The sequence below is a fragment of the Streptosporangium sp. NPDC001681 genome, assembly GCF_040298085.1.
In the GTDB taxonomy this organism is placed as follows: Bacteria; Actinomycetota; Actinomycetes; order Streptosporangiales; family Streptosporangiaceae; genus Streptosporangium.
In genome coordinates this window covers 55,677-113,347 of the sequence record NZ_JBEOZN010000002.1, presented here as the reverse complement: position 1 = coordinate 113,347, position 57,671 = coordinate 55,677, and the positions used below count along the sequence as shown (strand labels likewise).

At 70.4% G+C, this 57,671-nt stretch carries 53 protein-coding genes (2 of these 53 cut by a window edge); 23 read left to right on the top strand and 30 right to left on the bottom strand.

All coding sequences use genetic code 11. The features are described 5' to 3' along the window. A protein-coding gene (locus tag ABT130_RS01405; RefSeq protein WP_350911240.1) for a type III secretion system chaperone family protein crosses the window boundary here: on the bottom strand, window positions 1–53 show its 5' end (the start). 427 nt of this gene lie to the left of the window's left edge; the window shows 53 of its 480 coding nt (coding positions 1–53); the start codon lies at window positions 51–53; its stop codon lies off the left edge, out of view. A gap of 22 nt (window positions 54–75) precedes the next feature. After that, window positions 76–1,359 (bottom strand): D-inositol-3-phosphate glycosyltransferase, encoded by a 1,284-nt coding sequence (gene mshA / locus ABT130_RS01400; RefSeq protein ID WP_350951876.1) that lies wholly within the window; start codon window positions 1,357–1,359, stop codon window positions 76–78. 98 nt (window positions 1,360–1,457) lie between these two features. Here mshA and ABT130_RS01395 point away from each other — a divergent pair, with 98 nt between their 5' ends. From ABT130_RS01395 to ABT130_RS01325, 15 genes are all read left to right on the top strand, one after another. Then, window positions 1,458–2,195, top strand: coding sequence for an SDR family oxidoreductase (locus ABT130_RS01395; protein ID WP_350951874.1), 738 nt, complete (start codon window positions 1,458–1,460; stop codon window positions 2,193–2,195). 3 nt (window positions 2,196–2,198) lie between these two features. Then, window positions 2,199–2,990 (top strand): class I SAM-dependent methyltransferase, encoded by a 792-nt coding sequence (locus ABT130_RS01390; protein ID WP_350951872.1) that lies wholly within the window; start codon window positions 2,199–2,201, stop codon window positions 2,988–2,990. Window positions 2,991–3,109: 119 nt separating this feature from the next. Further along, window positions 3,110–3,478, top strand: a complete 369-nt coding sequence (locus tag ABT130_RS01385) for a BlaI/MecI/CopY family transcriptional regulator (RefSeq protein WP_350911232.1) — start codon at window positions 3,110–3,112, stop codon at window positions 3,476–3,478. Beyond that, window positions 3,479–4,405: a M56 family metallopeptidase gene (locus ABT130_RS01380; protein WP_350911230.1), complete on the top strand. Its 927-nt coding sequence runs from the start codon at window positions 3,479–3,481 to the stop codon at window positions 4,403–4,405. Between the two features lie 106 nt (window positions 4,406–4,511). Beyond that, on the top strand, window positions 4,512–5,039 hold the full coding sequence (locus tag ABT130_RS01375; RefSeq protein ID WP_350911228.1) for a helix-turn-helix domain-containing protein: 528 nt from the start codon (window positions 4,512–4,514) through the stop codon (window positions 5,037–5,039). A gap of 3 nt (window positions 5,040–5,042) precedes the next feature. Next, on the top strand, window positions 5,043–5,462 hold the full coding sequence (locus ABT130_RS01370) for a hypothetical protein (protein WP_350951870.1): 420 nt from the start codon (window positions 5,043–5,045) through the stop codon (window positions 5,460–5,462). Between the two features lie 212 nt (window positions 5,463–5,674). Then, window positions 5,675–6,001, top strand: a complete 327-nt coding sequence (locus ABT130_RS01365) for a DUF2516 family protein (RefSeq protein WP_350911224.1) — start codon at window positions 5,675–5,677, stop codon at window positions 5,999–6,001. 79 nt (window positions 6,002–6,080) lie between these two features. Further along, on the top strand, window positions 6,081–6,635 hold the full coding sequence (locus ABT130_RS01360; protein ID WP_350951868.1) for a GNAT family N-acetyltransferase: 555 nt from the start codon (window positions 6,081–6,083) through the stop codon (window positions 6,633–6,635). 48 nt (window positions 6,636–6,683) lie between these two features. Then, a complete protein-coding gene (locus ABT130_RS01355) occupies window positions 6,684–7,745 on the top strand; it encodes a LacI family DNA-binding transcriptional regulator (RefSeq protein WP_350911220.1) in 1,062 nt (353 codons plus the stop codon). Further along, window positions 7,732–9,117 (top strand): serine/threonine-protein kinase, encoded by a 1,386-nt coding sequence (locus tag ABT130_RS01350; RefSeq protein ID WP_350951866.1) that lies wholly within the window; start codon window positions 7,732–7,734, stop codon window positions 9,115–9,117. The genes ABT130_RS01355 and ABT130_RS01350 overlap by 14 nt, the downstream gene beginning before the upstream one ends. Before the next feature lie 275 nt (window positions 9,118–9,392). Beyond that, window positions 9,393–10,964, top strand: coding sequence for a cellulase family glycosylhydrolase (locus tag ABT130_RS01345; protein WP_350951864.1), 1,572 nt, complete (start codon window positions 9,393–9,395; stop codon window positions 10,962–10,964). A 406-nt stretch (window positions 10,965–11,370) separates the two neighbouring features. After that, entirely contained in the window at window positions 11,371–14,310 is a 2,940-nt protein-coding gene (locus ABT130_RS01340) for a glycoside hydrolase family 48 protein (protein ID WP_350911214.1), read from the top strand. 342 nt (window positions 14,311–14,652) lie between these two features. Then, the gene (locus ABT130_RS01335; RefSeq protein WP_350951862.1) at window positions 14,653–17,157 is read left to right on the top strand and encodes a glycoside hydrolase family 9 protein; all 2,505 of its coding nucleotides are present in this window, start codon (window positions 14,653–14,655) and stop codon (window positions 17,155–17,157) included. Window positions 17,158–17,272: 115 nt separating this feature from the next. Beyond that, window positions 17,273–18,835, top strand: a complete 1,563-nt coding sequence (locus ABT130_RS01330; RefSeq protein ID WP_350911212.1) for a cellulase family glycosylhydrolase — start codon at window positions 17,273–17,275, stop codon at window positions 18,833–18,835. Window positions 18,836–19,035: 200 nt separating this feature from the next. Beyond that, window positions 19,036–20,676: an endo-1,4-beta-xylanase gene (locus ABT130_RS01325; RefSeq protein ID WP_350951860.1), complete on the top strand. Its 1,641-nt coding sequence runs from the start codon at window positions 19,036–19,038 to the stop codon at window positions 20,674–20,676. A gap of 444 nt (window positions 20,677–21,120) precedes the next feature. Here ABT130_RS01325 and ABT130_RS01320 read toward each other — a convergent pair whose 3' ends face one another. The 3 genes from ABT130_RS01320 to ABT130_RS01310 all read right to left on the bottom strand — a co-directional run bounded on the left by ABT130_RS01320 (window position 21,121) and on the right by ABT130_RS01310 (window position 23,699). Beyond that, on the bottom strand, window positions 21,121–21,441 hold the full coding sequence (locus ABT130_RS01320) for a hypothetical protein (RefSeq protein ID WP_350951858.1): 321 nt from the start codon (window positions 21,439–21,441) through the stop codon (window positions 21,121–21,123). Between the two features lie 341 nt (window positions 21,442–21,782). Next, window positions 21,783–22,421 (bottom strand): SGNH/GDSL hydrolase family protein, encoded by a 639-nt coding sequence (locus tag ABT130_RS01315; protein WP_350951856.1) that lies wholly within the window; start codon window positions 22,419–22,421, stop codon window positions 21,783–21,785. Window positions 22,422–22,670: 249 nt separating this feature from the next. Next, window positions 22,671–23,699, bottom strand: a complete 1,029-nt coding sequence (locus ABT130_RS01310; protein ID WP_350951854.1) for a neutral zinc metallopeptidase — start codon at window positions 23,697–23,699, stop codon at window positions 22,671–22,673. A 134-nt stretch (window positions 23,700–23,833) separates the two neighbouring features. Here ABT130_RS01310 and ABT130_RS01305 point away from each other — a divergent pair, with 134 nt between their 5' ends. Then, complete coding sequence (locus tag ABT130_RS01305; protein ID WP_350951852.1) at window positions 23,834–25,501, top strand: DUF2207 domain-containing protein; 1,668 nt, start codon at window positions 23,834–23,836, stop codon at window positions 25,499–25,501. A 37-nt stretch (window positions 25,502–25,538) separates the two neighbouring features. Here the strand turns inward: ABT130_RS01305 and ABT130_RS01300 are convergent, their stop codons facing one another. Beyond that, complete coding sequence (locus ABT130_RS01300) at window positions 25,539–26,480, bottom strand: asparaginase (RefSeq protein WP_350951851.1); 942 nt, start codon at window positions 26,478–26,480, stop codon at window positions 25,539–25,541. A gap of 58 nt (window positions 26,481–26,538) precedes the next feature. On the opposite strand from ABT130_RS01300, the gene dtd reads away from it, so the two are divergent. Further along, window positions 26,539–26,964 (top strand): D-aminoacyl-tRNA deacylase, encoded by a 426-nt coding sequence (gene dtd / locus ABT130_RS01295; RefSeq protein WP_350911198.1) that lies wholly within the window; start codon window positions 26,539–26,541, stop codon window positions 26,962–26,964. A gap of 125 nt (window positions 26,965–27,089) precedes the next feature. Here the strand turns inward: dtd and ygfZ are convergent, their stop codons facing one another. Then, the gene (gene ygfZ, locus ABT130_RS01290; RefSeq protein WP_350911196.1) at window positions 27,090–28,073 is read right to left on the bottom strand and encodes a CAF17-like 4Fe-4S cluster assembly/insertion protein YgfZ; all 984 of its coding nucleotides are present in this window, start codon (window positions 28,071–28,073) and stop codon (window positions 27,090–27,092) included. A 265-nt stretch (window positions 28,074–28,338) separates the two neighbouring features. Here ygfZ and ABT130_RS01285 point away from each other — a divergent pair, with 265 nt between their 5' ends. After that, window positions 28,339–30,174, top strand: a complete 1,836-nt coding sequence (locus ABT130_RS01285; protein ID WP_350951849.1) for an RNA ligase family protein — start codon at window positions 28,339–28,341, stop codon at window positions 30,172–30,174. A gap of 2 nt (window positions 30,175–30,176) precedes the next feature. Continuing rightward, entirely contained in the window at window positions 30,177–33,092 is a 2,916-nt protein-coding gene (locus tag ABT130_RS01280; RefSeq protein ID WP_350951847.1) for a poly(A) polymerase, read from the top strand. Window positions 33,093–33,197: 105 nt separating this feature from the next. On the opposite strand, the gene ABT130_RS01275 is transcribed toward ABT130_RS01280, so the two are convergent. The 6 genes from ABT130_RS01275 to ABT130_RS01250 form a co-directional block, all read right to left on the bottom strand. Continuing rightward, complete coding sequence (locus tag ABT130_RS01275; protein WP_030924489.1) at window positions 33,198–33,611, bottom strand: Fur family transcriptional regulator; 414 nt, start codon at window positions 33,609–33,611, stop codon at window positions 33,198–33,200. After that, window positions 33,608–33,874: a hypothetical protein gene (locus tag ABT130_RS01270; RefSeq protein ID WP_350951845.1), complete on the bottom strand. Its 267-nt coding sequence runs from the start codon at window positions 33,872–33,874 to the stop codon at window positions 33,608–33,610. Before ABT130_RS01270 ends, ABT130_RS01275 begins: the two co-directional genes overlap by 4 nt. A gap of 524 nt (window positions 33,875–34,398) precedes the next feature. Beyond that, on the bottom strand, window positions 34,399–35,334 hold the full coding sequence (locus ABT130_RS01265) for an NAD(P)-dependent oxidoreductase (RefSeq protein WP_350951844.1): 936 nt from the start codon (window positions 35,332–35,334) through the stop codon (window positions 34,399–34,401). 427 nt (window positions 35,335–35,761) lie between these two features. After that, window positions 35,762–36,067: a DUF2470 domain-containing protein gene (locus ABT130_RS01260; protein WP_350951842.1), complete on the bottom strand. Its 306-nt coding sequence runs from the start codon at window positions 36,065–36,067 to the stop codon at window positions 35,762–35,764. Between the two features lie 91 nt (window positions 36,068–36,158). Continuing rightward, complete coding sequence (locus tag ABT130_RS01255) at window positions 36,159–36,668, bottom strand: heme-binding beta-barrel domain-containing protein (protein ID WP_350911186.1); 510 nt, start codon at window positions 36,666–36,668, stop codon at window positions 36,159–36,161. 76 nt (window positions 36,669–36,744) lie between these two features. Next, window positions 36,745–37,413, bottom strand: a complete 669-nt coding sequence (locus ABT130_RS01250; RefSeq protein WP_350951840.1) for a LysE family translocator — start codon at window positions 37,411–37,413, stop codon at window positions 36,745–36,747. A gap of 385 nt (window positions 37,414–37,798) precedes the next feature. On the opposite strand from ABT130_RS01250, the gene ABT130_RS01245 reads away from it, so the two are divergent. Beyond that, complete coding sequence (locus tag ABT130_RS01245; RefSeq protein WP_350951839.1) at window positions 37,799–38,161, top strand: DsrE family protein; 363 nt, start codon at window positions 37,799–37,801, stop codon at window positions 38,159–38,161. 62 nt (window positions 38,162–38,223) lie between these two features. Here ABT130_RS01245 and ABT130_RS01240 read toward each other — a convergent pair whose 3' ends face one another. The 5 genes from ABT130_RS01240 to ABT130_RS01220 form a co-directional block, all read right to left on the bottom strand. Then, window positions 38,224–38,940 carry a type 1 glutamine amidotransferase gene (locus tag ABT130_RS01240; RefSeq protein ID WP_350911180.1) on the bottom strand — a complete coding sequence of 239 codons (717 nt, stop codon included), beginning with the start codon at window positions 38,938–38,940 and terminating at the stop codon, window positions 38,224–38,226. Continuing rightward, the gene (locus ABT130_RS01235) at window positions 38,930–40,216 is read right to left on the bottom strand and encodes a MurT ligase domain-containing protein (RefSeq protein ID WP_350911178.1); all 1,287 of its coding nucleotides are present in this window, start codon (window positions 40,214–40,216) and stop codon (window positions 38,930–38,932) included. Before ABT130_RS01235 ends, ABT130_RS01240 begins: the two co-directional genes overlap by 11 nt. 262 nt (window positions 40,217–40,478) lie before the next feature. Then, window positions 40,479–43,451 carry an ATP-binding protein gene (locus ABT130_RS01230; protein WP_350951837.1) on the bottom strand — a complete coding sequence of 991 codons (2,973 nt, stop codon included), beginning with the start codon at window positions 43,449–43,451 and terminating at the stop codon, window positions 40,479–40,481. A gap of 277 nt (window positions 43,452–43,728) precedes the next feature. Then, window positions 43,729–45,678, bottom strand: coding sequence for a hypothetical protein (locus ABT130_RS01225; RefSeq protein ID WP_350911174.1), 1,950 nt, complete (start codon window positions 45,676–45,678; stop codon window positions 43,729–43,731). A gap of 268 nt (window positions 45,679–45,946) precedes the next feature. Beyond that, window positions 45,947–46,498: a TetR/AcrR family transcriptional regulator gene (locus ABT130_RS01220; RefSeq protein ID WP_350951835.1), complete on the bottom strand. Its 552-nt coding sequence runs from the start codon at window positions 46,496–46,498 to the stop codon at window positions 45,947–45,949. A gap of 60 nt (window positions 46,499–46,558) precedes the next feature. Between ABT130_RS01220 and ABT130_RS01215 the strand changes: the two genes are divergently transcribed. Continuing rightward, complete coding sequence (locus ABT130_RS01215) at window positions 46,559–47,587, top strand: DsbA family protein (protein ID WP_350951833.1); 1,029 nt, start codon at window positions 46,559–46,561, stop codon at window positions 47,585–47,587. A gap of 87 nt (window positions 47,588–47,674) precedes the next feature. Here the strand turns inward: ABT130_RS01215 and ABT130_RS01210 are convergent, their stop codons facing one another. The 9 genes from ABT130_RS01210 to ABT130_RS01170 form a co-directional block, all read right to left on the bottom strand. Next, entirely contained in the window at window positions 47,675–47,971 is a 297-nt protein-coding gene (locus ABT130_RS01210; protein WP_350911168.1) for a DUF1416 domain-containing protein, read from the bottom strand. Next, complete coding sequence (locus tag ABT130_RS01205; protein WP_350911166.1) at window positions 47,971–48,810, bottom strand: sulfurtransferase; 840 nt, start codon at window positions 48,808–48,810, stop codon at window positions 47,971–47,973. The genes ABT130_RS01210 and ABT130_RS01205 overlap by 1 nt, the downstream gene beginning before the upstream one ends. Window positions 48,811–48,825: 15 nt before the next feature. After that, window positions 48,826–49,224, bottom strand: coding sequence for a DUF4395 domain-containing protein (locus ABT130_RS01200; protein WP_350911164.1), 399 nt, complete (start codon window positions 49,222–49,224; stop codon window positions 48,826–48,828). A gap of 63 nt (window positions 49,225–49,287) precedes the next feature. After that, entirely contained in the window at window positions 49,288–49,371 is an 84-nt protein-coding gene (locus ABT130_RS01195; protein ID WP_350911956.1) for a putative leader peptide, read from the bottom strand. Between the two features lie 91 nt (window positions 49,372–49,462). After that, a complete protein-coding gene (locus tag ABT130_RS01190) occupies window positions 49,463–49,879 on the bottom strand; it encodes a TlpA family protein disulfide reductase (RefSeq protein ID WP_433372241.1) in 417 nt (138 codons plus the stop codon). A 123-nt stretch (window positions 49,880–50,002) separates the two neighbouring features. Next, window positions 50,003–50,809 carry an anti-sigma factor family protein gene (locus ABT130_RS01185; protein WP_350951831.1) on the bottom strand — a complete coding sequence of 269 codons (807 nt, stop codon included), beginning with the start codon at window positions 50,807–50,809 and terminating at the stop codon, window positions 50,003–50,005. Beyond that, entirely contained in the window at window positions 50,806–51,318 is a 513-nt protein-coding gene (locus tag ABT130_RS01180) for a sigma-70 family RNA polymerase sigma factor (protein WP_030924537.1), read from the bottom strand. Before ABT130_RS01180 ends, ABT130_RS01185 begins: the two co-directional genes overlap by 4 nt. A gap of 48 nt (window positions 51,319–51,366) precedes the next feature. Beyond that, entirely contained in the window at window positions 51,367–52,047 is a 681-nt protein-coding gene (locus ABT130_RS01175; protein WP_350951829.1) for an LmeA family phospholipid-binding protein, read from the bottom strand. Between the two features lie 96 nt (window positions 52,048–52,143). Beyond that, window positions 52,144–52,395 (bottom strand): MoaD/ThiS family protein, encoded by a 252-nt coding sequence (locus ABT130_RS01170; RefSeq protein ID WP_350951827.1) that lies wholly within the window; start codon window positions 52,393–52,395, stop codon window positions 52,144–52,146. A gap of 206 nt (window positions 52,396–52,601) precedes the next feature. On the opposite strand from ABT130_RS01170, the gene ABT130_RS01165 reads away from it, so the two are divergent. Then, entirely contained in the window at window positions 52,602–53,315 is a 714-nt protein-coding gene (locus ABT130_RS01165) for a response regulator transcription factor (protein WP_350911156.1), read from the top strand. A 196-nt stretch (window positions 53,316–53,511) separates the two neighbouring features. Here the strand turns inward: ABT130_RS01165 and ABT130_RS01160 are convergent, their stop codons facing one another. Continuing rightward, window positions 53,512–55,308: a bifunctional metallophosphatase/5'-nucleotidase gene (locus tag ABT130_RS01160; RefSeq protein WP_350951825.1), complete on the bottom strand. Its 1,797-nt coding sequence runs from the start codon at window positions 55,306–55,308 to the stop codon at window positions 53,512–53,514. A gap of 131 nt (window positions 55,309–55,439) precedes the next feature. Here ABT130_RS01160 and mshD point away from each other — a divergent pair, with 131 nt between their 5' ends. After that, window positions 55,440–56,372 (top strand): mycothiol synthase, encoded by a 933-nt coding sequence (gene mshD, locus ABT130_RS01155; protein ID WP_350951823.1) that lies wholly within the window; start codon window positions 55,440–55,442, stop codon window positions 56,370–56,372. 52 nt (window positions 56,373–56,424) lie between these two features. Here mshD and ABT130_RS01150 read toward each other — a convergent pair whose 3' ends face one another. Continuing rightward, window positions 56,425–57,429, bottom strand: a complete 1,005-nt coding sequence (locus ABT130_RS01150) for an inorganic phosphate transporter (RefSeq protein ID WP_350911150.1) — start codon at window positions 57,427–57,429, stop codon at window positions 56,425–56,427. Beyond that, window positions 57,430–57,671: the 3' portion of a DUF47 domain-containing protein gene (locus ABT130_RS01145; protein ID WP_030924556.1), read on the bottom strand. The gene runs 376 nt beyond the window's last position; 242 of the gene's 618 nt are visible here — the last part of the coding sequence; its start codon lies beyond the right edge, outside the window — the gene reads right to left on this strand; the stop codon is at window positions 57,430–57,432.

Genomic DNA, 57,671 nt, shown 5'->3' with positions numbered 1-57,671 from the left:
TGCTCGTAGGAGACGTCCGCGCTCTTCAGCGCCGCCTCGATCACTTCGCGCATGGGCCCAGCCTACGAGCGGGTCTCATGAACTGACCGCGATGGGGACCCGGTGCAGGTTCGCCATCGCCCCGGCGTAGACATCCGCCAGCCTGGCCGCGGTGGCCGACCAGCCGAAGGCCGCCGCGTGGGCCACCGCGGCCGCGGACAGCGCCTCCCGCCAGGCGGGGGCGTACACGAAGCGGCCGAGCACCCGCGCCCAGTCGTGGGGGTCGTGCCCCTCGACGAGCACCCCGGAGACGCCGTCGCGCACCGCGGTGCGCAGCCCGCCCACGGACGCGGCGGCCACGGGGGTGCCGCATGCCTGGGACTCCAGGGCCACCAGGCCGAACGACTCGTTGTGCGAGGGGACGACCGTCACATCGGCCGCGCGGTACCAGTCGGCCAGCTCGTGCTGGGGCGCCGGTGGAACGATCCTGACCACGTCGGAGATCCCCAGCGAGGCGGCCACGTCGGTGAGGTACGAGGGCCTGGCCAGGCCGTTGCCGCTGGGGCCGCCGACGCAGACGACGACCAGTCTCGACCTGAGCGAGGGATCTTCGAGGAGCATCCTGGCCGCGGCGCGCAGCAGCACGTCCGGGGCCTTCAGCGGCTGCACGCGGCCCACGAAGAGCAGCACGTGGGCATCCTGCGGCAGCCCGAGCCTGTGCCGGGCCGCGCCTTTGGAGGCGGGCTGGAAGACCCTGAGGCTCACGCCGGGGTTGACCACCTCGACCCTGGCGGGGGCCGCCCCGTACAGCTCGACGAGATCACTGGCCTCGGCGGGGGTGTTGGCCACCAGGCGGTCGGCGACGTCCACGACCTGCTGTTCGCCCAGTACCCGGGCCGTCGGTTCGGGCTTGTCGTCCTCGGCCAGCAGGAGGTTCTTCACCTTGGCCATGGTGTGCATGGTGTGCACCAGCGGCAGGCCCCAGCGATCCTTGGCCAGCCAGCCCACCTGGCCGGAGAGCCAGTAGTGGGAGTGGATGACGTCGTAGCGGCCCGGCTCGTACATGGCCTCGGCCCGCAGCACGCCCGACAGGAAGGCGCAGAGCTGGCCTGGCAGGTCGCCCTTGTCGAGCTCCTCATACGGTCCGGCGGTGACGTGGCGGACCGAGACGCCCGGGACGATCTCCGCGACCGGTGGCAGGTCCCGGGATGTCTGCCGGGTGAAGATCTCCACCTCCACCCCGAGTTCGGCCAGGCGTTTGGCCACCTCGACGATATAGACGTTCATACCGCCCGCGTCCCCGGTTCCCGGCTGGTCCAGGGGGGACGTGTGCATGCTGATCGTCGCGACTCGGTTGACCCGCCGTCGCCTCACCGACACCACCTCCGAGTGGGCTCAACCACCTGAGAATCCGCAACATTCCCGACACATCACCGCAGAAGGGTCCGTGTGGGGTGGTCCTGGCAGGATGGAGGGTTATGAAGAGGACAGCTGTGGTGACAGGGGCCAGCAGTGGGATCGGCGAGGCGACGGCCCGCCGGCTGGCCGCGGAGGGCTTCGACGTGGTGGCCGCGGCACGGCGCCGGGAGCGGCTGGAGGCGCTGGCCGCCGAGGTGCCCGGCATCCGCGCTGTCACCCTGGACGTGACGTCGCAGGAGTCGGTGGACGAGCTGGCCTCCTCGCTCGACCGCTGTGACGTGCTGATCAACAACGCCGGTGGCGCGATCGGCCTGGAGCCCGTGGCGAGCGGGGACATCGCGGACTGGCAGCGGATGTACGACGTCAACGTGCTCGGCACGCTCCGCGTCACCCAGGCACTGCTGCCCCGGCTGATCGAGTCCGGCGACGGCGTGCTGCTGATGCTGACCTCGGTGGCCGGGCTCGTCTCGTACGAGGGCGGCGGCGGCTACAACGCGGCCAAGCACGCGCAGACCTCGATGACCGAGGTGCTCAGGCTGGAGCTGGTCGGCCAGCCGGTCAGGGTCGTCGAGATCGCCCCCGGGCTGGTCCATACCGAGGAGTTCTCGCTGAACCGCTTCCGCGGCGACTCCGCCGCCGCCGACGAGGTCTACCGGGGCGTGCCCGGCCCGCTCACCGCCGACGACGTGGCCGACGCCATCGCCTGGTGCGTGACCCGGCCGGCCCACGTGAACATCGACCGCCTCGTCATGCGCCCCCGGGCCCAGGCCGCCCAGCACAAGCTCCACCGCGTCTGAACCATGTCCAAGCCGATAGGGGAGATCACCAGGGGGACCACCGGTCACAACCGCCTGCGGCGGGCCGACCGGTGGGTCGTCGCCGCGCACGGCCGCCTGCTGCGCGCCGCCGACCGCCCGCTGGTGGTCGACCTCGGCTACGGGGCCTCGCACACCACGACCCTGGAGATGTTCCTGCGGCTGCGCCGGATCTGCCCCTCGGTCGAGGTCGTCGGCGTCGAGATCGACCCGGCCAGGGTCGCGGCGGCCAGACCCCACGAGCGCCCGGGGCTGTCCTTCGCGCTTGGCGGCTTCGAGTTGCCGGTGGACCGGCCGCCCATGCTGGTCAGGGCCTTCAACGTGCTGCGGCAGTACGGCGAGGCGCAGGCGTGGGAGTACTGGGCGATGCTCCGCGAGCGGCTCGCGCCGGACGGGGTGATCGTCGAGGGCACCTGCTCGGAGGTGGGCCACCGCGCGGTCTGGGTCGGGCTCGACCGCTCGGGTCCCCGGACACTGACCCTCTCGGCCCGCTTCGACTCCTTCGAGCGCCCCTCGGATCTGGCCGACCGGCTGCCCAAGACGCTCATCCACCGCAACGTCCCCGGTGAGCCCGTCCACGCCTTCCTGCGTGACTTCGACCACGCCTGGGCGGTCAACGCGCCCTTCGGCTCCTACGGTTCCCGCCAGCGCTGGATCGCCTCCGCGGAGACGCTCGCCGCGACCTGGCCGCTGGCCGCGCGCCCCCCGCTCGGCGGCCGGTCGCGCTGGCGGCTCGGTGAGATCACCCTCCCCTGGGCCGCGGTCGCCCCGAGATGACCTGCTGGACTCCGCCACGCCCTGAGCGAAGCGCGTGAGACGAGCGGGTACGCCGTGAAACGCATCACTCGACAACCCGTAGTACTACCCCTCGTGGTGCGGGGGTTAGTCTTGACGGTGTGAAGGGTCTCGGCGAGCTTGAACGCAGCATCATGGACATCATCTGGGCACAATCATCCCCCGTGACGGCACGGGAGGTCGGACGCCTGATATCCGACCGCGACCTGGCGCCGACCACCGTGATGACCGTGCTCGACCGGCTCACCCGCAAAGGCTTCCTGGTCCGCACCCGCGACGGGCGCGCGTGGCGGTACGCGTCCGCGGAGAGCCGCGACGCCTACGTCGCGGAGCTTATGCTGGAGGCGCTGGATCTGACCGGTGACCGGTCGGCGGCCCTCACCCGGTTCGCCCAGGCCGTCACCGGCACCGAAGCCGACATCCTGCGCAGGGCCCTGACCGGCCTTGAGGAGGAGCTGGAGGACGAGTAAATGACCGCGGCAGCCCTGGCGACGCTCGCCCTGGCCTGCGCGGTCGGCGCCTGGCGGTTCACCAGGGCACGGTGGACCTACCGCGCTCCGCACGTGGCCATCGTGCTGTGGCAGGCGCTGGGGGTCACCTGGGGGCTGGCCGGGACGGGCGCTCTGCTCGGCTACGCGCTGGAGCCCTATGGCCAGGGTGTGCTGCACGGCCTGGCCGGCTTCGCCGCCTCCGCGTTCGGTGGCGGCCGGGGATTACCCCAGCCGTACGACCTGCCGAGGATCGTCGCGCTCATCGCCGGGCTGACGGCGCTCGCCGTGCTGATCATGGTGCTCCTCGCCGCGGGCGTGCAGACGTTCCGCGCCCGGCACCGCCACCGCACCCTGCTCGCCCTGATCGCCAGGGAGGACCCGGTGGTCCCCGGCGTACGGGTGCTCGACCACCCGGGCGCCACCGCCTACTGCGTGCCCGGCCTCCGCTCCCAGGTGGTGGTCAGCGAGGGTGCGCTGAAGCTGCTCTCCGCCGACGAGCTGACCGCGGTGCTCGCCCACGAGACCGCCCATGTGCGCGAGCGGCACGACCTGGTGCTGCTGCCCTTCGCCGCGCTGCGCAGGGCCCTGCCCTGGTCGCGCGTGGTCAAGGACGCGCAGAGCGAGGTCAGCCTGCTGGTGGAAATGGCCGCCGACGACGTCGCCCGCCGCTACTGCTCACCACGCCGCCTGGCGACCGCCCTGCTGCGCTTCGGCACGGCGGGCGCCGTCCCCGCGCCGCACGGCGCGCTGGGCGCCGCGACCTCGTCGTCCGCCGCCGTGATGGCCAGAGTCGAGCGCCTGGTGACACCGGGCCCGATCCTGCCGCTCGGGGTCCGCTACGCCATCGTCGCCTTCTCCGTCACCCTGACGGCCTCGGCCCCGCTGCTCTGGCTGATCCCGCACTGACCTCACCTCGGCGTACCGGCCATCCTGATACAACTTCACCCCAAAACGCTTGCAAGTGTTAGCCATGGCGTTTGCAATTGCAAGCATGGTGGGGCAGACTCAAGGTATGGCACTACCCAAGGTCGGCTCGATCGGTGAGTACATCCGCGAGCAGCGCACGCACGCGAAAATCTCCCTGCGTCAGCTCGCCGCGGCGGCGGGGGTCTCCAACCCCTACCTGAGCCAGATCGAGCGCGGGCTGCGCAAGCCCAGCGCCGAGATACTGAACCAGATCGCCAAGGGCCTGCACATCTCGTCGCAGGCGCTCTATGTCCAGGCCGGTCTCATCGAGGAGCGCGAGCCGGACAGCGACGTGCTGACCGCGATCAGAGCCGACCACCTCATCACCGAGCGCCAGCGCCAGGTGCTGATCGACATCTATGAGTCGTTTCGCAAGGAGAACCGGGCCGAGGCTCCGGACGAGGATGCGCAGACCTCCCAGAAAGCGCATCCCGCACCGGAGCCCCGGCAGGGTGACGCGGGCTCCTCGCCTGACGACGAGGTACCGCTGCCCGGGGAATATCTCACCGCGTTGAAACCCTACGCGGCGCCCCCGAGCAACGGCCACATCACAAAGGAAACCAAGGAAGGTTAACCCATGCCCATCACCACCGAAGTCAAGAAGATCGCCGAGTCCAAGCCGTTCTACGCCGTCGCCGGGGCCGGCGACTTCGCCGTCGAGAAGCTCATGAAGCTTCCGGAGCGGATCCATAGGCTGCAGGGCCGCCGCGAGGAGATCCGCGAGGCCGCGAAGGACCTCCCGGAGAAGGCCAGGGAACTCGCCGGCAAGGCCGAGGGCTACGCCAAGGACTTCCCCGTGAAGGCGCGCGACTACGCCGACCACTTCGCGGGCAGGGCCACCGAGCTCTACGAGGAGTTCGCCAACCGCGGCCGCAAGGTCGTCTCCAAGACGAGCAGCGAGGCCGCTCTGGAGCTGGAGGAGCTCTCCGAGGCCGCCCGGCCCACGACCCAGAAGAAGGGCGCCCGCACCTCGAGGTCCGGCACCTCCAAGGCCTGAGCCCGTCGAGGGCTCGTCAAGCGAGGTCGCGGCCGGGCAACCGGCTCCAGGACCCGTTCCGGCGCCGCCGGGGCGGGTCCTGCGGCGTTCGGGGCCGTTCCCCGGCCGAGCGTGTTCGACCGGAGCGGGCATGTGGAGGCCGATGACGCCGCGAAGGGGACTTTCGGCATTAGGCTGAGGGAAACCGGTGAGGCGAGCGTTCTGGAGAGACGATGATCCAAATCCACGGTGCCCTGGACCTGGTCTTCTGGATCCTGGCCGTCGGGGTGTTCGCGCTGTCGGGCTGGGCACTCGTCCACGCGGTGAGGACCCCCGCACGGGCGTTCGCGGTCACCGGCAAGCAGAGCAAGAACCTGTGGCTGGTCATCCTGGGGCTGGCGGCCCTGTTCGGCTTCGCCGCCGCGGTGGGTTATCTCAGCACGCTGAGCATCTTCACGATCGCGTCCGTCATCGCCTCGGGCATCTACCTCGCCGACGTGCGCCCCGCCGTGCGGGAGATCGGCAAGGGCGGCAACCAGGGGCCGTACGGCCCCTGGTGAGGCGCTCTCCCTCCGGCTGAGGACCGGCGCCTCCGGCGATCCGGTTGCCCTGCGAGGTTTCGGCCGGTAGACACACCGAATGATGTTCGCGCACAAACCCACGCTCTCCGGAGAGCACGTGACGCTCCGGCCTGTCGGCCCCGAGCATGTGGACGGCCTCTGGGAGCTGGTCAACGACCCCGAGACCGTCCGGCTGACCGGCTCGCACGGCAAACCGGAGTTCGAGTCGATCAAGAGCTGGTACGGCTCGCGGAGTGACCACGGCGACCGGCTGGATCTGGCGATCTGCACTGCCGAGGACGACGCCTACGTGGGCGAGATCGTGCTCAACCAGCTCGACGCCGACAACCTCTCCTGCAACCTGCGCATCGCGCTGATCGGCCCGCGCGTCTACGGCAAGGGGTACGGCACCGAGGCGATCCGGCTGACCCTCGACCACGCCTTCACCTCCACACCGCTGCACCGGGTGAGCCTGGAGGTCTACGCGTTCAACGAGCGGGCCGCTCACGTCTACCGCAAGATCGGCTTCACTCCGGAGGGGGTATGCCGTGACGCACTGCGCATGAACGGTGAATGGTACGACTCCGTAATCATGGCGATACTTGCCTCTGACTGGGTTGTCAGGGAAATTTGACATACACATGGTGATTTTTCGGAAACATCTTTTGACACTTCCGAAACAATGCTAGGTTCACTGGGAGCGCTCCCACCTGTGCGGAATCTTGGTGTGGAGGAAGTTATGACGGATCTACCCACACTTGCCCAGGTCGCAGCAGAGGCAGGGGTCTCCCCCGCCACAGCGTCCCGGGTACTCACCGGTTCAGTCAGAGTCAGCACATCGACTCGTAGGCAGGTGCATGACGCAATCTCGCGTCTCGGTTACGTAAGGCATCGCGCTCCCCGTGGCGGCTCCGGCCGCCGATCCGACCAAGTCGTGGCCGTAGTGGTCTGCGAGCCCGCGCACCGGCTGTTCACCGAGCCGTTCTACGCGAGAATGATCACCGCTGCCGAGGAGGTTCTCACCGGGCACGGCGTTCCCCTGGCCGTGATGACCGCCACGGCGGCCACCTCCACCATCGCCACGCCCCCGCTCGTCGCCGGAGGCATCGACGGCGTGCTGTTGATCGGCGCGCGCGACAGGCACCCGCTCGTGGTGACCCTGGCCGCCTCGGGCATCCCGGTACGCAGCGCGGGCCGTCCCCCGGACGGCATCGACCTCCCCCATGTCGACATGGACAACCGCGACGGCGGCAGGCAGGCGGCGGAGCACCTGCTGCTCGGCGGCCGGCGGTCCATCGGCGTCATCGCGGGGCCGCCCGCCCTGCCGGCCGCCCGTGACCGGCTCGACGGATTCCTGCGGACTCTCACCCTGGCCGGGATGACCGGCGTGCCGGTCGCGTACGGCGACTTCAGCCACGCGTCGGGGGTGCACGGCATGCAGTGGCTGTTACGCCGGATGCCGCACCTCGACGCGGTCTTCGCGGCCTCCGACGTGATGGCCGCGGCCGCGTTGCAGACCCTGCGCCGGGCCGGCCGCCGGGTACCTGAGGACGTGGCGGTCATCGGCTTCGACGACGCCCCCGCCGCCCGGCGGACCTCCCCCACGCTCACCACGGTCCGTCAGCCGGTGGAGGAGTTCGCGGCGCTGGCCACCAGGCTGCTACTGCTCTCGATGGGCTCGGCAGGCGCATCCCGTGACAACCCCGTACTCCCCACTGAGCTGGTGGTCCGTGAGTCCGCCTGACCTTGCCGGACTCCGTGCGGGAGACGTGCTCACCCGCAGGTACCTGCTGCTGGAGCGGATCGCCTGGGGCGGCATGAGCGTCATCTGGCGCGCCTTCGACCAGTCGTTGCAGCGGATGGTCGCGGTCAAGCTGCTGGACGGCGAACTCGGCGTCGACCACGGGGAGCGCGAGCTCATCCGCAGGGAGGCGCGCGCCACCGCGCGCCTCATCCACCCCGACGCGATCGAGGTCTACGACTACGGGGAGACCGTGACCTCGCACGGTCGCCTGGCCGCCTACGTGGTGATGCGCCTGCTGGAGGGGCGACCGCTCGCCGACCGGATCATCGAGGGCCCGCTGCCGTGGGCGGAGGCGGCGCTGATCGCCGCCAGGCTGGCCACCGTGCTGGCCGCCGCCCACGAGCGGGGGATCGTCCACCGGGACGTCACCGCCGACAACGTGCTGCTCACCGCTACCGGCGCCAAGTTGCTCGACTTCGGCATCGCGGCGTTCATCGGGGAGGACGGCGACGACCGGGCCTCCGACTACGGCACACCTCCCTACGTGGCGCCCGAGCGGCTGACCGGCACCGTCGCGGACCCGGCGAGCGACGTCTACGCGCTGGGCGTGCTGCTGTTCGAGATGCTCACCGGCAACCCCCCGTATCCGGAACGCACCTGGGAGGAGATCGAGAACGTCCGGCGGGAGGGCCCCCCGCCGATGGCGGACGTGCCGGGGATGCCCGCACAGATCAGCGCCCTCTGCCAGACATGCCTGTCACCTCGGCCCGAGGTCCGGCCGAAGGCACAGGAGGTGGCCGACGGCCTGGCAGAAGCCCTGATGCCGCCCCGTTCGACCGGCAGGAGCACCCTGACGCGCTGGAGCATGGTCACCGCGACGGCGACGACGCTGCTGGTGGGAGGCCTGGTGTGGAGCCAGCTCACCGGTTACCCCGACGGCCGGGTGGCCGGCCCTCAGGGGCGCGGAACGCTCCCGGCCGCCGCCCTCGACCCCGCCACCGCGTTCCCCGAACCGGGCACGACGCCGAGCCCCAGCCCCTCCCCTTCCGCTCCCGCCGTCCGCAAGGGGGGCGGGCGGGAGGTGGAGCAGACGCCCTGGACAGAGGCTGTCCGCTCCTCCGTCCCGAACCTCAACCAGAGCCTGCGGAGTTTCAACGCCGTGCTGGCGAAGGGGGAGGACGAGGGCAGGATCCGCCCGGACGTGGCCCTGGACCTGCGGCAGGTGCTGGCCAACAGCGTCCGGGACTCCGGCGACCTCACCTCGATCCGGGGAAAGATCGCCGACCGGAACCGGGAGGGCTCCCTGCCCGACGATTTCCGCCGCGCGCTGGAGGCACAGCTCCTGCTCGTGTCGGTGGCCCTGACCGGTTGAGCCCGTCGCGCCGGCCTGCCGCGGTGGTACCCCACCACCGGTGAACAGACCGGCGGGTGGCGCGACGGATGAAACTTTCACCTGGTGATCGGCGGGACGGGAAGCGTACCGAGCGAGCTAGGAGGGGTCGCGGGCGCCCCTGAGGGGGCGGGAACGGTCCCGCACACGGTTGACGGGAGCGGGGTGAGCGCCGAACCATGGCGAGCGCGACCGGCCGCACCTTCGATCGCGGGGGCCTCTCCCCGCGTACAGATCCCGTCCCCGAAGGGCTCTTGATGAAAGTCCTGCATGTTCGCAGGTGGCCGGCGGCGCTCGCGGCGCTCGTGGTCACCTCGGCGCTGGCGGTCGCGCTCGGCTCCTCCCCCGCGGGTGCCGCGGGCGGAACCGGTACCGGCTACCTGCGCACCTCCGGTAACAAGATCGTCGACAGCACGGGCGCGACGGTCCGGCTGACCGGCATCAACTGGTTCGGCATGGAGACCGACAACAAGACCTTCCACGGGCTGTGGTCGAGCAACCCGTGGAAGGGCCAGATCGACAAGATGGCCTCGCTCGGCTACAACACCCTGCGCGTGCCGTTCTCCAACGACGCGCTCAAGCCGGGCGCGGTCGCCAGCGGCATCAACGACTACGTCAATCCCGATCTGGTCGGCAACACCCCGCTGCAGATCCTCGACAAGGTCATCGCCTACGCGGGAAGCAAGGGGATGCGGATCATCCTCGACCGGCACCGGCCGACCGCCGCCGGGCAGTCGGCCCTGTGGTACGTCGCCTCGACGCCGGAGAGCACCTGGATCAACGACTGGAAGGCCCTTGCCCAGCGGTACGCGGGCAACACCACGGTCATCGGCGCCGACCTGCACAACGAACCGCACGCCGAGGGCACCAACCCGGCGGCCACCGGGGCGTGCTGGGGGTGCGGTGACACCGCGCGCGACTGGCGACTGGCCGCCGAGCGCGCGGGCAACGCCGTGCTGTCGGTCAATCCCAACTGGCTGATCTTCGTCGAGGGGGTGAGCTGCCCGAGCGGTGGCCTGTCCAACGTCTGGGACAACGACCCGAGCAACGACGAGGACTGCGGCTGGTGGGGCGGCAACCTCTCCAAGGCCGGAGAGTTCCCCGTGCGACTGAACGTGGCGAACCGGCTGGTCTACTCGCCCCACGAATACGCCACCTCGGTTTACCACCAGGCCTGGTTCGACGCGCCGAACTATCCGGCGAACATGCCCGCGATCTGGGACAGGTACTGGGGCTATCTCTACAAGCAGAACATCGCCCCGATCATGATGGGCGAGTTCGGCACCACGCTCCAGGCGGCCGTGGACAAGGTCTGGCTCCAGGAACTGATGAAGTACACCGGCACCGGGGTGAACGGCATGTCCTTCACCTACTGGTCGTGGAATCCCAACTCGGGTGACACCGGTGGCATCGCCAAGGACGACTGGATCTCCATCAATCAGGACAAGCAGGACATCCTCCAGCCGTACCTGATCCCACCGGTCGGCGGCGGTGGCGGAGGCACCCCCACGCCCACGCCCACACCGACGACCACCACCTGCCAGACCACCTACGCGATCACGAACTCCTGGTCCGGCGGCTTCCAGGCGGAGCTGACCGTGAAGAACACCGGGACGTCGACCTGGAACAACTGGTCGGCGAGCTGGACCATGCCGTCCGGGGTGACGCTCGGCAGCGGCTGGAACGCCACGGTCACCCAGAGCGGGACCACCTTCACCGCGAAGGCCCCGAGCTACGCGGCCAACCTCGGGGCGGGCCAGTCCGTCGTCGTCGGCTTCACCGCCACCGGGCCCGCCACCCCAGGCCCGTCCAACATCACCTGTTCCTGATCGACATCTCCCCGGCGGGTGCCCGCCCGCCGGCATCGTCGAGGGCGTGCCGCCGAGCGGTACGCCCTCGCGTGGCATCTCTCCGGATCCTGAAACGGATCCCGGCACGAGCTCCGGTGTTCGGCGGCCCCGGGGCCGGACTCGGCCTCGCAAGCAAGCGCTCGACCCCAAAGATCGGGAAGCCTGAAACTTTCACGGCCTGCGAAAAAAGTGGCGCGGATCGTAGCAGCCTGGCGGCATGGGCCGTGAAACATCGACGTAACCGAGGACACATGCCATTGACATCCCTGGGACTGTCCCCAGAATCCCTTATGGGAGCGCTCCCACCCCCTCTCTCCCTTGCTTGATCCTGCGCGAGGCCACTACCAGCAAATTCGTGCTGATCTCACCCCCGGAGGCCCACTTCATGCATCGATATCCCATCAAAGCGGGAGCGCTCCCACGCTTCCGGAGACGAGTCGCCGCGCTGGCGCTGCTCAGCCTGGCGGCCGGGACGACCACCGCGCTGGCAGCCTCGCCCGCGCTCGCCGCCGTCGCCTGTGACGTGACCTACACGACCAACGACTGGCAGGGCGGCTTCACCGCCAACCTGACCGTCAAGAACCTCGGTGACCCGCTGACCGGCTGGACCCTCGGGTTCAGCTTCCCGACGACCACCCAGAAGGTCACCCAGGGCTGGAGCGCCACCTGGGCGCAGAGCGGCCAGGCCGTCACCGCCAAGAACCTGGACTGGAACGGCAACCTGGCCACCGGTGCCTCGACCAGCATCGGCTTCAACGGCAGCTGGTCCGGTACCAACCCCAAGCCGACCTCCTTCACGGTCAACGGCGTGGCCTGTGGCGGGACCACCCCCGTCAACCAGCCGCCCACGGTGAAGATCACCGCTCCGGCGGCCGGGGCCACCTTCGCCGCGCCCGCGACGGTCCCGATCACCGCCGACGCGGCCGACAGCGACGGCACCGTCTCCAAGGTCGAGTTCCTCAACGGCAGCACGGTGCTGAGCACCGACACCACCGCGCCGTACGCCTTCAACTGGACGAACGTCGCCGCCGGAAGCTACTCGCTCACCGCGCGGGCGACCGACAACGCGGGGGCGGTCACCACCTCCACCCCGGTGGGGATCACCGTCACCGCCGACTCCGCCGCCGCGGTGCTCGCCACCCCGTCCACCATCGCCGTCCCCGAGGGCGGCACCGCCGACTTCTCGGTCAAGCTCTCCAAGGCCCCGACCTCGAACGTCACCGTGACGACCGCCAGGACGAGCGGTGACACCGACCTGACCGTCTCCTCCGGCGCGTCGCTGACCTTCACCACCGCCAACTGGAACACGGCCCAGACGGTGCGGATCGCCGCCGCCGAGGACGCCGACCAGACCTCCGGCAGTGCGGAGTTCACCTCGACCGCCCCCGGTCACACCTCGGCCAAGGTGACCGCCACCGAGGTGGACAACGACGTCAGCGGTGGCGACAACGAGTACATCAAGCGCTTCGTCGCGATGTACAACAAGCTCAAGGACCCGGCGAACGGCTACTTCTCGCCGGAGGGCGTGCCCTACCACTCCGTCGAGACCTTCATGGTCGAGGCACCGGACCACGGGCACGAGACCACCTCCGAGGCCTACAGCTACTACCTGTGGCTGGAGGCGGCCTACGGCAAGGTGACCGGCGACTGGAGCAGGTTCAACGCCGCCTGGGCCTCGATGGAGAAGTACATCATCCCGGCCACCGCCGACCAGCCGACCAACTCCTTCTACAACCCGTCCAAGCCCGCCACGTACGCCGGCGAGTGGGACGACATCAAGCAGTACCCCTCCAAGCTGGACAACGGCGTGAGCGTCGGCGTCGACCCGATCGCGAACGAGCTGAAGACCGCCTACGGCACCAGCGACGTCTACGGCATGCACTGGCTGCTGGACGTGGACAACACCTACGGCTTCGGCCGCTGCGGGGACGGCACCACCAGGCCCGCCTACATCAACACCTACCAGCGCGGCCCCGAGGAGTCGGTCTTCGAGACCATTCCGCAGCCGTCCTGCGACACCTTCAAGCACGGCGGCCCGAACGGCTTCCTGGACCTGTTCACCGGGGACAGCAGCTACGCCAAGCAGTGGAAGTACACCAACGCCCCCGACGCGGACGCCCGCGCCGTCCAGGTGGCCTACTGGGCGCACACCTGGGCCACCGAGCAGAACAAGGCGTCGCAGGTCTCGGCCACGGTCGCCAAGGCCGCGAAGATGGGTGACTACCTGCGCTACGCGATGTACGACAAGTACTTCAAGAAGCAGGGCTGCACCAGCACCTCGTGTGCGGCGGGCACCGGCAAGGACAGTGCCTCCTACCTGCTGAGCTGGTACTACGCCTGGGGCGGCGCCAACGACAGCTCCGCCGGCTGGGCCTGGCGGATCGGCTCCAGCCACAACCACTCCGGCTACCAGAACCCGATGGCCGCCTGGGCACTGTCCAGCGTGGACGTGCTCAAGCCCAAGGGCACGACCGCCGTCGCGGACTGGACCATCAGCGCCAAGCGGCAGCTTGAGTTCTACCGCTGGCTCCAGTCGAGCGAGGGCGCGATCGCCGGTGGCGCCACCAACAGCTGGCAGGGTCACTACGCGGCCCCGCCGTCGACACTGCCCACCTTCTACGGCATGGCCTATGACTGGCAGCCGGTCTACCACGACCCGCCGTCCAACCAGTGGTTCGGCTTCCAGGCCTGGACGATGGAGCGGGTCGCGGAGCTCTACTACGCGACCGGCAACGCCGACGCCAAGCTGATCCTCGACAAGTGGGTCAAGTGGGCCACCGACAACACCACCGTCAACGCCGACGGGACCTACCAGATCCCCTCGACCCTGGTGTGGACCGGCCAGCCCGACACCTGGAACGCGAACAACCCCGGCAGCAACAGCGGGCTGCACGTGAGCATCAGGGACTACACGACGGACGTGGGCGTGGCGGGTTCCTACGCCAAGGTGCTGATGTACTACGCGGCCAAGTCCGGCAACGCCACCGCCAAGAACGTCGCCAAGGGCCTGCTCGACGGCATGTGGAAGAACAACCAGGACGCCAAGGGTGTCTCGGTCCCCGAGACCAAGGCCGACTACCGGCGCCTCAACGACCCGGTCTACGTCCCCGCGGGCTGGAGCGGCAAGATGCCCAACGGCGACGTGATCAACTCCAGCTCGACCTTCCTGTCCATCCGGTCCTTCTACAAGAACGACCCGGACTGGCCGAAGGTGGACGCCTTCCTGAAGGGCACCGGGCCCGCCCCGTCCTTCAACTACCACCGGTTCTGGGCACAGGTGGACGTCGCCGTCGCCCTGGCCGAGTACGGCCGGCTCTTCCCCTGATCCGGCACCTTCCCCGATCCCGATTCCGACCTTGACCCCGGTTCCCGGTCCGGCTCCCGTCTGAGCCGGACCGGGAACCGGGATCCACCTCCCCCGAGACCTCGGGGCGTGACGGCACCCCTGACCTGCTGTCACGCCCCGAGCACCACCTCCGAGAGGCACCTTATGAAATCCAGTGAGGGGACTACCGGATTCGTCCGGCGGGGAAATCGCTCCCGCGTTGGTCTTTCTCTGTTCGAGCCGGGCAGGGCTTGCCCGTCGCCTACCCCGACCGGGGAAGGCGAGAAGCCGCTTCCTTCGAGGAGCGGAGGAGTCACGAAGAAAACCCTGGCGGTTCTCGCCATGGCGGTTCTCACGTTGTCCGGCCTGACGACCGTGCCGGTGCCCGCGGCGTCTGCCGCCGCGGCGCCGCAGTTCAGCTACGGCGAGGCGCTGCAGAAGTCCATCTGGTTCTACGAGGCCCAGCAGTCGGGGAAGCTGCCGAGCTGGAACCGCGTCGGCTGGCGCGGCGACTCCGGGCTCACCGACGGCCAGGACGTCGGGCTCGACCTGACAGGCGGCTGGTACGACGCGGGCGACCACGTCAAGTTCGGCCTGCCGATGGCGGCCAGCGCGACGATGCTGGCCTGGGGCGCGGTGGAGTACCGCGACGCGTACGTCTCCTCAGGGCAGCTCACCCACCTGCTGAACAACCTCAAGTTCGTCAACGACTACTTCATCAAGGCCCACCCGTCGGCGAACGTGCTGTACGGGCAGGTCGGCAACGGCGGCAAGGACCACGCCTGGTGGGGTCCCGCCGAGGCGATGCAGATGGAGCGGCCCGCTTACAAGATCGACGCCTCCTGCGGCGGAGCGGATCTGGCCGGGGAGACGGCGGCGGCGATGGCGGCGTCATCCATCGTCTTCCGTCCGACAAATCCGACTTATGCCGACACGCTGGTGACGCACGCCAAGCAGCTCTACACCTTCGCCGACACCGTGCGGAAGAAGTACAGCGACTGCATCACCGACGCGTCGGGCTACTACCAGTCGTGGAGCGGCTACAACGACGAGCTGGTCTGGGGCGCGATCTGGCTGCACCGGGCCACCCAGGACGCCTCCTACCTGGCCAAGGCGGAGTCGTACTACGACAACCTCGGCACCGAGCCGCAGTCCACCACGAAGTCCTACAAGTGGACGATCGCCTGGGACGACAAGTCGTACGGCACCTACGTGCTGCTGAGCAAGCTGACCGGCAAGCAGAGGTACCTCGACGACGCCAACCGCTGGCTCGACTACTGGACCGTCGGGGTCAACGGCCAGCGGGTGAAGTACTCACCGGGCGGCCAGGCGGTGCTCGACCGGTGGGGATCGCTGCGCTACGCGGCCAACACCTCGTTCGCGGCCCTGGTCCACTCGGACTCGATCACCGACGCGACGCGTAAGGCGAGATATCACGACTTCGCGGTCAGGCAGATCAACTACGCACTCGGCGACAACCCGCGCAACTCCTCGTACATGATCGGGTTCGGCGCGAACCCGCCGAAGAACCCGCACCACCGCACCGCGCACGGCTCGTGGACCGACCAGATGACCAACCCGGTCGAGACCCGCCACACCCTGTACGGCGCCCTCGTCGGCGGCCCGCCCGACCCCGACGACAAGTACACCGACAAGCGCGACGACTACGTGATGAACGAGGTCGCCACCGACTACAACGCCGGCTTCACCAGTGCCCTGGCCCGGCTCTACCGGGAGTACGGCGGAGCCCCCGCCGCGAACTTCCCGGTCGCCGAGACCCCCGACGGGCCGGAGATCTTTCTGGAGGCCGGGGTGAACGCCTCGGGCTCGACGTTCACCGAGATCAAGGCCATCGTCAGGAACCAGTCGGCCTGGCCCGCGCGCCCACTGACCAACGGCTCGTTCCGTTACTACTTCACCCTCGACGGCACCACGACAGCGAACCAGATCACCGTGTCGTCGGCCTACAACCAGTGCAAGGCTCCGACCGGGCCGACCTTGCTGTCCGGTAAGACCTACTACGTCACCATCGACTGCTCCGGCACCTCCATCTCCCCCGCAGGCCAGTCGCAGCACCGGCGCGAGGTGCAGTTCCGCCTCGCGAGCACCGGCACGTGGGACCCGTCCAACGACTGGTCGTACGTGGGCGTCGCCACCACCCCCGGCGCGACCCCGGTCCGGGTGCAGAACATGACGCTCTACTCCGGCACGACGAAGATCTGGGGCACTCCCCCCGGTGACGAGCCGCCGCCGCAGGAGGACCTCGTCGCCCCGTCCCGGCCCGGCAAGCCCGCCGTCTCCGCGATCACCGGGAGCGGCGCCACGCTGACCTGGACCGCGTCGACGGACAACGTGGGCGTCAGCGGCTACGACGTCTACCGGGGCACGACGAAGGTCGCCACCTCCGCGGCCGCCTCGTACACCCTCACCGGCCTGACCCCGGCGACGGCGTACACCGTGTCCGTGGTGGCCAGGGACGCGGCGGGCAACTCCTCCGAGGCGTCCGAGAGCACCGCGTTCACCACGACCCAGGCCCCGGCGGGCGGCTGCACCGCCACCTACACGGTGGGCAACAGCTGGCAGGGCGCCTTCCAGGGCGAGGTCACCGTCAAGAACGAGGGCGCCTCGGCGATCTCCGGCTGGACCGTGACCTGGAAGTTCCCCAACGGCCAGACGATCAGCCAGCTCTGGAACGGCACGCTCACCCAGACCGGGGCGGACGTGTCGGTCAGGAACGTGGCCTGGAACGGCAACCTCGCCCCGAACGCGTCGGCGTCCTTCGGCTTCACCGCGAGCCAGAGCGGCGCGGGCGGCATCCCCACTCCAGTGACCTGCACCGCGAGCTGACACCTTCGTCCCTCCAATGTCCAGGCGCCCCGGTCCGCTCAGCCGGCGCCCCCCTGCCCCGGCCGGGCGCGACGACCCCTCCGCCCGGCCGGGCACTCCCCAACCGAGGTAGGTCATGCGTTTCAGAAGCCTGGCGCTGCTCGCGGCGCTCCTGCTCTCGTTCTTCGTCTCGATCCCACCCGCCCACGCCGCCGTCGGTCTCCGGGTGAGCGGCACGAAGATCGTTGAGTCGAACGGCAACACGTTCGTCATGCGGGGTACCAGCCACGCGCACACCTGGTACCCGTCCCAGACCGCCTCGTTCGCGGGTATCAAGTCGCTCGGCGCGAACACGGTCCGGGTGGTGCTCAGCGGCGGCCGGTGGACCGCCAACGGCGTCTCCGACGTGGCGAACGTGGTCTCGCTCTGCAAGCAGAACAAGCTCATCTGCGTGCTGGAGAACCACGACACCACCGGGTACGGCGAGCAGAGCGGCGCCTACACCCTCGACCAGGCCGTGGACTACTGGATCAGCGTCAAGAGCGCGATCGTCGGCCAGGAGGACTACGTGGTCCTCAACATCGGCAACGAGCCCTTCGGCAACAACGCGACCACCCCCGGCTGGACCCAGGCCACCTCGTCCGCGATCTCCCGGCTGCGGAGCAACGGCTTCCAGCACCTGATCATGGTCGACGCGCCCAACTGGGGCCAGGACTGGAGCTTCACCATGCGCGACAACGCGGCCACCGTCTTCGCCGCCGACTCGCAGCGCAACACCGTCTTCTCCATCCACATGTACGGCGTGTTCGACACGGCCGCCGAGGTCACCGGCTACATGCAGAGCTTCCAGACCGCCGGGCTGCCCCTGGTCGTCGGCGAGTTCGGCTTCGACCACTCGGACGGCAACCCCGACGAGGACACGATCATGGCCCAGGCCCAGGCCAGGGGCATCGGCTACCTCGGCTGGTCGTGGAGCGGCAACGGCGGCGGCGTCGAGTACCTCGACCAGGTGACCAACTTCAACGCCGCCAGCCTCACCAGCTGGGGCCAGCGGCTCTTCAACGGCGCGAACGGCATCGCGCAGACCTCCGTCGAGGCCAAGATCTACGGTGGGAGCACCACCCCCGACACCGAGGCGCCGACCAAGCCGGGCACGCCCACCGCCTCCGCGATCACCGGGAGCGGCGCCACGCTGACCTGGACCGCCTCGACGGACAACCGCGCCGTCACCGGCTACGACGTCTACCAGGGCACCACCAGGCTCGGCTCCTCGGCGACGAACTCGATCACCCTGACCGGGCTCAGCGCGCAGACCTCCTACACCGTCCACGTGGTGGCCAGGGACGCGGCCGGGAACACCTCTCCCGCTTCCAACACCACCACCTTCACCACCACCTCGGCCCCGCCGAGCGGCTGCACCGCCACCTACAAGACGGTCAACTCCTGGCAGGGCGGTTTCCAGGGTGAGGTCACCGTCAAGTGCACCGCCGCCGTCACCGGCTGGAAGACCGTTCTCACCTACCCCTCGGGCGTGAACATCACCCAGTCCTGGAGCTCCACCCTGTCCGCCGCTCCCCCGGCCTTCACCTTCACCAACGCCGCCTGGAACGGCTCCATCCCCGCCGGCGGCTCCACCACCTTCGGCTTCATCGGCAGCTGGAGCGGAAGCGGCACCCCACCCACCCCCACCATCTCCTAGCCCACCCGCAGTCCCCACCCGCACGGAGTTCTCCCGCGCGAGCGACCCTCCCGTACGAGAACCCGGTGCGGCCGGGGCAAGGGGGTACGGCTCACCTGCCGTGCCCCCTCTCCCCGGACCGTTTCCGAAAGTTTCGGTATCTTCTCGCAAATTTTCTAATCACTAGGCCGGATCTTCCCGGCCCTCAGAGAGGACCCCCCATGTCCAGCCTCCGCAAAGCGATCTCGGCAGGGGCGATCGCCCTGCTCCCGCTCGTCACGGCGGCCGTCGCCGTCCTGCCCGCCACCCCGGCCCACGCCTCCGCCTCCCTGCGCGAACACGCCGCCGCGCGCGGCAAGTTCATCGGCGCCGCGGTCGCCACCTCCCCGCTGGCGAACGAGACCTCCTACCGCAACATCGCGGCGACCGAGTTCAACCAGATCACCGCCGAGAACGTCATGAAGTGGGACACCACCGAACCCAGCCAGAACCAGTTCAACTGGACCGGAGCGGACGCCGTCGTCAACTTCGCCACGCAGAACAACCAGCAGGTGCACGGGCACACGCTGGTCTGGCACAGCCAGACGCCGAGCTGGGTGCAGAATCTCAGCGCCACCGACATGCGCTCCGCGATGCAGAACCACATCGCCAAGGTCGCCGGCCGCTACGCCGCCAACCCCACGGTCGTCTCCTGGGACGTCGTGAACGAGGTCTTCGACGACAACGGCAACATGCGCAACTCGTTCTGGTACCAGAAGCTCGGCGACACCTACATCGCCGATGCCTTCCGGGCCGCCCGAGCCGCCGCCCCTGACGCCAGGCTCTGCATCAACGACTACAACGTCGAGGGCGTCAACGCCAAGAGCACCGCGATGTACAACCTGGTGCGGACGCTGCGGGCGCAGAATGTGCCGGTCGACTGCGTCGGGTTCCAGGGGCACCTGGCCACCCAGTACGGCTTCCCCGGCCAGGTCCAGCAGAACCTCCAGCGCTTCGCCGACCTCGGCGTCCAGGTCAGGTTCACCGAGATCGACGTCCGGATCCAGATGCCCCGCGACGCGGCCAAGGACGCCCAGCAGGCCACCTACTACCGCGACGTCGTCAACGCCTGCCTGGCGGTGACCCAGTGCGCGGGCATCACGCTCTGGGGCTTCACCGACAAGTACTCCTGGGTCCCCGACACCTTCCCCAGCGAGGGCGCGGCCCTGATCTACGACGCGAACTACGCCAAGAAGCCCTCCTACACGGCGGTGCACGACGCGCTGGCCGGTGGCACCACCACCCCGGACACCGAGGCCCCGACCAGGCCGGGCACTCCGGTCGCCTCGGCCATCACCTCCTCGGGAGCGACCCTCAACTGGACCGCCTCCACCGACAACCGCGCGGTGACCGGCTACGACGTCTACCAGGGAAGCACCAGGCTCGGCTCGTCGGCCACCAACTCCATCACGCTGACCGGCCTCAGCCCGCAGACCGCCTACAGCGTCACCGTCGTCGCCCGTGACGCGGCGGGTAACACCTCGACCGCCTCCGCGGCGGTGACCTTCACCACCCTCGCCGGGCAGCCCGGCGGCCCCTGCACCGCCACCTACAAGACGGTCAACTCCTGGCAGGGCGGTTTCCAGGGTGAGGTCACCGTGAGCTGCCCCTCCGCCGTCACCAGCTGGAAGACGGTCCTGACCTACCCCTCGGGCGTGAACATCACCCAGTCCTGGAGCTCCACCCTGTCCGCCGCTCCCCCGGCCTTCACCTTCACCAACGCCGCCTGGAACGGCTCCATCCCCGCCGGCGGCTCCACCACCTTCGGCTTCATCGGCAGCTGGAGCGGAAGCGGCACCCCACCCACCCCCACCATCTCCTAGCCGTACGCGGACCGGCGGTCCAGCGTCGGCCTCACGGGCCCCGTGGCCGGTTCACACCGCGTCACGGGGTTTCCCATCTCAAGATCGATGATGACGCGAAGGAAGCCGGACAGCGCGAGGCGGCGACACCGCGGTTCGAAAACCGCGGCGCCGCCGCCGGTAATCCTGTGAGAAACAACAACTCGCACTGTGTTGAGAGTCAGGATCCCGAAGAGATTCTTTCCGGGTTTCCGTGCCCTCGGTTCGGGGCGGCGTTTCTCTGTGGAAAAACACGGTCCCGGTGAATACCGGATCCCTATCTCTTGGCGACGCTTCCGGAGCCGCACGAAATCGCGGATCCGGCCGCGAGTGGCCTCACATCTCGGATGTCTTCGACATCCCGGATGCCCCGGCCCCGCATCGCACCCCGATCAGAGCGCGGCCACGGCTGGACGGCCGGAAGGCCTAGTCCTCATCGTCGAAGCCACGGAAGCCGGAACCACCGCTCCTGTTGCTCAGCCGGTTGACGTTGTTGTTGTGGTTGTTGATGATCACCCTGACCCGGCTGTGGCCGCGGTGGCCGCGTCCCCAGCCGCCGCAGCCGCCGCCGCGGCAGCCGCAGCCGCGCCCGCAGCCGCCGCCCCAGGTCGGGAAGGCCGCGGCGGTGACCGTGGTGGTGGTCGCGCCGGCGCTCGTGGCGGTGGTCGCCGCACCCATACCGACAGCCCCACCGGTCAGCGCTGCACTGATCGCGAGCCCTGCGATAACACTCTTGGACTTGGGCATTGTGTTTCCCCTCGAAAGGTTCAGTTACCCCAATTTCCGACATTTCCTAGATCTGCCGAAAATCGCCTGAGATGACCAGATATGAGCCATCCCTGATTGTCATAGTTTCCTGCCATGTCTGCCCACAAACAACGATTCAAGGCTTTTACACTATTCTTGTCTAGTTATGGCGGACATTAAACTATTATGAGTCGCTTTGGGATGGAATGTCCTTTATGCACCCTGAGGAGCCGCAATCCACGAGGACCGGGCGAGCCACCGAACCCGCGGCTCCCGGTCCCGCCACCGGGAACGGACGGACCGCTCTTCGCACCGCCGGCCAGGGCAGCGGGCGGTACGCGTCAGAGGGGACGGGCATCGATGCCGTACTCGTGCAGCCTGGTGACCATCCAGCGGGCGAGGCGCAGATGGCCCACGAGGGTGGGATGGACACCGTCGGGCAGCACCGCCCCTCTGCCCCAGCCCCGGCCGTGCGGGCCGAGCGGTTCGAACGGGTCAAGGAAGGGCACCTCCAGCCGGTCGGCCGCGGTCGAGACGGCCTCCCTCACCCGGTAGGCCCATCGGGGAGCCCTCGTCATCCAGATCGGGCCGACCAGCACGATCCTGGTGTGCGGCCACTGCCGCCTGACCAGCTCCAGCAGGCGGACCACCGCTCCCTCGATCCTGGCGGCCCCGATCCGGCGGTCGTTACGCCCGCCGGAGATGATCAGCAGGTCGGGCTCCGGACGCCAGGAGAGCTCCTTGACGAAGGACTGCTGGAAGGTCCGGCCCACCTTGCCCGGGTTGACGAAGCCCGTTCCCGCGGCGCCCGCGGTGATCAGCTGCCAGCCCAGCTGCCGGGCGACATGTGCCGCGTAGCCGTCCCATCCCTGTACCGGCCCCGACCCGACCGTGAAACTGTCACCGATGATCATGACGAGTGGCGCCTGGCTCGGGGGGGACGGGGTGGCCGAGGCGGGGAGTTCGGCACCCAGCGTCACCGGTACGACCGTGCCCCCCTCAGGGACACATCCCGAAATAAGACAGGAAATCGCTACAACAAGCGCGACCGCGAACGCCCACGGTCGTCTACGTGCGGGCGTGCGCATGCCACCTCGGGGGACGTCGGACTGCCGACTGATTGTAGATGTCCACCGGTAGCCGGACTCGGAAAGCGGAAAAGCCGGACCCGATGGCGTCACGGGGTCCGGAAGCCTTTCCGAGCGGCCTGCCCGTTCGGCGGGAGCGGGTCAGCTGACCTGGGAGGGAGGGACGACCCAGGTGTTGCAGTAGGCGATCCGGGCGTACTTCCAGCCCTGGTGGAGCCAGGCGGCGTAGTGCTCGCCGTTGCCGTGGTCGCGCCGGGGGTTGCCGTTCCGGTCGTCGCCGCGCCCGTAGTCCGTCCGCAGCACCTGCTGCCAGCGGGCGCCGGTGATGCCCAGCGGGACCCGCACGGTTCGGGCGAAGGCCCCGGCGAGACACTGCGCCTGAAGCTCGTGGCGACGGGAGTGCGCGTCCTGCGCCTCGCGGGGCCTGGTGGAGACCTCCCACCACCAGGCCCCGCCGATGCCCGCCATGGACTGCACGTGGTGGGCGTACTCGTGGGCGAGCACGGTCAGGTAGGGCACATGGTTTCGGGCGGGGTCGACCTGACCGCTCTGCTGGATCACATGACTCAGGCCGATGTACATGCCCCGGTTGGCCGGGCAGTAGTAGGCGGAGGCGTCGGGGTTGGGATAGACCCCGCAGGGCCCGCGTCCCGCACGGGACCAGTAGACCTTGCTCGGCCGCAGGAAGACCGCTCCGGCCTGGGAGAACTTCGCGCTCCACGCCCGGTCCAGACAGCCGGTGACGGCGTTGAGGTAGGCGAGCATGTCGCCGGGGTCGGTCGAGGGCCGAGGAGCGCGGCAGGAGGTGGGGCGCATCAGGCCGGTGCCGTACAGCGGGTTGCGCTTGAGCCGGGCCGCGGTGTCGGAACGGCGCATGTAGCGGAGGTCGACGGCCATGCTCCGCTCCGCGGCGGCCGGCGCTATCTCGGTGTCCCCCAGCGAGCCGAGGTTCAGCTTCCGCGGCGGGGTGAAGGCCGGCGGAGTGATCTCGACCTCGCCGGTCTGCGTGGGGACGGCCTTTCCGGTCGCCACCGGGGCCGTCCCGGGACCGGCCGGACTCTCGGCCTCCTCGCCACCGGCCAGGCCGGCGATCACCACGACCCCGGCGAACGCCAGGGCGAGAATACCCAGAACGCCAAAGGCCAGCGGGTTCGACCTTCGTGGGCGCATGCGACCGCCTCTCCAAAGAGTGGATCTTCGGGCGGCAATCTAGCGGATACACACACATATGGGTTTATGGGCGTGAAGAAATGGATATGGGGCCGATCATCACGGCTCGGTGCTTCTCGATAGGCTCCCGACCCATGGCGGCATCTTTCTCGCACCGAGCAGCCGGAAGCCTGGCCGCGACGGCCATCCTCGCGTTGCTGGTCAGCGCCTCCCCTGCCCTCGCGACCGTTTCCGCGTCCCCCCAGGCCCCCCAGGACGGCAAGGTGACGAGCACGACGGTCCAGATGGAGCTCCGGCAGGACGGGGTGCTTCATGTCAAGGAAGAGGTCACCTTCGAGGGCGACGCACCGTCGCGCGACCTCGTCGACCGGACCCGCTACGACAATCGCAGCGACCGGCTCTACCAGGTCACCGACCTGAAGGGCGACGCCACTCTGACCGGCGGCACCATCACCCTGAAGGGCACGGGCAGCGCCGTCCTGGAGTACGACGTCAGGGGCACCATCACTCCGCTCACCGACGCCCAGGAACTGCGCTGGTACGCCGTGGGCGGCTGGTCCGTCCCGGTCGAGCAGGCCAGGGTCACCGTGAGCGGCCCGGCCGCGCTGCAGCACCTGTCGTGCTTCGCCGGCCCCCTGACCTCGGCGATCGCCTGTACCGAGGCGTCCATGGGCCACACGGGCGTCGCCGCCGAGTTCGGGCAGCAGGGCCTGGGCGCCGGCGAGGTGCTCACCGTGGTCATCGGCTACCCCGCCGCCGCCACCAAGGGCGCGCCGATCCTGGCGCGCCGCTTCGAGCTGTCCAACGCCTTCACCCTCAACACCGTGACCGGCGGCGCGCTGGCCGCCCTGCTCCTCCTGATGCTCGGCGGCCTCGCCCTCCTCTACTGGACACGAGGCCGGGACGCCCGCGTGGTCGGCCACGAGTCGGGCTCGCTCAGCGGCGTCGAGAACGGCCACTTCGCCCCGCCGGACGGCGTCCGCCCCGGTCAGATCGGCACCCTCATGGACGAGCAGGCCGACGTGATCGACGTGACCGCCACGATCGTCGACCTGGCCGTCCGGGGCTACCTCAGGATCGACGAGCAGCCCCGGCAGACGTACGAGACACCCGACTGGAGGCTCGTACGGCTGCCCACCGCCCAGGTCTCCTCGTTGATGGCCTACGAGCTGGAGCTCTACGACGCCATCTTCGACGGCCGCGACACGGTGCTGCTCTCGGAACTCCGGGGATCGTTCGGCGCCAAGCTCGGCAAGGTCCGCGAGGCGCTCTACCGCGACGTGGTCAAGCAGGGCTGGTTCGCCCGCCGCCCCGACACCGTCCGCACCCGCTGGACGACCCTCGGCGTGCTCCTCACCGTGCTCGGCGTCCTCACCACCTTCGCGCTGGCCTGGCTCACCACGTACGGGCTGCTCGGCCTGGCCCTGATCATCGCCGGTGCCGCCCTGGCGGTGGGCGGCCAGTACATGCCGGCCAAGACCGCCAAGGGTGCGGGAGCGCTCGCCCACACCCTGGGGTTCAAGGAGTACCTGTCCGGCGGTGACATCACCGATGACGTGCCGACGGCCCAGCGGGTGGAGCTGTTCTCCCGCTACCTGCCCTACGCCGTGATCTTCGACAGCGTCGACCGCTGGGCCCGCGTGGTCTCCTCGGTCACCGGCAACGGTCAGCAGGCCGACAACCTGTACTGGTACCACGGCCCGGCCGAGTGGGACCTGTCCAGGTTCGCCGACTCGATGCGGACCTTCACCATGACCACCTCCGGCGCGATCTCCACCACCCGCCAGTTCCGCTCCCTTTGACCTCGTCGGCGGGGCACCGGGAGACCTGTGCTGATCACTACCGCACGCGGATCTCCCCCACCGGACGCCCGCCGCCGAGCAGCACCCCGGTGGCCAGCTCGTCGAGCTCGGGGCCCTCGAAGCCGAGCGCCCGCAGGGCCGCGACGGTGACCGGAACCCGGGCGCGCTGGCCACCATCCTCGATCTTGACGGTCCCCGAACGCCCGTCGCCGAAGGCGAAGGCGTCGAACGCCTCCGCACCGACCTTGACCATCAGCCCGGGAATCGCCCGCATCAGCCGAGCCTCGGGGCGGATGGTGCCCGACGTCCATTCGGGGTGGGCCCGGAAGGCATCCGCGATCCGGCGCTCCGGAGTGCCCGGCTCGGCCAGGACCAGTGCGCGGAACGCCCGGGTCACGCCCAGCATCGAGACGAAGAACAGCGGGGCGCCGCAGCCGTCCACCCCGCCGGCCGCGACACGCTCGCCGGTCAGCTCCTCGACCGCGGCGCGGATCGCCCGCTGCAGCGGATGGGCCTGGTCGAGGTAGGTCTCCACCGGCCAGTCATTGACCACGCAGGTGGCGAGCATCGCCGCGTGCTTGCCCGAGCAGTTCATGTAGACCCTGGCCCGGCCCCCTCCGGAGCGCAGCACCTCCTCCCGGGAGGCGGCGTGCTCGGGCAGGTCCTCCGGGCAGCCCAGCGCGCTCTCGGCCAGCCCGGCCCCGGCCAGGATCTCGCGTACCCCGTCCACGTGGAACGGCTCACCCGCATGGCTCGCGCACGCCAGCGCGAGCAGTTCCTCCTCCAGGAGGAGCCCGGCGCGGACCATGGCGAGCGCCTGTAGGGGCTTCATCGACGAGCGCGGCGAGGCCGGCGCGTCCACCGCCCCGTGCACCCTCACCAGGGAGCCGTCGGCGGCGACGGCGAGCATCCGCGCCCGATGGGTGGACTCCACGAACCCCGAGCGGACGACCTCGACGAACAATGACTCAGCAGACACCTTTGTCTCCTTTCGCCCAGAGTCTAGGGAGGTCGGGAGGCACGGGATGATGGGAGGCATGCGTGCGGTCGTGCAGCGGGTGAGTTCCGCGTCAGTGGTGGTGGACGGCGTGACGGTCGGGGCGATCGACGAGCCGGGACTGCTGGTCCTGGTCGGCGTGACCCATACCGACACCCCCGAGCAGGCGGCCAGGCTCGCCGCCAAGCTCTGGGGCCTGCGGATCCTCTCCGGCGAGAAGTCCTGCTCCGACATCGGCGCGCCCCTGCTGGTGGTCAGCCAGTTCACCCTGTACGGCGACACCCGCAAGGGGCGCCGCCCCACCTGGCAGGCCGCCGCGCCGGGTCCGGTCGCCGAACCGCTGGTCGAGACGGTCTGCGCCGAACTGCGCGGGCTGGGCGCCCACGTGGAGACGGGGGTCTTCGGCGCCGACATGAAGGTCGGGCTGACCAACGACGGCCCGATCACCCTGATCCTGGACGTCTGAGCCCCGGGATCGGGACTTTCCCGGTAAGCCGATCTCTCCGGGGCTCGGTGCCCCGAAGAGATCGCCCGAGAGGTGGCCCGGAGAGGTGGCCCGACCACCCCGATCCCGGACCGGAAGCGGTGCCGTCAGCGGATGCGGCGGCGCAGGGCGGGGTCGATCTGGACGTTGCGCCCGGCGTCCGGCGGCACGATGACCTCCTGGGACGCGGCCACCCCGCCGGCCTCCAGCGTGGCGTCCACCGGCACCGTCCGCTTGACCACGGCCAGCGCGATCGGGCCCAGCTCGTGGTGGCGCGCGGCACTGCCGACGGAGCCGACCTCCGCGCCGTCGTACGTCACGGGGGCACCGTGCTTCGGCAGGGTGTCGACGCTGCCGTCCAGGTGCAGGAAGACCAGGCGGCGCGGGGGGTGACCCAGGTTGTGGACGCGGGCCACGGTCTCCTGGCCCTTGTAACAGCCCTTGCTGAGGTGCAGGGCCGTGCCGATCCAGCCCACCTCGTGCGGGATCGTCTTGTGGTCGGTCTCGAAACCCAGCCGGGGGCGGTGCTCCTCGATCCGCAGCGCCTCGTACGCCCAGAGCCCGGCGAGCCTCAGCCCGAGCCCCGCCGCCAGCTCCTCGCGGGGGAGCAGGATGTCGCGCCCCACGGCGACGGCCCCCGCCGGCAGGTCGGGCCGCGCCGGTCCGGCCACGGAGACCACGGCGTAGCGATCCGTCACGTCGGTGACCTCGACCCTCAGCATGAACCGCATCTTGTCGAGGAACGCGGCCAGCTCCGCGCCGGTGCCCGGCTCGACATGCGCCCAGACGGCCGCACCGTCGTCGACGAGGACGAGGTGGTGCTCCACCCTGCCCTGGGCGTCCAGCAGCAGCGTCTCGGTGGGCCGACCAGGTTCAAGGTCGTCGAGTTTCTGCGAGCTGAGGCTGTTGAGCCAGCTCAGACGGTCGGGTCCGGAGATCCGGATGACCTCGCGGTTGCTCCGGTCGACCATCGCCTCTCCGGCGAGCAGCGCGCGCTGCTCGGCGAACGGGTCACCGTAGTGTCCGGCGACATCGGCGTCGGGGGTGTCGGCCGCGACCGCGCCGGGAGTGTCCAGCAGAGGGCTTCGCATGTACACAGCCTACGAGGCCGCACCAGGCAGGGCGGCGGCGACTCCGCCACGCTCCCGGTACGGGTTCCGGAGGCGCCCGCGGATCGCGGCGGCTCAGGGGCGGAGCGCCTCCGGAGGATCAACGGGTGCGCGCCTCCCCCGGCGGTGCGGCCGACCCGCGCCGCTCGTCACGATCCGGGCGCGGGCCACGCCTTTATCCTGTGGATCCGCCCCTCCCTCTCCCCCTACAGTCGCCGGAGCGCGACGTCGTCATCGGGAGCGGATCATGCGAGTGCACTACCCCCGCACCCCTCACCTGCCCTGGTCTCCTGGGGCCACCTCGGACGACGTACGCGCCGACGGCCTGTCGGGGCTGGCCGGCCGGGAGGTCGTCGTCACCGAGAAGCTCGACGGGGAGAACACCACCGTGTACCCCGACGGGGTGCACGCCCGGTCGCTGGATTCGGCGCACCATCCGTCCCGTGCGTGGGTCAAGGCCCTGCACGGCAGGATCGCCCGGTTCCTCCCACCGGGCCGGCGGATATGCGGCGAGAACCTCTACGCCCGGCACTCGATCGAGTACCGGGACCTGGAGAGCTGGTTCTATGCCTTCTCCATCTGGGACGGTGACCACTGCCTCGACTGGGACAGGACGGTGCGCCTGACCCGGCGGCTGGGGATTCCGGTTCCGCCGGTGCTGTGGCGCGGCACCTTCGACGAGCGGGCGCTGCGGGCCCTGCGCCTGGACACGGCGCGGCGGGAAGGGTACGTCGTACGAACGGCCGCCGGATTCCACCGGGAGGAGTTCGCCCACCACATCGCCAAATGGGTGCGCCCACGGCATGTCCGGACGACCGAGCACTGGATGCTCGCGCCTGTCGTCGAGAACGGCCTGGGACCGGCCGCCGCGCTGTGGGAGGTGCGTTCGGGAGCCGATCCGGACGTGCCGGCGCTCATCGCGGCGACGGGGATGACGGCCGATGACCCGGCGGGGCCGGGGGCAGGCTCCCCGGAAACGGCGCGACGGCCGACCACGGCGACCGGTGACCCGGCGGGGCCGGTGATCCCGGCGGCCGCCGCCGAGCGCGTCGAGGCGGCCGTGGCCGACGTCTCCGCCAGGCTCGACCTGCTCGGCCGCACTGGGGACGCCCGGCTGGCGGGCGTCCTGGCCACCCTGTTCCGCGGCACCCGCCGGGCCTGGCTGGCGTCCGCCCTGGTGGCTCCCCTCGGCATGCCTCTGGCCCGGCGGGTCGCCGACCTGGCCGAGCTGAGCACCCGCCTGCACCGTCCTTTCCCCGACGAGGAGCGCAGGACCGGCCTGGTACGGCTGACGGCCGCGGCCGACCTGGGAGTCCTGCACGCGGTCGCCGCCGCGGCCCTGACCGGGCGCGCCGACGGTGACGCCGCCGACGCGCGCGAGCAGGTCGGCTGGTCCGAGCTGCACGCCGACGAGGCCGGGCTGCTCGGCGAGGCACCGCTGGAGCCGCTGCGCCTGGGCCTGCGCCAGGCGCTCGACGGATGTGATCCCGACGTGGCGGACCGGTGCTGGGCCGAGACGCGGGAATCCTACGCGCTGGGCCGGATCGCCACGGCCGAGGAGGGCCTGGCGGTGAGCGGGCGCTGGCGGTCCGGCCGGTTTCCCCGGCTCGTCGTCATGGTCGGCCCGTCGGGCAGCGGGAAGAGCACGTTCGCCCGCGGCCTCCCGGACGCCGGGGCCGTCGTCGCGCTCGACGACCTGCGCCAGGCCCGGGGGTCCCGGTCCGACCAGCGGGCCAACCCGGCGATCCTCCGCGAGGGCCTGCACCGACTCGACGCGCTCCTGGCCGGCGGCGGAACCGTGGTGTGGGATGCCACGGCCCTGAACCGGCACCAGCGCTCCCTGGTGCACACCGTGGCCCGCGGGCGCGACGCGCTGACGACACAGGCGGTCATGCTGGTCCCCGGCGACGTGCTGGCCCGGCGTAACGTGGGCCGTGCGCACCCGGTGCCGCCGGAGGTGCTCTCCGCCCAGCTTCGCCGCTTCTCCCCGCCCTATCCGGGAGAGGCGCACCGCACGTGGTACATCGGGCCGGAGGGAAACGTCCTCGACGTCGCCGGAGCCCTCGACAGCGATGAGGAATGATCATGCGGACGAGTGAGGAGATCTTCCACCGGATCCGCTGGGATCCGCGGTTCGACCCGGCGCGGTTCGTCCTGGGCATCAACGTGCGCGGGGCCTCGCCCAAGCGCGTGCCACTGCCCGCGTTCGTACCGGGAGGCGACATCCCCTGGCACCGGATCCTGTTCGTCGAGGCCGACGGCGAGACGGTCTGGGACCGGTCGGCGGGCCTGGACCGCATCGACTCGTCGCAGGCCGGCCGGGTACGGGATCCGCGCAGGCTCCGGGCACCGTTCTTCGCGGCCAGGACGCCGTTCGCGTGGGATCCGGTCGCGGGCTGGCGCCCCGCGCCCCCCGTACCGGCCGGGGCCGCGTCCGCGACGGCACACCTGCGCGTGCTGACCTGGAACACCCTGTGGGACCGCTACGACAGCGACCGGCTGGACACCGCGCGGCGCCGGCCGCTGCTGCTGGAGGAGCTGGAGCGGGCCGACGCGGACGTCATCGCGCTGCAGGAGGTCGAGGCCGAGCTGCTCGGCATGCTGCTGCGGACCCCGTGGATCCGCTCCGGTTACACGCTGAGCACCGACCCGGCCGGCCAGGACGTCGACGACGCCGGGCTCCTCCTGCTGACCCGCCTGCCCGTTCGAGAGGCGGGCCTGCACGTCCTCGGCCCGCACAAGGCCGTCGCGGCCGTCACGGTGGAGTCCACCGCCGGGCCGGTCGTGGTGGCCGCCACGCATCTGACCAGCGACCACACCGACAACGGCCCCGCCCGGCGCGAGGCCGAGCTCGCCCGGCTCGCCGAGGTGCTGCTCGGCGTGGACGGGGATGTGATCCTTCTGGGCGATCTCAACGACGGCGGGAGCCGGCCCGCCGAGGTGCTGGGCCTGCGAGACGCCTGGACCGAGGCCCACGGCCCCGATGACGCGACCGCCACCTTCGATCCGCGGGCCAATCCGCTGGCGGCCCTCTCCTCACTCTCCGGCCGCGCCTCCCGGCTCGACCGGGTCCTGCTGCGCGGCCACGACCTGCGCGTCACGACCGCGGCCGTACGGGGTGACGTTCCGGCGCCGGACGGCCTGTTCGTATCGGACCACTACGCCGTCGCCGCCGACGTCGCCATCGGCGGGAGCGGGCACGAGGTCTCCGACGTCTCCGGCGTCCTCGACGCGCGCCCGACGGCACGGACCGCGCTGGTCTGGATCCCACCGCGGGAGCTCTGGCCGGCGATCCAGGAGATCCGCCGGGAGCACGACCCGCAGATCCGCAGGTGGCCACCGCACGTCACGGTGCTGTTCGGTTTCGTACCGGAGTCCGACTTCGAGGAGGCGGCCCCCCTGCTGGCCGCCGCCGCGGCCTCGATCCCCCCGTTCACCGCCCGGTTGGAGGGCGTGCACGCCTTCTCCCATCGGGACGGCTCCACGGTCTGGCTCGACCCGGCCGCGGGCGGAGCCGAACCGTGGGCCGCGCTGCGCGGCGCGCTGGAGCGCGGGTTCCCCCGCTGCCGGGGCCGCTCCGCGGGCTACACCCCGCACCTGACCCTGGGAAGGGTCCGGGATCCCGAACGGCTCGTCGCCGACTGCGCGGCGCGGCTGGGCGGCGGGTCGGTGCGGGTCGGCGAACTGGTCCTGCTGTCACGCCGGGGTGAGGAGCCCATGCGGCCCCGGGCGACCGTCGCCCTCGGAACGGGCGAGGTGCGCTGGCTCGACCACGGGACACGCGCGCCCGACGGCCCACCGGAGCCGGCGCGCACCTCCGGGGACGCCCCGGGATCGGGAAAGGACGGCGCCGCCGTGGCACGGGAGGTCGTGGCGCGGCTGCGGGTCTCGCTGGCCGAGGGGGTCGTGCACGTCGCCGGGTCGCGACGCCTGGGCTGCGCCCTGGCCGACGCGGACCTGGACCTGGTGGTGGCGCTGCCCGCGGCGGTCGCCCCCGCGGACGTCGAGGCGCGGGTGCGGGCGGCACTGCCGGAGGCGATCGGGCTGCGGAGTGTGATCGGCGCCAGGGTGCCCGGCCTCCGGTTGCGGATCGACGGTCTGGACGTCGATCTGGCCGTCGTGGCGGTCACGGGCGTCACCCCCGCCGAGGCGGTGTCGCGCCGTACGGAGCTGGACGAGGCCTCGGCGATCGCATTGAGCGCGGTCAGCGACGCCGACGCCGTGCTCGCCGCGGTCGGCGCGCACCGCGCCGCCTTCGCCGGGCTGGCCCGGGAGGTGAAGGCATGGGCGAGGGCGCGCGGGCTGGACTCGGCCCCGTTCGGCGGGTTGCCGGGCCTGGCCTGGACCATCCTCGCGGCGCGGACGGTGTGCGAATCCGGGGATCTTCCTCCCGGCGACCTGCTCCGGCACTTCTTCGGTACCTGGGCCGCATGGGACTGGCGCCGGCCGGTCGGCCTGTGGCCGGAGGCACCGGACGGGCCGCCGGACGGGCCGCCGGACGGAGGGTCCGGCGCGGCCGTGTCGGTCACGACCCCCACGGCCCCCGTCCGCCTGTGCAGTGAACAGGTCGGCGCCGGCGGGCGGGATCTGCTGGCACAGGAGCTCTACACCGCCTGGGAGATCGTGGAGGAGGCGGCGCGGACCGGCCGGAGCCCCCGGGAGGAGTTGCTGTCGGCGCCGCCGTCGCACCGGCGGCACGCCGCGTGGGCGGTGGTGACCGTGCGGGACGAGCGGGCCGAGAGGTTCGCCGTGACGCTGGGCCGCGTCCGGGGCCGGGTGCGTGCGCTGCTCACCTCCCTGGAACGCGCGGGGGCACGAGACGCGCACGCCTGGCCCCGGCCGTTCGAGACCGGGCCGGGAATGGCCCGGTTCGCGATAGGGCTCGGCCGCACGCCGCCGGACGCGGCCGCGCTGGCCGAGACGGCCGGTCCGTGGGCGGCGGGCCTGCGCGGAGTCGGCGTCGAGTGGGCGGAGGGCGGCGAGGTGCCGACGCTCCACTGATCACGCCTCGATCCGGGTTCCCCGCGGCCGGGTGTGCCTCCGCCGCGGCGCCGGCGCGGTCCCCGGCCGGCCGCGTCCGCGAAGGTGGCGGCCGGGTTCCCGCCGCTAGCGGCAGTTCCGGCAGCGGCCGAAGACCGTCAGGTGGTGCACGTCGGTGACGAACCCGAGCTTCTGGTCGAGGTTGTCGACGAAGCTCTCCACCAGATCCGGACTGACCTCGCTGATCTCCCCGCAGCCGCGGCAGACCAGATGCACGTGATCGGCCTCGGAGGTCAGGTGGTAGGTGGGGGCACCGTGCCCGAGATGGGAGTGGGTGACCATGCCGAGCTCCTCAAGGAGCTCAAGGGTCCGGTAGACGGTCGAGATGTTCACCCCGCGAGCGGTCTCCCGCACCCGGTTGCAGATCTCCTCCGGGGTGGCGTGCTCGCAGGCCTTGACCGCCTCAAGCACCAGCTGGCGTTGCGGAGTGACCCGGTAACCGCGCGCCCGCAGTTCCTCATGCCACGACGTCTCGGTCATGCCAAGAGTCTATGAGCATCGGGGCTCCACACGCCCACCCCTTCCCGCCGAAGATCTCCTCCAGCCTCGCTGGAGGCTGGAGGAGTGATCCGCTTCTGAATCAGCGGGTGGAGAGGTCTGCTCCGCAGGGACATCACGAAGGGATTGTCCGTGTCATCGGTCCACGACGCCGAGGAGATCCGGCTGATGTTCACCTCACGGCCAAGGATTCGCTCAGCCGTGCGCGCCGCGTCGTAGAGCTCGTCGTCGTCCGCGGCCCCCACGATGAGAGCGTGATCATTTGTCTGTTACTCGCGTCCCCCGTTCCATCAGGCCATATCGGGCCTGGTCAGGGGGTCGGCCTCAGGACGGGAGCCATCGGTTGCGTGGGGCCGCGAATATTCGCTTGCCTTGACGGCGCGGAATTTCGTAACGTACAGGCACGCCGAAAGGAGGTGGTCCGAACAATGGTTGATCATAGTTGGGCTAGCGAGGTGGCTGTCCGCTAGGACGCCGCGACCGGACTCTGTCCGGGCGTCTGGCGACGTTCGGCGAATCCACGACAATCACCGGAACCCCGGGCCGCCGGGGGCGGGCACTCCCGCCTTTGGTCCACCGGCCCTCCTGCTCAGCCAGGAGGAAGCGGTCCGGGGTTCTTCCCTTTCCGGCACTCCTCTTTCCAGGCCCTCCGCCCCGGGCCGGGACGCGCCTTTCCCGTACGACTCCGGATCGTGTCGCGGTCGCCCCCCGTCAAGCCGCGGCGCACGGATCCGGGACCGTGACACCCTCGGGGCCGAGGGGCTGGGGGTCACCCCTGGAAACCAGGATTGGCGCAGTGCAGCGGGCTTTCCCCGCCGAGGATCCTGACGATGTCCTCGCAGATCATCCGGGTGTGGTTGATCTCGGTGTCGTAGGTCCCCGAGCCCAGGTGCGGGGTGAGCACCACGTTGTCCATGTCGGCGAGCGGGTGGGACGGGTCGAGCCAGTCCCCGGCGAACCTGTCGAGGGCCGCGCCGCCCAGATGGCCCGCCTTCAACGCTCCGACGAGGGCGTCCATGTCGTGCAGGGCCGCGTCGGAGGTGTTGACGAAGATCGCTCCGGTCCTCATCGCGGCGAACTCCACAGCGCCGATCAGCGGCCTCGCGGACGCGGGGGCGTGTACGGAGACGACGTCGGCCTGAGCCAGCAGGACGTCGAGGCCGTACCGGTTCTCCGCCGCCTCGGGGTCGTAGACCATGACGCGCATGCCCAGCCCCCTCATCCGCCAGGCCACCGCGTGGCCGACCGCCCCGTAGCCGATCAGGCCGACGGTCCGGCCCGCGAGCTCCCACGCGCGGTGCCGCCGGTAGGAGACCACGCCGTAGCGGATCTCACGGTCGCCGACCGCCACCCGGCGGGTCACCGCGAGGATCAGGGCGAGGGTGAGCTCGGCCACCGCGTCGGCGTCGCGCCCCGGGGCGCAGACGACGGGAATGCCCCTGTCGGTGGCCGCGCCGAGGTCCACATTCCCCGCGTCGCCGCGGGCGCAGCCCACCACCAGCAGGGGAAGATCCAGCACCGGGCCCGCGACCTCGTCGGACTCGGTGATGAGGATGCGCGCCCCGATGTCCGCGAGCCGCCGGGCGAGGTCGGCAGCCTGGTACGGACCGTGCTCAGCCGGGTCGTAGTGGACGTCGATCAGCTCTCTCAGACGGTCCCACTCCGGACCTCGCATTGGCGCCAGCACAAGGGCTCGCGGTTTCACCGCGCCTCCTTATTTCAGGAAATTTCAGCATCTGGGAGCTTTCCACGAATGCCGTGATCAGTCCCGACATTGACCTGACTGTCACCAACGGCCCCATCAGCCTCTCCTGTTTTCGGACTTGTCCCTTCGTGGCCTCCTCCAGCGGGAAATTCCGCACGAAAATGCATTCAAGGTATGAAAGGCCGGAAAAAGCCAACGAATAAGGTCATCCGAATAAAACCCCCGGCCAGCGCCGTAATCACCGGCCCCGGCTTCCGGCCGGCGCCTCCATAGCGGTGCCCCGGGGCAGGCTCCGTACAGTGCCCCGGGGCAGTGGAAGGCGAAGGTCCGCGACCGGGCTCGGCTCCGGTGACCGGTCCGTCGCCGATCCTCGCGGCCGTCGCGCTCGACGCCGGCCGGCGGGGTCCCGGATCGGGGAGGCTCCCGGTCAGTGCTCGCCGCGGGCGGGGACGCCGAGGGCCGCGCAGGCGTCCCGATAGAGGCGGACGACCTCCGTACGGACCTGCGCGCGTTCGGTCAGCGTGGTGCTCCACGGGACCCGGACCGGAATCTCAAGCTCGCCGACCACGGCGGCGAACTCGATCGCCTCGGCGTCGACACCGGTCGTCGTCGCGCCGGTGGCCTCGGGCTGTCCGCCGAGGCCCTTGCAGATCAGTAGCGCGTCGTCAGCGTGATCGTCGTTCATGTGGCGCTTGATGGCCTCGACCGCTTCGGGGGTGAAGGGAGTGCTCATCCCACAGAGCGTAGTCAGCGCCCTGCCTCTGTCGCCCCCGGGTGCGAGCAGGAGCGCTCATCCGGTACCCGGCTCGCGCCCCTTCGGGAATTCACCCGGCGTCGGGGACGAAGTCACCGACCCGCTTGAGCTCGGCCGAGATGTGGGACTGAAGCGGCTGGCCCATGGCCGCCATGTCGTACGCCCACATCAGGTTGCCGTTGACCAGGCCGTAGAGGCGGTGGCCTCCGGTGTACTCCTTGGCGGTGGCGGTACGGGCCACCACGTCGGTATGCAGCTCGATCTTGTGAAAGACCACCTCACCGACGTAGACCTCCACGATGCCCGTGGGATGTGACAGGCACACCTCCAGCTGACGCCCGGGGAGCTGGCGCCAGAAACCGGTCTCGACGCCCAGCGGGCGGACCTTGTTGCCCGCCTCGTCGAGCAGCCAGGTGCGGCTGTTGTAGGTCAGGAACGGCTTGCCGTTGTGGCCGAAGACGATTTCCTGGCCGAAGTTGAAACTCTCGATCGTCGGATATCCCCCGACGCCGGCGCCTTCCCACACGCCCACGAGGAAGGCGATCGGCTCAAGGTCGGGATGCAGTTCGGGAACGTCCATGGGTCCGAGCCTAGGCCCTGTCACGCGACGCTCGCCGTGGTGAGGGCCTGGCAGACGCTCGCTCGGCTCCGGCGCGTCAACGGCCCTCGACGGCCACCCGCAGCCCCAGCGCGACGAGGACCGTACCGCTGACCGCGTCCAGCCGACGCCGGATCACCGGGCGGCGGAACCACGCGCCTGCCCGCCCGACCACGGCCGCCAGCGCCAGATACAGGACGATCTCGATGACCACCTGGAGCACGGCGAGCAGCGCGGTCGTGGCGAACAGCGGCTGGTCGGCCGGTACGAACTGCGGATAGAACGCGATCATGAAGGCGGCGGCCTTCGGGTTGGCCAGCATCACCACCAATCCCTCGCCGAACGCCTTCCACCAGGTCAGCGCCGAGCCGGGCACCGGCTCCCCGACCGCGACCTCCTCGGCCACCCCGCCGGTTTCCCGCCCGCGCCACGCCGAGCGCCAGGCCTTGATCCCGAGGTACAGCAGGAAACCCGCGCCCACCACGCGCAGGACGAGGAAGGCCACCTCGGAGGCGGCCACCAGGGCGGCGAGCCCGGCGGCGGCGAGCAACGCCCACAGGTACAGACCGGCTTCCAGGCCCAGCACGGTGGGCACCGCGCCGGAGAAGCCGCGCAGGGCCGCACGGCGCAGGATCAGCGCCATCGCCGGCCCCGGCGAGGCGGAGATCAGCACCACGGCCAGGATGAAGGCGGGCAGGGAGGAGATGAGGTCCATGGAGTTCATCATGATTGTGCGCGTATCACCTGTTCAACGCGTTTCGCGCGGAACGCGGCGGCCGCGCGTCGCCGGTGCCGTCACCGAAACGGTTCCCGGACCGGGCGCCGTCAGGCTGTGGGTGAGAGTGACCGGCCGCCCCAACGGCGCACGATCCGCCGCGGCCTCTGCCCTTCCTGACCGGTTCCACCACCGCACATCCAGCCGGTGTGAACGGCCACCCGTGAACCCGTTGATCGTTTCCGGCCACAGCATCGGCAGGACGGAGGAGGGAGCGGCGGCAACGCGGTGCGGCGCCGCCCGACCTACCGCGGTGGGCAAAAGATCCAGGAAACAGGACCTGGAACCGCCCTGATATGGTTCGCGCCCGCGAGGCGGACCCGCATAGGCTTCGGGCATGGCACGATCACTGGTGATCAAGGTTACCGCCGGCGAAGACTCACCCGAGCGCTGCAACCAGGCGTTCACGGTGGCCGCGGCGGCGTTGGCGAGCGGAGTCCCCGTCTCGCTCTGGCTGACCGGCGAGTCCGCGTGGTTCGCCCTCCCCGGACGGGCGAAGGAGTTCACCCTCCCGCACGCCGCCCAGCTCGGCGACCTGCTCGACGCGGTGCTCGCCGGCGGCAGGGTGACGCTGTGCACCCAGTGCGCGGCCCGGCGCGACATAACGGTCGGCGACGTGATCGAGGGCATTCGCATCGCGGGCGCCCCCACGTTCGTCGAGGAGGTCCTGGGCGAAGGCGTCCAGGCTCTCGTCTACTGAACGCCGCCTGGTGAGGCACGCCCTCCGGCCGCCCGGCAAGGCCGGACGGCCGGTTTCCGGCGTCAGCCGGGCAGCACCGCGGCCAGGCGCTCCTCGCGGAGGCGCTCGAACCAGGAGTCGTCGATCGGTGGCAACTGGGCATCCACCGCCCAGGTGAGCAGCAGGTCGGCGAGGCCGGGGTTACGGGCGAGCGCCGGACCGTGCAGGTAGGTGCCGACGATCTTGCCGGTGTAGCAGCCCTCGGTGCCGTCGCCGTTGCCCGTGCCGACCGCCGTACGCGCCAGTGGCCGGACACCGGGCCCAAGCCGGGTGACGCCCATGTGGTTCTCGAAGCCGGTCAGCGTCGAGATGCCGAGCGCCGGGTCCGCCTCCCCGGCCAGCTCGCCGACGGCCCGGCCCGCACCACGGCCGCTGGAGATGTCGATCAGGCCGATGCCGTCGACCGGCTGCCCCTCCTCGCCGCCGAAGGTGGTGCCCATGATCTGGTAGCCCGCGCACACGGCCAGCAGGGCCGCGCCCCGCTGGATGGCCCGGTGCAGGCCGCCGTCACGCCGGAGCCGCTCGGAAGCCAGGATCTGCGGCCGGTCCTCGCCGCCGCCGATCAGGTAGATGTCACCGCTCTCCGGGACCGGGTCGGCCGAGCGCACGTGCACGGTCTCAACCGGGATGCCGCGGCGCCGGGCGCGCTGCTCCAGGACCAGGACATTGCCCTGGTCGCCGTACGTGCTCAACAGGTCCGGATAAATCCAGACAAGGCGTAGAGCGCTGTCAGACTGCACGACCGAACTCCGATCGAATCTGCTGGAAGGCGGTGTAATTGGCGATCACGTCGACCTTGCCCGGCGGTTGCGCGCCGAGTGCCTGCTCGAACGATCCGGCCAGCTGGAACGGCACGTCCGCCACATCCAGCCGGAGCGCGAGGTCGAGCCGCCGCTCACCGGTCACGAAGACCGGCCTGCCGCGCAGCACGCGGTAGTCGACGTCCCACAGCCATGAGGTGTCGCGGCCGTCGGGGCCCTGGGCGTTGACCGAGAGGATCACCGGCAGCGAGGAGTCGAGCACGTCGAAGGCCTCCAGCCAGCCGGCCGGGTTCTTGGCCAGCAGCAGCCGGGCGTGCCGTCCGCCGCGCTCCACGGTGGTGTAGCGGCCGGCGACCGACCTGACCTCGCGCAGCCGGGGCAGCGCCCGCTCGACGGGCAGCCCGAACGCCTCGGCGGTGGCCAGCGCTATCGCCGCGTTGGCCCGGTTGGCCCGCCCGGGGAGCTGAATGTCCAGCACCCAGCGCTGCCCGCGCGGGTCGATCACCGCGTCGTCGTCGAGCACCCAGGACGGCTCAGGCCGCCGGAAGGTGCACTCGCGGCAGGCCCAGTCGTTCTCCCCGGCCTGCGAGGAGGCACCGGAGCCGAGGCTGCCCGGCGGAACGTACTCCATGCCCTTACGGTCGAGGGGGCCGCCGCACTCGGGGCAGCACCAGGAGTCCTCCTTCCACGGCTGCCCGGCCGACACCCAGGTGACCGAGGCCGCGGTGGAGGCGCCCCAGGTCACCAGCGGGTCGTCGGCATTGGCGATCACATGGGTGTTCTTGCCGGCCAGCGCCCGCCGCCACTTCTGGGCGAGCAGCCAGATCTCGCCCGCCCGGTCCATCTGGTCCCGGCTGAGGTTCATCAGGCAGATGACCCCGGCGCCGGTGGTGTCGATCACCTCGGGCAGGTACTTCTCGTCGACCTCGAGCACCCCGTACGGGGCGTGCTTGGCCGACGACAGTGCCGAGACGTGCCCGGCGGGCATGTTGGCGCCGAAGGCGTTGGTGGCGACGTCGCCGAGATCCGACAGTGCGGAGGTGATCAGGCGGGTCGTCGTGGTCTTGCCGTTGGTCGCGCTCACCAGCGCGAGCTTGCGGTCGCGTGCCAGCTGGCGCAGCAGGTCGGGCTCCAGGAGCATGCTGACCCGGCCTCCGATCACCGACCCGTCTCCGCGTCCGGTGACCCGGGACAGGGTCGCGGCCGTCCGGCCGAGAGCGGTGGCGAGCTGCGCCCGCAGCGGAAGCTGAGTCATGCCGTCTCCTCGCTTGGCGACCGTTCGCGGGACGACCCGGCGGCCGGCCGGCCCGGCCGCGGGGCCGGAATCGCCGAATCGTTCATGCCGCAGATCTTAGCCGGGCTTCGGCACCCCCACCCCCGGACGGCACGTCACACACCCCGGCCGGTGATGGTCAAGCGTAAAGGCCGCAGACCAGACCGCTCTCACCATACGGCGGGAACGAACTCCACAGGCTCCACAGCGGGAGATGTGGCCGGATATCCCTCCCGGCCACGCCTCACTGCTCGGCGAAGGCGAGTTCGACGGGTTCCTGCGAATCGGCGTCGAACGGCAGCACGAACCGGTGCGGCCACGACAGCACGCTCTCCAGCCAGCCTGCCCCCATCGTCTGGGCCACGTGCCGGAGCCGCTCGGCCGGGTCGATGCCGATGGTGACCGTGAGGATGTCGCGCTCCACACTCTCGCGCTCGTCGTCGCCGAGGATCACCCGCCAGGCCAGTTCCCGGTTACGGTCCACCTCCATGGAGAGCGGGTGGTGGCGGAGCGCCTTGGCCCGGTGGCCGAGCAGCTCGGAGCCGCCCGCGGGACGGTTGAACAGGGCGTACTCCATGACCGGCGCGGAGCCGCGCGGGTTGGGCGCGGGCTGGCCGTGCGGGAAGAGCCGGTCCACCTCATGCAGCCACCGCACCTGCGGGATGACCCAGGCGGGTCCGGGCCGCTCGCCGGGGTCGCGGTCGGGACCGAGCAGCCTGGTCGCGATCGCGGCGACCTGCTCGGTCAGCTTGGCCGGGTCGTGGACGGTCCGCAACGACCACGCGCGGCGGCCCACGCACCGTTCGGCGGTCGTGGCCAGCAGGCATTCGCGCCGCCGTGCCGGGAGCTCCGCCCAGAGGTCGGCCAGTGCCCGGGGCACCCCGGGCGCCGGCCTGTTGGTACAGAACGCCAGCACCAGCGTGTCCGTCCAGATCCGCAGCCAGGCCCACTCGGGCGCCTCGGCGAGCAGGTCCGCCTCGCGCAGCTCGACCAGCGTGCACGCCCGGCCGTTGCGGCACTCCTGCCCGCACGCCGCCGAGCGACGACCGCAGATGGGCGGCGTGTGGCCGGGGACCGGGCGCTCGCGGTCCTCGCCCAGCGGCACCTGGATGCGGAGCGGCCGGTCCATGCCGTCGGCGAAGACCGCGGCGACGCCGGGCGGGAGCGAGACGACCTGCCGGGACTGCTCCTCGCTCAGATTCGTCGCCGCCCCGACCAGCCGGCGGTCGTCCTCGGCGGGGAGCCTGTGGATGACCTTCAGCGCGGTGTTCTTCACGACGTCGGGGACCAGTTTCGTGGGAATCTGCTCGGCGACCACGATGCCCTCGCCGTACGCGCGGATCTCGGCGAGCATGCCCGCCAGGAGCTCGACGGCGTGCGTGCTGGCCCGCCCCGCGCCCCGGTCGCGGAGCAGCCGGTGCGCCTCCTCGATCACGATGACGTGCTTCAGCCCGCTGCTCCGCTCCTTCCTGGCCCGCATCCGCAGGTGCTCCACGATCCGGATGATCAGCGTGCCCATCAGGAACGCCTTGTCCTCGTCGTTGGCGACGTCCTCGATCGCGAGCACCACGTTGCGCTGGAGCAGGTCGCCGATGTCGGCGGGATGGCCGCCCTCGAAGAACCGGCCGGCGGAACCGACCCGGAGCGACCGCAGCCGCAGCGAGATGAAGCCCTCCACATCGGCCTGGACCTCCCGCCCGTAGCCGATCTCCTTGATCACCTCCATCGCGTGCCGCTGCAGCTGTTCGAGGGTCGGCACGGCGGGCCGCACGGCGGCGCCGGGAGCGGCCCAGCCGGTGACCACGTCCCACCCGTTGGCCTCGTACACCCGCTGCAGGGCGAGCGACATGATCTGCGGGAACGGCTCCTCGGCGTCGAAGGCCGCCATGAACAGCGCCCGGACCATGTCGATGTGGGCCTGAACCGGATAGCCGGGTTCGGGAGCGAGCGGGTTCACGCTGAACGGCACGCTCTCCGGGGCGGACGGGTTGATCACGGTCACCGGGGCGAGGTGCTCGATCCGGCCGCCCATCGAGGCGTACTCGGACTTCGCCGGCTCGATGGCCAGCCACGGGACGCCCGCGCCGGTGAGCTGCTCCAGCAGGTGCCTGACGGTCTGGGACTTGCCGGAGCCGGTGGCGCCGGTGACGAACGCGTGCCGGTTGAGGGTGGCCAGCGGGACCCTGAACGAGCCGACCGGCCTGTCCTGGCCGTCGAGGATGGCCCCGAGCTCGACGGCCGGCGTGCCGGGCGCGGTGTCGGCCTCGCTGGTCACGTCGAAGAAGCCCGCGTCGAGCACCCGTACCCCCGGCACCTCCCGGTGCGGCAGCCCGGCGAGGGCGGCGAGCGCCCCGGCGGTGGCCGCGAACGGGGCGGCGGCACCGTCCGCCGGATCCTGCAGGGTCACCGCCAGTGCCTCGGCGAAACCGTGTACGGGACCGGACAGCGCGCTGCGCAGGCGGTAGGGGTGGTGGCTCATCTCGGCGGAGCCGACGAGCACCGGGGCGATCTGGCGCAGTTCCTCGGGACCGGCGGCCCCGGCCAGCAGCCGGACGTTCCACAGCCCCGCCTCGCGGAAGGCGTCCAGCTCCTGCATGCGCCGCTCGGCCCGCTCCGCGTCGTAGCGGGAGCGCTCGGAGGCGTCGCCGTACTGCCGCAACACGTTGAGCTGGGTGCGCAGGTGCGCGACCTCGGCGTCCAGCAGGTCGGTCTGCTCGGCCACCACCAGCCAGGCGAACGGCCGGGACATGAGCGTGACCAGCGTCGACTCGAAAAGCGTCGGCCGCCTGATCTCGTCGGCGTCCGGCTCGCGACGGCCGCCGAGCGGCGGGGCCTGCCGGCCGGGGCAGACGGTCCACACCAGGTCGGACAGGTCGCGGAGCCACTCGTCACCGATCCGGACACCGCGGGCGCCGCTGGGAAAGAGCAACGGCTCGGGGCCGCCGGGGGCGTGCTCGACCTCGGTGGCGGCCCTGCGGGGCGGGCGCGGCGGAGTCAGCGGCCCCGCATTGGTGATCAGCTCCAGCGGGGCGCCGGACCCCCGGGAGAGCCAGCCGACCACGAAGGGCCGGTTGCGCTGGGCCGTGGAGAGCACGGCGGGCAGGACCGTGACGAAGTCCCACTCGGCGGAGGAACTGCGCGAGGGCGCTGTGATCGCCTGGATTCTGTACCAGGGACCGGTCAGGGCGTTGGGCGGACGGGACACACTTGGCTGCATTTGGTCTCCACCCGAGGGACCCGGCTCCAGGCCGGAGGGTTGACGCTTCACGGATCACTCCGCCATACCGGCCGACGCGTAATCGGGGGTAGGTCACCCCCGTAACCACGGTCGAACCTGACTCGGGGCTCGCACCTCCACATTGACCATCCCATTACGACATACGGACGCCCCGTTGGCATGCCCGGCGATACCGTCCCCGACGGGATCATCGCTACCCGGATCCCCACCGGCCGAATCCCCGCCCACCGGCTCGTCGGCGGCACGGGCCCGGACCTCATTGGCGGCGGCGCCAGTCGAGCCTGGCCGGGGGCGGGCCGAGATTGGGCGGCGCGTCCTCGAACGGACTCGGCTCGCGTGGCTCCGCCTTGCTCTCCTGTACGCGCTCCAGCACGGCTTCCTTGATCTCGTCGAACTCGCCCAGCGTCGTCTTGGGGAAGGTCAGTATGGCCGGATTGGCATCGGCGAGACGGACCCTGCGCCCCTCGGCGGTGGCGTCGGTGACGATCACCGAGGTGGTGGGAAGCTGCTGGAGCTGGTGAGGCTCGACGAGGAACTCCCGGGAACGGTGCAACACCCGCTCCGTCTCCCCCATCGCCTTGGTCGCGCGGCGGCCCCACTCGGTGGAGAAGGTGATGTCCTCCTTGAGGTCCGCGCGGCTCACATCGCGCTCGTCGTCACCCTCCTCCGCCTGACCGACCGTGGAGATGTAGCCGCCGTCCATACCGGCCCCGGCGGCACTGATCGTCTCGGTGAGCTGGGCGAGCTCCAGGCGGTGCTCGGTGCCGACGTGCTCGCTGGCGATCCGGGCGTCCTCGGCGTTGCCGAGCCGCATGAACGTGACCGCCGCGTGCCCGCGCCCGAGCCGTTCCCGCACGGTCGGGGTCAGCGAGCGATAGGTGAGCACCAGCCCGGTCCTGGAGGTCTCGCAGGCGTCCATGAGCCGGTCCAGCACGTCACCGCGGAGCTTGTCCGCGCCCGCGACGATGATCGTGTGGTACCAGGGCCGCTCGGAGGCGGGCGACTGGCGCAGGATGTGGGTCAGCGCGGTGGCCACGTACGTGCCCAGGACGCGGTTGCCGAACACGCCCGCCTGGCGGTCCATCGACACGACCCGCAGGCGCGCGGGCGGCAGGCGCACCGCCTCCGAGCCGAGGGTCTCCAGCTTGCGCAGCTGCGACTCCAGCGCCCAGGCCCGCTCGATCACCACGCGGTCGCTGACGCCACGGCCGAAAAGCGTGCCGATCCGCTCCAGCTGGGTGGCGGTGATCAGGCCGCACCGCAGGTCCTCCCGGGGGTCGCCGACCTGGGCCAGGGCGCGCAGCGCGGCGGTGACCTGGTTGATCGTGGCACTCTCGCCGAGGACTTCCAGCACCCGCTCCAGGATCGCGTTGTCGAACGACAGGTCCCTGGTCGTGCGGTGCTCCTCGCTGACGCTCACGACGTGGGCGAGGACGTCGGCGAACGCCTCGGGGGCCAGCGTGGCACCCAGGTCGAGCTTGGGGAGGTCGACCGGCAACACCCAGACCAGCGGGTCGTCACCGCCCCTGCGCGCCAGCTCGATCAGGTCCTTGGCGATCGCGCCCTCGGACAGGTCGAGCACGGTCAGGTGGCCACCGCTGTAGAGGCGGGTCGCGCCGAGCAGTGTGATCAGCGCCGACCAACCGGGCAGCGTGCCGCCGGCCACGTCGATCCGGTCGATCTCGTCGGGCACGGCCACCGCGTACCAGGTCAGCTGGCGGTCGTGGCGCTCCTTCTTCTCGGCCCACTCCCGGTAGCGGGCGGCGTGCTCCTCCTGGGCGGCGAAGAGCTCCCGATCCCGTTCCTCCCGTAGCCGGTCACCGGCCACCTCCCGCTCCCTGATGCGGTGGCGGACCGCCCGGTCGCCCTGGTGGACGGCGTAGCTGCAGAACACCGCGATGCCACCGGCGGCGATCACCCCGACGACGGCGAACGACCAGCTCAGCATCTCGGTAAGGCCGAGGACGAGGATCAGCGTGGCGAGCGCGGCCATGAACGCACGGACGATCTTGACCGGCCGGTTCAGGAGGTCTTCGTTGAGGCGCTCCCTGCGCACCCACTCGGGGTCGACGGGCTCCGCGGGATTCTCCACCGGCGAGGGTCGCTTGGGAGCCGGACCTGGATCCGGGTGCAACAGCGCATACTGCCAGCCCAGGTAGATCCGGTCCGCCTGGAGTTGCGCATGCTCGGGATGCACGTCCGCCACGGAACCCCTCCGCCATCGGGCTCATCGGAAGCCTCTGAGACAGCGTAAGAGTTCGACATCATATTCGGGCAGCGTTCCCGTCAATCCGCTGCATTTTCCCCAGTTTTACCACCACTTAAGGGATCGATGGGTCGGATGGGATGGACGTCACCGATCGCCGTCGCCGCCCCCTCCCTCCCCGAGGAGCCTCCCCGGAAGTGACGACCTTCCCGACGACGCCGGGGATCGCCGGACCGGCGTCGTCCACTCCCGGCCGCCGGGGTCCACATCAGCGGATCAGGTTCCACGCCACCGCCGCGATCTCCTCGGCCGGACGCGGCGGATGCTCTTCCAGCCAGTACGTGAAGAGCCCGACCAGCGCGCCCGCCACATGATGGGCGTGGATCTCCGGTGGCACCTCGTCGTGCCCGGGGGGCCGGGAGCCCGCCGCGAAGGGGCCGCGCAGCTCCGCGACCAACGCCTCGCGCAGCCGCGCGCAGAAGCGGGCGCTGCCGGAGGGCCCGAGCATCCGCCGGTAGAGCGGGGCTCGCTCACCGACGTGTTCGAACAGCGCGACCAGCGACGCCGGCACCGGCCCCGGCTCCCGGTAGGGACACCGCGCGGCCTCGGCGGCCAGTTCCTTGACCGCGGCCTCCATGGCATCGAGCACGAGGTCGTCGCGGTCACGGTAGTGAACGTAGACCGTGGCCCGGTTCACCCCGGCCAGCTGGGCGATCTCGGCGACGGTGATCGAGTCGGGATCGCGCGCGGCGGTCAACTCCAGGGCGGCGGACCGCAGCCGGGCGCGGGTTCTGCGGATTCTGGGATCGTCTCCGGACACGCCGTCAACTTTAAACGACACCTGTCGAATAAACGACACCTGTCGTTTGTTGTAGCGGCCATGAAGCGCATCGAAGTCTGGGCCGACATGGTCTGCGCGTGGGCCTACATCGGCAAGCGACGGCTGGAGCAGGCCGACCTCGGCGAGGACGTGGAGATCGTCTGGCGCCCGTACCTCATCGACCCGATGGCTCCGGCACGGTCCGAGCCGCTGCAGGACGCCCTTCGCGACCCGGTCGCCGAGGGCGCCCTGCGGGCCTGCCACCCCGCCCTGACCCCGGCCGAGAACCGGGCCCGGGTCTCGCGCGTCGCCGCCGCGGAGCGGATCGGCGAGCGCGCCGACGACGGCGGGCGGCGCTGGGGAGCGGTCTGGCGGGCGAACACGTTCGACGCCCACCGGGTCATCGCCCTCGCCTACGGCCGCGGCGGCGCGGCGCTCCAGGACGCGGTCGTGGAGCGGATCCTGCGTGCCCACTTCGTCGAGGGCTCCGACATCGGAGACCGCGGCACGCTGGCAGCGCTCGCCGCCGAGGCCGGACTCGGGGGCATGACCGAGGCGCTGGAGCGCGGCGAGGGGGCGGCGGAGGTCCGCTCCGAGCTGCTGCGCGGCAAGGCCGTCGGCATCGCCACCTCGCCGACCTTCGTGGTGGGTGACACGGCGGTCGCGGGCGCGCAGCCGCCCGAGGTCCTCGCCGACCTGGTGCGGCACGCCGCTCCCCGGCGGGAACTCCCCGACGAGGTCAGGTGGCTACGCCAGGCCGAGGCCCTGCTGGGTGTCAGAGATCCCCTCGGCGCCCTGCGGACCCTGGAGCCGTTGATGGCCGAGCACGGCGAGGACCCCGCCGTCCGCCTGCTGGCGGCCCGTGCCTACTTTGGTTCGGCCCAGCTCGGCCGGGCGAGCGAGACGCTGGAGTCGCTGCTGGAGCGCACCCCCGGTGACCACTACGCCCGATTCCTGCTGGGCAGGACCCTCGAACGCGCCAACCGCCACCCCGAGGCCCTGCCACACCTGCGCCTGGCCGCGGCCATGTCCCCAGAGCCCGACTACCTCGACGCCCTCCGGCGCGTCGAGCACCGGCTGGCCGGCTGACCTGGCCTGACCAAAAGGACCGGCACTCCCTCGTGGGAGTGCCGGTCCTTTTTACCGAGCCGGCTCGGCGGGCGTCGGACCGAAGGGTCAGACGGACACCGCGAGCTGGGTGACCTCACCCAGGCGGGCCTGGGCCGGGATGTCCTTGGTGACGCCGCCGCCCGCGATGATGCGGACGGTCCAGTCACCGGGGGCGGCGAAGAAGCGGAAGATTCCCTCCTCGGACACCACGACCTCACCGGTGAACTCACCGGAGTGGTCGAGCAGACGGGCGTAGGCCGTGCCCGCGCCCGTGACCACGCCCTGGATGACGGCCTGGTTCGTAAGATCGATCCCGGCCGGAAGGGCAATCGTCTGTTCCGGAGCAGCGCATCCCTGAGTCATTATCGAGCCTCTCCCAGTTCGATCGGCACGCCGACCAGCGAGCCGTACTCAACCCATGAACCGTCGTAGTTCTTGACACCCGCCTGGTCGAGGAGCTCGTGCAGCACGAACCACGTGTGGGCCGAGCGCTCCCCGATGCGGCAGTAGGCGATGATGTCCTTGCTGAAGTCGACACCCGCGCCCTCGTAGAGGGCCTTGAGCTCCTCGTCGGACTTGAAGGTGCCGTCGTCGTTGGCAGCCTTGGACCACGGGATGTTGCGGGCGGTGGGCACGTGGCCGACACGCTGCGCCTGCTCCTGCGGAAGGTGCGCGGGGGCGAGCAGCTTGCCGGTGAACTCGTCGGGCGAGCGCACGTCGACCAGGCTGAGCTTGCCGATCGCGGCGACGACCTCGTCGCGGGAGGCGCGCAGGGACCGGTCCTGCTCCTTGGCCTTGTAGTCCGTGGCGGGGCGGCTGGGAACGTCCTTGACCAGCTCGCGGGACTCAAGCTCCCACTTCTTGCGGCCACCGTCGAGAAGCCTGATGTTCTCGTGGCCGTACAGCTTGAAGTACCAGTACGCGTAGGCGGCGAACCAGTTGTTGTTGCCACCGTAGAGAACCACGGTGTCGTCGCCCGCGATGCCACGAGCGGACAGCAGCGCCTCGAAGCCCTCGCGGTCGACGAAGTCGCGGCGGACCGGGTCCTGCAGGTCCTTCTTCCAGTCGACCTTCACGGCGCCACGGATGTGGCCCTTGTCATATGCGCTGGCGTCCTCGTCCACTTCAACGAGAACGACACCGGGGGTATCGAGGTTGGCCTCGACCCAGTCAGCATCGACCAGGACGGCGGAGCGGCTCATTTTGATCCTCCAGGATCATCGTGCGGCGGGTAGTAGGCGGCGAATGATCAAAAACATCTCGCAGCCGAGACAGAAGCCGAAAGCGGCGTTGAGAAATCCGGCGAAAAGTGCCGCCGCGGTGGCCCCGAGGGCCAGCGGCGTGATCTGTGCGACGTATCCGACCAAGCCCACCAGGGCGAAGGTGAGGCCGACTCCCTGCGCGAAGCGCGGCGGGCCGGCGTCCTCCAACTCCTTCGGAGGGCTTTTCACTATCCCTTTGAAAACCATCCCGTACGGCGAGAGGCCGAGAGTGCCCAGTGCGAACGCCACGGCCTGTGCGGCCAGCAGCCACGCACTGCCCGTCACGAGGACGAGCGCGAGCACGACTGTTGTGACGGCCGCGGTGAAGCGGAGAGCTCGGGGATCAGCTTGCATCGCTTGATGCTCCTGAAGGGTTGTGCAGATCGGTGCGGCTCGACGGCCGCTTGAGATCGCCCTTTAGGAAATACGACAGAGCGCGGTGGTCACGCGGCAGAAATCAACCGCGCGCCGCTTTGTGAGCAGCTCTGTCGTGGGGTTCATGTCCACGACAGTACCCCGGCGTCCCGCCATCTGTCACATCCCTGTCCAATTTCTGAGACGTGATCATTTGAGGAACGATAGGGTGACCCGTTCATCCGTCGATCACCAGACCTAGAGCGCCGATCACGTCGGCCTTCCTGGGCTGGCCGGATGCGCGCCGCACCACCCGCCCTGACGCGTCGAGGACGAGGACGGTGGGGGTGCGCAGAATGTTCAGCGACCGGACCAGATCGAGGTGGGACTCCGCGTCGATCTCCACGTGCGCGACGCCGGGCACCATCCCCGCCACCTCGTCGAGGATCCGCCGGGTCGCCCGGCACGGCTGGCAGAAGGAACTGGAGAACTGCACCAGCGTGGCCCGCTCCCCCAGCTCCGCGTGGATGTCGCCGGACGTGAGCCGCTCCACCTCGCCCCTCACCTCTCGCGCCACGCCGTTCCGCCGCCGCGCCACCACGCCCACAAGCGTGGCGAGGGCGAGAGTGACGACCACCACCGTCAATCCGGTCACGGAACACGACAACAGGCGGGCGCTCCGAGCCATTCCCGCGCCGCTCGGCTATCCGGCGCCGTTTCCGCACCCGGAACGCCCCCGCACCGAACGCCCTCGCCTGCCGCGCGGCGCCGGACAGGCTCAGGGGACATCTACCGTGAGCAGCACCCGTCCTTCGGCGGTGGCGATCTCGAACGACGTGATGCGCTCCGGTGGGATCGTCGTGGTGGCCGTGAAGGCGCCCGACTTGTCATAGGCGGCCCGGTTGACGGTCCAGTTGCCCGCCGTCTCCCTGACACCACCGTCCCCGATCACGTCCAGCCGGCAGCGCGTGCCCTTGGCCACGCCGGTGAGCACGACCTTGACCGTGGTCGCCCCCTGCCCGGCGGACGCGGTCACCACCGCGCGGATCGTGCCGTACCCCCCGGTGACCCGCAGGTCGCTCGGGGCGAGCAGGAGCTGCGAGTCGGCGCTGGGCGCGGGGGCGGAAGAGGCCTTGGCTCTGGCGTCGGGCTCGGAGGCCGAGGCCGAGAGAGGCTCGGCATACTCCTGGGCGCTCCGGTCCGCCGCCGACGACTCGGGCGCGGCGGACCCGGCGACCGTCATGACGTCCCTCGGAGACTGGATGACGGCCCAGAAGGTCCCGCCACCGAGCCCGACCACCAGGACCGAGGCCGCCAGGAGGAGCATCAGCCGGGTGATGCGACGCCGCTTGACCTTGGCGCTGAGCAGCCGCTCCAGCACCGCCGTGGGCGGGCTCGCCACCTGCGCCACATCGTCCTCGGACACCCTGCCGAGGAACGTCGCCACCCCGCTCAGCTCGGCGAGCTCCGCCGCGCACTCCGCGCACTCGGCGAGATGGGTCTCGACGAGCACGCGCTCGTCCGGCTCCAGGGCTCCGAGCACGTAGACCCCGAGCGACATCCGTACTTCGTCACAGGTCATCATGGCGCGAGCCCCCGCTCCTCCAGCGCCAGCTTGAGCGCCCGAAGCGCGTAATACGTGCGCGACTTAACCGTTCCGGCGGGGATACCGAGCGACGCGGCCGCCTCCGCGACGGATTTCCCCTGGTAGTAGACCTCGGCCAGCACCTCGCGGTGCTCGGGCCGCAGCGCGGCCAGCGCCTCGGCGACCGCCCACGACTCCACCGCCCGCTCCAGCTCGTCATCGGCGGGCACCACGGCGAGCGCCTCGTCGCCCGTCTCCGGCGGGCGCGCCTTACGTGCCCGGTGCTGGTCGACGACGAGATTGCGGGCCACCGTGAACAGCCACGCGCGGATGGAGCGGCCGGCGAACGCGTTCGGATGGCGCCAGGCCCGCAACAGCGTCTCCTGCACGACATCCTCCGCTCTCCCCGAGTCGCCCGTCAGCCGCAGCGCGTAACCGTAGAGTGGCCCGCCGTGCTCGTCGAAGAGCGCTCTGACAAGCTGCTCGTCGGCGGTTCCGGCTTGACTCACATCCCCACGACGTACGGCGGGACGATCCGGTTCAGACACGGGGCACGTTCAGCCTCTCAGCGGCACATCGGAGGCCTCACCCGAGATGCGCAGGCCCTCGGGCGCGACCTTGATGTCGGTCAGCTTGACGTCGTACGGCAGCTTCCCGATCGGGATCCGGAAGTTGATGAACCGCTCGGGATCGGGCACCGGGATGCCGCCGCCCAGGGTCACCTTCCCGGGGACGAGTTTCAGGCCGCCCTCGACGATCTCGACCTTCAGCGCCGCCTTCACCGGCACCTTCTGCCCCAGCACGGTGATCTCCCCGCTGACGTTGAGCGCGTCGCCCACGACGTCGACTTTGATCCCGCGGGGCGCCCGCTGGCTGAGCGTCTTCACCGGGACGACCACCGACCCCACCACGCGCTCGGCGCGCATGTCGACCTGCTGGGGGCGGAGCACCAGGTCCGCAAGCGGCGCGGTGACACCGTAAAGGGTGAAGTCCACGCTCGACAGCGCGACACCCGAGACGGTCATCGCGCCCGCGGCGACCTTGACCTCCTCGTAGCGCCCGGCGATCGCCTGGGTCAGGAAGGGGATGCCCTCGATGGTGACCTCTGGCGGGGACTCCAGGTCGTACTTGGCCATCGCCTGCGTGGCGATCTCACGCTGGACTCCGGCGACGGCGACCCTGTCCAGGATCGCGACGAGAGCGAGCAGCAGGACCAGAAAAGCGATCAGCTTGCGCATCCGACTCCCTGTTCATTCTCCGGCCCGAGGGGGGCCCGTTCGCGTGCCCTCCCCCTGCAATCCTGTACGAAACGCCGTGCCGGCGATAGCACCCGATCAACCCCCCGCGAAGGGCGGGAGCACCTCCACCGTCGCCCCCTCGGCCAGGACTATCGTCTCGTGCGCCCGTCTGCCCACCGGATCCCCGTTGACCAGGAACGACGACCGCTTCAGCACGCGGGCCAGCTCTTCACGGCCCGGTGTGATTTTCGTCATCAGCTCGGCAAGGGTCTCGGCCTCGAAAGGCTCCTCCGCGATGCCCGCCGCGTCCTTGGCCGCGGCCCAATATCTGACAGTGCCCGTCGCCACCTGTGAATCAACTCCTCGAACACACACAGGGTTACCACATCATTACGGCGAATCCACTCGGAGAACCGGTGTTCACCAGGTGGACCTTCACTGGACGCTTACTCCTCGTGGGTTATCCTCACGTACTACGGGACCTGGGCAACGTAGCCCCCGGGTCCTTACGTGTTTGTACGGCTATCGCCGACATGACGCGGGAAGGAGGCATTGTGAGCAATCTCCTACTGCTTACCAACGCCCTTGAGCCCTCGACTGAGGTGCTCCCGGCGCTGGGGCTGTTGTTGCACTCGGTACGTGTCGTGCCCGCGGAGGCGTCCGCCCTGCTCGACGCCCCGCCCGCCGACGCGATCCTGGTGGACGCACGCCGCGAGCTCGTCCAGGCCAAGAGCCTGTGCAGGCTGCTCCGCACCACGGGCGTTTCCTGCCCTCTGGTGGTGATCGTCACCGAGGGCGGCCTCGCCGGGCTGACCGCGGAATGGGGTGCCGACGACGTCATTCTCGACAGCGCCGGTCCCGCCGAGGTCGAGGCACGGCTCAGGATGGCCGTGGGCAGGCTCAACCTGGCCGCCGCCGAGGAGGTGCCGGACGAGATCCGCAACGGTGACCTGTCGATCGACGAGGCCACCTACACCGCCCGGCTCCGCGGCCGCGCGCTGGATCTGACCTTCAAGGAGTTCGAGCTCCTGAAATACCTGGCACAGCACCCGGGCAGGGTCTTCACCCGCGCCCAGCTCCTCCAGGAGGTCTGGGGATACGACTACTTCGGCGGCACCCGTACCGTGGACGTCCACGTCCGGCGGCTCCGCGCCAAGCTCGGCGCCGAGTACGAGGCACTGATCGGAACGGTCCGCAACGTCGGTTACCGGTTCGTCCCCGAGCGCGGCAACGAGGCCGTCGAGGAGCGCGAGCCCGCCCACCAGTAGGGCGAGCGGTTCCCACCCCGCGGCGATCGGCACTGGCCGCTCTCCAAGGTGCCAGGTCAGCCGCCGACCGGTGAGTTCGCGCGTCCGCGGTCGTACCGGTGCCTGCGCGCCCTGTGGGCACGGGTTCCCGGCATCACGCCAGACCCACCGGAGGTGTCCGGCAGGTCTGACGCGCGCGTCGTGCCTTTCGCCCCGGTTACGGAGCGACCGTGATGTGGTTGGGAACCGGGGGCGTGATCAACGGGTTCGCCGCGAAGTGGGCGGCGAAGGCGTCGATGTCGAGCGGGCCGCTCCACAGGTCGGTGCCACCGGTGAAGGCGGCGAACGCGTCACCGCCACCGACGAGGAAGTTGTTGGCCGCGACCCTGATCGTCTGGGTGTCCGTCACGTCGACACCGTCGATCTTCATGGCGGAGATCTTCGAACCCCACGGCGCGCTCGCGCTGTAGGTGTAGGTGAAGTTCGACGAGGGCTGCAGGATCTTGGTGAACGCCTGGGCGTTGGGGCCGCCGGTGAACTGCTGCTCCAGAACGGTCTTGAGCTGCGCACCGGTGAGCGTGATCACCTGCATGAGGTTGTTGAACGGCTGGACCGTGAACGCCTCGCCGTACGTCACCACCCCGTCGCCCTCACCGGCGGGCGAGCCCGCGTAGGTGAGGCTGGCCCGCACGCCGCCCGGGTTCATCAGGGCGATCTGGGCGTTGCCGCCGGTCCTGGTCGCGGCGAGCTGGCCGTCGGCGATCAGGTTGCCCAGCGAGGACTCGCCGGACGCGGACGCGGCGTTGGTGATGTCCGCGGTGATCTTGCCGATCGGCCGGTTGGCCACCGGCGCGACGCGGTCCTTCCAGGTCTGGACGAACGCGCTGATCTCCGGGTCGGGGGTGACGGTCCTGGTCACGACCTGGTTGTCGGCCACGACAGAGGAGCGCACGACGTCGCGGGTCTTGACGTCCACCTGGAAGTCGACCTTGGTGATGACCCGGCCGAAGGAACCACCCTGGCTGTAGAGGCGGCTGGCGCCCTTGGGGTCGGCCACCGTGCACAGGTAGGCCTGGTGGGAGTGGCCACTGAGGATCATGTCGATCTCGGCGTCGACCTGCGTGGCGATCCGGTTGCCCGCGCCCGGCTGGGCGCTGCAGCTGTCGGGCGACTGGCCCGCGGTGACCTGGTCACCCTCGTGGACGAGCACGACCTGGGCCTTGACTCCAACGATCTTGAGAAGCTTGGACGCGACGTTCGCGGCCTTCACCTCGTCGATGAAGTCGAGGTCCTTGATGCCCTCCGAGGTGACGATGCTCGGGGTACTCCCGGTGACCAGGCCGATGAACCCGATCGGCACGCCGTTCATCCAGCGGATCGCGACCGGGGGCAGGGCCGGGATGCCGTAGTCCTTGAGCAGAGCGCGCAGCGAGGAGGCGTTCGTCCCGCCCAGGGCGTCCAGCGCCTGCTTCTCCGCGCCCTGCGCCGGCCGCTTGAAGACGACGTTCGCGCCGAGGTAGCTGTAGGCCGCGCCCTTCCACTTGCCCGCGGGCGAGCAGCCGTCCACCGGGTGGCAGCCGCCGTTCATGATCCGCCTGAGCTCGGCGTACCCCTCGTCGAACTCGTGGTTGCCCACGGCGGAGGCGGTGACGCCGATCTTGCCGAGGAACTCCACCGACGGCTCGTCGTGGTAGGCCGCGGAGATCAGCGGGGTCGCGCCGATCAGGTCGCCCTGGGCGACCTTCAGCGTGTTCTTGTCGGACAGCTGCTTGAGGTGGGTGGCGACGTAAGCGGCGCCACCCGCGTCGACTGTGGCGCCGGTCTCGTCGACCATGCGGCCGGAGGAACCGGTCGGCGGCTCAAGGTTGCCGTGGAAATCGTTGAGGGAGAGCAGGCGGACCGGCACCGTCTTGGCGGGCTTGTTGCCCGCCTCGGCCGGCCCCATCGCAAGCGTGACACCGGCCCCGGCGAGCACGCACGCCATGGTCAGCCGCAGGAAGGAACGAGACATCATGGTCCACGACACTAAGGGGACTATCTGTGCAAGGAATGTCCGAGAGATAACGATTCACCCGACCGGTAGCTGGCGGCTTTTGCCAGTCCCCGGTGCTCTCCCAGGACGTGTACCCGCCTAGAGTCCAGAACATGAATGTGCGTGTTGAACACCGGGGACTACTCGGCGAACAAGAGGTGTCCGAGGTCCTTGCGGTGGTGGATGCGGCCACGAAGGCCGACGGGGTCCGGCCACTCAACGAACATGTCATGCTGCACCTGCGCTACGGCGGCGACGAGCGGGCCGGAGCCGTGCTCCTGTACGCCGGGGACGACCTCGCGGGCTACGCCCACCTGGACCCGACGGACCCCGTCGAGGGGCCCAGCGGGGAGCTGGTCGTCCACCCGGCGTTCCGCGGACGGGGATACGGACGGCGGCTGCTGCGGGCCGTGCTCGACCGCGCCGGCGGGCACCTGCGGCTGTGGGCGCACGGCGGACACCCGGCGGCCGATGCCCTCGCCCTGTCGGAGGGGTTCGAAAGGGCGAGGTCGCTGTGGCAGATGCGCCGCCCCCTCACCGCCGACATCGGTGGCTTCGACCTCCCCGAGGGCGTACGGCTCCGCACCTTCGAGCCCGGCACCTCAGACCGGGAGGCCTGGCTCGCCCTCAACGCCAAGGCCTTCGCCGACCACCCCGAGCAGGGCGCGTGGACGCTTGACGACCTCAAGCTGCGCGAGCGGGAGCCCTGGTTCGACCCGGCCGGGTTCTTCCTCGCCGTACGGCCCGGCGGTCCCGAGGGCCGCGACCGGCTGGTGGGCTTCCACTGGACCAAGGTGCACGGCGACGGCGACCACGCGCACGAGCCGATCGGCGAGGTCTACGTCGTCGGCGTCGACCCCGCCGAGCAGGGCGGCGGCCTGGGCAGGTCACTGACCCTGGCGGGCCTGGCCCACCTGCGCTCGCGAGGCCTGACCAACGTGATGCTGTACGTCGACGAGAGCAACTCCGCAGCGATCCGCCTGTACCAGGGGCTGGGTTTCACCCGGTGGGACGTCGACGTGATGTACCGGAAGGGCAGTGCCTGACGGACCTGAAGTGGACCAGGTCCCCCCCGAGGGATCTGGTCCACCTGGAGTACTACTCGATCATCCAGTGGAGCGCGAAGTAGGACAGCGCGGCGACCAACGCGGCGGCCGGGATCGTGAGAACCCAGGCGGTCACGATGTTGCCCGCGACGCCCCAGCGCACGGCGGAAAGGCGCTTGGTGGCGCCGACGCCCATGATCGCGCTGGTGATCGTGTGGGTGGTCGAGATGGGGGCACCGAAGCCGATGGCCGCGGTGTAGAGCACCGTCGCCGCGGCCGTCTCCGCGGCGAATCCCTGCGGGGGGTCGAGCGCGATGATCCGGCGGCCGAGCGTCCGCATGATCCGCCAGCCTCCCGCGTACGTGCCGAGCGAGATGGCCGTGGCGGCGGCGAGGATGACCCACTGCGGGATCGGGTCGCCGTCATGCTGGTAGCCGCCGACCACGAGGGCCAGGAAGATGACGCCCATGGTCTTCTGCGCGTCCTGGAGACCGTGCCCCAGCGCCATCGCCGCCGCGGAGACGGTCTGCGCGTGCCGGAAGCCCCGGTTGGTCTTCGACGGCTGGGAGCGCCGGAAGCCCCACAGAATGCCGATCATGATGAGCCCGGCGAGGGTGAAGCCGATCACCGGAGACAGGATCATCGGGATGACGACCTTCTCCAGCACCCCGTCCCAGTGGACGTTGCTCGCCGAGGCGAGCGCGGCGCCGACCAGACCGCCGATCAGCGCGTGACTGCTGGAGGAGGGCAGGCCGAAGTACCAGGTGATGAGGTTCCAGGTGATCGCGCCGATCAGGCCCGAGCCGACGATGACGAGACCGTGGGTTCCCTGTGGAGCGTCGATGATGCCTTTGCCGACGGTCGCGGCCACCTGCGTGCCGAGGTGCGCACCCAGGAAGTTCATGGCCGCGGCCATGAAGAGCGCGGCCCTCGGCGTCAGCGCGCGCGTTGAGACGGAGGTCGCGATCGCGTTCGCGGCGTCGTGGAAGCCGTTGGTGTAGTCGAACACCAACGCTACGACCACCACGCCGATGACGAGTGCGAGCGTGAGATCCACTTAGCTTTCCTTGACCGCGATCGACTCGATCGTGTTGGCCACGTGCTCGAAGGCGTCGGCGGCCATCTCGAGCTGATCGATGACCTCCTTCATCTTGAGGACGGTCAACGCGTCGTACTCCCCGCCGAAGAGCTTGGCGAGAAGGCGGCGGTAGACCTGGTCGGCCTGGTTCTCAAGCCGGTTGATCTCGATCCAGTACTCGTTGAGGTTCTTCATCGAGCGCAGCCGCGGCATGGCCTCGG

Bases quoted from the DNA above. Each gene is read 5' to 3' on its own strand.
- ABT130_RS01345 (WP_350951864.1), top strand. From the start codon at position 9,393: ATGAAAGTCCTGCATGTTCGCAGGTGGCCGGCGGCGCTCGCGGCGCTC.
- ABT130_RS01305 (WP_350951852.1), top strand. From the start codon at position 23,834: ATGGCGGCATCTTTCTCGCACCGAGCAGCCGGAAGCCTGGCCGCGACG.
- ABT130_RS01335 (WP_350951862.1), top strand. From the start codon at position 14,653: ATGGCGGTTCTCACGTTGTCCGGCCTGACGACCGTGCCGGTGCCCGCG.
- ABT130_RS01340 (WP_350911214.1), top strand. From the start codon at position 11,371: ATGCATCGATATCCCATCAAAGCGGGAGCGCTCCCACGCTTCCGGAGA.
- ABT130_RS01185 (WP_350951831.1), bottom strand. From the start codon at position 50,809: ATGATGACCTGTGACGAAGTACGGATGTCGCTCGGGGTCTACGTGCTC.
- ABT130_RS01215 (WP_350951833.1), top strand. From the start codon at position 46,559: ATGAAGCGCATCGAAGTCTGGGCCGACATGGTCTGCGCGTGGGCCTAC.
- ABT130_RS01370 (WP_350951870.1), top strand. From the start codon at position 5,043: ATGCCCATCACCACCGAAGTCAAGAAGATCGCCGAGTCCAAGCCGTTC.
- ABT130_RS01280 (WP_350951847.1), top strand. From the start codon at position 30,177: ATGCGGACGAGTGAGGAGATCTTCCACCGGATCCGCTGGGATCCGCGG.
- ABT130_RS01395 (WP_350951874.1), top strand. From the start codon at position 1,458: ATGAAGAGGACAGCTGTGGTGACAGGGGCCAGCAGTGGGATCGGCGAG.
- dtd (WP_350911198.1), top strand. From the start codon at position 26,539: ATGCGTGCGGTCGTGCAGCGGGTGAGTTCCGCGTCAGTGGTGGTGGAC.
- ABT130_RS01260 (WP_350951842.1), bottom strand. From the start codon at position 36,067: ATGAGCACTCCCTTCACCCCCGAAGCGGTCGAGGCCATCAAGCGCCAC.
- ABT130_RS01200 (WP_350911164.1), bottom strand. From the start codon at position 49,224: ATGCAAGCTGATCCCCGAGCTCTCCGCTTCACCGCGGCCGTCACAACA.
- mshD (WP_350951823.1), top strand. From the start codon at position 55,440: ATGAATGTGCGTGTTGAACACCGGGGACTACTCGGCGAACAAGAGGTG.
- ABT130_RS01205 (WP_350911166.1), bottom strand. From the start codon at position 48,810: ATGAGCCGCTCCGCCGTCCTGGTCGATGCTGACTGGGTCGAGGCCAAC.
- ABT130_RS01250 (WP_350951840.1), bottom strand. From the start codon at position 37,413: ATGATGAACTCCATGGACCTCATCTCCTCCCTGCCCGCCTTCATCCTG.
- ABT130_RS01310 (WP_350951854.1), bottom strand. From the start codon at position 23,699: ATGCGCCCACGAAGGTCGAACCCGCTGGCCTTTGGCGTTCTGGGTATT.
- ABT130_RS01360 (WP_350951868.1), top strand. From the start codon at position 6,081: ATGATGTTCGCGCACAAACCCACGCTCTCCGGAGAGCACGTGACGCTC.
- ABT130_RS01330 (WP_350911212.1), top strand. From the start codon at position 17,273: ATGCGTTTCAGAAGCCTGGCGCTGCTCGCGGCGCTCCTGCTCTCGTTC.
- ABT130_RS01195 (WP_350911956.1), bottom strand. From the start codon at position 49,371: ATGAACCCCACGACAGAGCTGCTCACAAAGCGGCGCGCGGTTGATTTC.
- ABT130_RS01175 (WP_350951829.1), bottom strand. From the start codon at position 52,047: ATGCGCAAGCTGATCGCTTTTCTGGTCCTGCTGCTCGCTCTCGTCGCG.
- ABT130_RS01230 (WP_350951837.1), bottom strand. From the start codon at position 43,451: ATGCAGCCAAGTGTGTCCCGTCCGCCCAACGCCCTGACCGGTCCCTGG.
- ABT130_RS01355 (WP_350911220.1), top strand. From the start codon at position 6,684: ATGCTAGGTTCACTGGGAGCGCTCCCACCTGTGCGGAATCTTGGTGTG.
- ABT130_RS01245 (WP_350951839.1), top strand. From the start codon at position 37,799: ATGGCACGATCACTGGTGATCAAGGTTACCGCCGGCGAAGACTCACCC.
- ABT130_RS01275 (WP_030924489.1), bottom strand. From the start codon at position 33,611: ATGACCGAGACGTCGTGGCATGAGGAACTGCGGGCGCGCGGTTACCGG.
- ABT130_RS01255 (WP_350911186.1), bottom strand. From the start codon at position 36,668: ATGGACGTTCCCGAACTGCATCCCGACCTTGAGCCGATCGCCTTCCTC.
- ABT130_RS01285 (WP_350951849.1), top strand. From the start codon at position 28,339: ATGCGAGTGCACTACCCCCGCACCCCTCACCTGCCCTGGTCTCCTGGG.
- ABT130_RS01390 (WP_350951872.1), top strand. From the start codon at position 2,199: ATGTCCAAGCCGATAGGGGAGATCACCAGGGGGACCACCGGTCACAAC.
- ABT130_RS01365 (WP_350911224.1), top strand. From the start codon at position 5,675: ATGATCCAAATCCACGGTGCCCTGGACCTGGTCTTCTGGATCCTGGCC.
- ABT130_RS01380 (WP_350911230.1), top strand. From the start codon at position 3,479: ATGACCGCGGCAGCCCTGGCGACGCTCGCCCTGGCCTGCGCGGTCGGC.
- ABT130_RS01320 (WP_350951858.1), bottom strand. From the start codon at position 21,441: ATGCCCAAGTCCAAGAGTGTTATCGCAGGGCTCGCGATCAGTGCAGCG.
- ABT130_RS01235 (WP_350911178.1), bottom strand. From the start codon at position 40,216: ATGACTCAGCTTCCGCTGCGGGCGCAGCTCGCCACCGCTCTCGGCCGG.
- ABT130_RS01210 (WP_350911168.1), bottom strand. From the start codon at position 47,971: ATGACTCAGGGATGCGCTGCTCCGGAACAGACGATTGCCCTTCCGGCC.
- ABT130_RS01325 (WP_350951860.1), top strand. From the start codon at position 19,036: ATGTCCAGCCTCCGCAAAGCGATCTCGGCAGGGGCGATCGCCCTGCTC.
- ABT130_RS01375 (WP_350911228.1), top strand. From the start codon at position 4,512: ATGGCACTACCCAAGGTCGGCTCGATCGGTGAGTACATCCGCGAGCAG.
- ygfZ (WP_350911196.1), bottom strand. From the start codon at position 28,073: ATGCGAAGCCCTCTGCTGGACACTCCCGGCGCGGTCGCGGCCGACACC.
- ABT130_RS01160 (WP_350951825.1), bottom strand. From the start codon at position 55,308: ATGATGTCTCGTTCCTTCCTGCGGCTGACCATGGCGTGCGTGCTCGCC.